Here is a 57,671-nt window from a genome sequence, read left to right as displayed (position 1 = left end):
TATTCGGCTGAGGCGGTGTCCATCGCGGTATCGCCGAATCCGGCCCTCAAGGCTGTCCGTACGTCGGCGTACGACCCGGGCGACTTACGGTACGCCCCTTGTCCTTTGAGAATCTGACGCACCAACGGCGCAACGAGCCGCCTCGGGTACCGCTTCCAACCGGTCGTCGCACGCATCTCGGCCAGCATGTCCGGCCACGAATGGCGCTGAAATCCCAACAGTTCTTGCGCGCGGGCGACATCCATCCAGTCGTTGAGATACCAGTCGTCGTCGTTGTTCGGGTCTCCGGGCCGGGATTGCGGCAAAATGCCGACCATGCCCTGCGCTGCGGCCATGGCTGTCCCGATCTCACCGTGTAGCAAGCGCAGCGAGTCGTCACCGGCGATCAGTAAGATTTGTCCAACGACATCCGCGTGCGTGGCAGCCGCGAAAGCCGTTGCGACATCTCGGGTATCAACGCAGTGCACCCGACAGTCAGACGGGATCGCGCTGCCAAAGTACACAATGTCTTTGGAGAAGGGCATCGCCGACGGGTCGACGCTGAGCACGCCGCCGAGTCGTAGAATCACCCAGTCCAGAGTGGACGAACGGACAATGTGTTCGGCTTCAGCCTTGTGGCCCCCATACAGTTCGCTGGGCCGAATCGGGGTATCCACACCCAGCAGGTCAGTGCAGTGATGCGGGTTGCGCGAGCCGTAGATGGCGACGCTGGAGGCGTGCAGCAGACGCGGCGGATTGGGCTGGCGTTCGGCGGCCCGCACCACCGCGGCGGTGGCATCGACATTGACCCTGCGGGCCAACGCACGATCCAGGTAGACCAACGGCGGGATGACCGCGGCCAGGTGAACGATCACGTCGGGGGCAACCTCGCCCACCATGGCGTCGACTTGATCGGGTTCGCTGAGATCGACCCGCCGGATTTGCACGCCGGGCGGCAAGCCCTCGGCCTTGCGGTGCGAGGTGGCGACCACCTGCCAGCCGTCGGCCGCGAACCGCCGGACGGTCTCGCAGCCCACTAACCCGAAAGCGCCGGTGATCAGCACCTTCGCCGACCTCATAGGCGGAGATACTACGCGCCAAGAATCCGAAAAGGTTTCACCAAGTGAGCAGCGTCAGTCTTGGTTCAACGGCAGAACCGCCGCCGCGCACCACCCGACGAAGCGAAAGAGAGGCACCCAGGCGAAAAGACCCTCACACATTCAGTGGTCAAGAAACGGGCCTAGCCTCCCCCTCGGGCTAGGCCCGTTTTTTGCGAAGATCTAGTGGTGCGGGGTTACGACATCATCGGCGACATCCACGGTTGCGCCTCCGAGCTGGAATCGCTACTGGCCGAACTCGGTTACCGGCTTACCGACGGCGGGTACCGGCACGCGCAACGACAGGCGATCTTCGTCGGAGATCTTCTCGACCGCGGCCCCCAACAGCTTCGTGTCCTCGAGATCGTCAAGGCCATGGTGGACGCCCGTAGCGCCCAAATCGTCATGGGCAACCACGAATTCAACGCGATCTGCTACGCCACCGAGCATCCGGCCGGCAGCGGACGATACCTGCGCGAACACGGTGCCAAAAATGACCGTCAGCACCGAGAATTTCTGGATCAGCTCACCGACGGACAACGGGCGCACTACCTGCAGTGGTTCAAGGCGCTGCCGCTCTGGCTGGACCTCGGTGACATTCGCGTGGTGCATGCTTGCTGGCACGAAGAGTCGATGAAATCTATTGAACGACAACTCGGTTCGGGTCGGTTCAATCACCCCGATCAGTTCGTGCGCGCCTCGACCAAGGGTGACCCACTCTACGAGGCCGTCGAGATTGTACTCAAGGGCCCGGAGATCAGCCTGACAGATCATGGCCAACCCGCTTTCCAGGACAAGGATGGTCACGTCCGCGAACACGCCAGGATCCGCTGGTGGCATGCCGATGCGACCACGCTGCGCGAAATAGCGGAAATGGCAACGAATTTGACAACCGAAGACGGCGATCCCTACCCCAGCCTGCCGGACCATGAGGTGGGTGCGCGGGAACGCACCTACGTCTACACCGACACGGTGCCGGTGTTCTTCGGGCATTACTGGCGCAAAGACGCACCGCTACCCACCCGCGATTGGACCGACTACTGCGCATGCGTGGACTTCAGCGTGGCAAAGAACGGGAAGTTGACGGCCTACCGCTGGTCGGGCGAACCCACGATCAATCCGAAGAACTACGTTCAGCTGTCCTAGCGGTTATCCGTTCCCGCAGTCGGCGGTTCACCGGTTCGGGCAGCAACTCGGTCACGTCCCCACCCAGCATCGCCACCTCTTTGGCCAACGACGACGACACGAACGAATACCGCGGCGCGGTCGCCACGAAAAAGGTATCGACGCCGGCCACATGCTTGTTCATCTGCGCCATCTGCAGCTCGTACTCGAAGTCGGTGCCGGTGCGCAGACCCTTGACGATCGCGTTCATCCCCTGAGACCGGACGAAATCGACCACCAGACCCTGCCCCGATTCGACGCGCAGGTTGGGCAGGTGGGTCGTGGACTCCTCGATCATCGCAATCCGGTCTTCGAGCTCGAACATGCCCTTCTTGGCGGGGTTTATCAGAATCGCAACCACCACCTCGTCAAACTGGGCCGCGGCGCGTTCGAAAACGTCGATGTGGCCCAACGTGACCGGGTCGAATGATCCAGGGCATACGGCGCCGCTCATAGGGCCTGACGGTAGCACCGAGGTTCAGTCCAGTTCGGCCAGCTCCAAGCGGGTGTCGCCGTAAACCCGCTGCGGCCACTCCGACCAGCCACGCGGCCAGGTCAACGGCGGGCTGGACGCGGCGCGCTCGACCACCGCAACGGTGCCCGGCCGGGCCCAGCCGTGCTCGTCCAGAGCGGCCAGCACCGCGTTGACTTCGGCGGTGTCCACCTCATAAGGCGGGTCCGCCAGGACCAGGTCCGCCGGTGAGGATGCCCCGCCGGCCAGCACCGAGGCCACCGCGCCGCGACGAATTGTCGCGCCGGGCAGGCCGATGGCGGCGATGTTGCGGTTGAGCACGGCGGCGGTGCGTTGATCGGACTCGACGAACAGTGCCGAGCCGGCCCCCCGGGAAAGCGCTTCGAGCCCGAGCGCACCCGAACCGGCATACAGATCCAGCACGGCCATACCCGCCAACTCCAACCGCGCCGTCAAGATGTTGAACAGCGACTCCCGAACCCGGTCGGTGGTCGGCCGGGTACCGCGCGGCGGGACGCTCAGGCGCCGACCCCCCGCGACGCCGCCGATGATGCGGGTCAGTTCAGCACCACCAGCAGGTCCCCGCCCTCAACCTGCGCGGTGTCCGATACCGCCACCCGCTCCACGGTGCCGTCACTGGGGGCGGTGATCGGCGCCTCCATCTTCATCGCCTCGATGGTGGCGATGGTCTGGCCGGCACTGACTTGATCGCCGTCGGACACGCTGACGGTCACGACCCCGGCGAACGGCGCCGCGACGTGTCCGGGGTTGCCGCGGTCGGCCTTCTCGGCGGCCGGGACCGCACTGGCGATGCTGCGGTCGCGCACCAGCACCGGCCGCAACTGGCCGTTGATGATGCACATCACCGTTCGCATGCCGCGCTCGTCGGGTTCGGAGATGGCCTCCAGCCCCATCAGCAGCTCCACGCCACGCTCTAGCTTCACCCGATGCTCTTCGCCCTGGCGCAGACCGTAGAAGAACTGGTTGGCCGACAGCTGCGACGTGTCGCCGTAAAGCTCACGGTGCTCCTCGAATTCTCTTGTCGGGCCGGGGAATAGCAGCCTGTTCAGGGCGGCCTGACGTTTAGGCCCAGCCGCAGATAACGCCTTCTCGTCGTCGGCCGTCAGTTTCGGGGCCGGCTTGGCCGGCTCGCGGCCGGCCAGGGCCGCCGATCGCAACGGCTCGGGCCATCCGCCGGCCGGTTCACCGAGTTCGCCGCGCAGGAACCCCAGCACCGACTCGGGGATGTCGAATCGCGAAGGGTCAGCAGCGAATTCGTCGGCGCTCAGACCGGAGCCGACCAACGCGAGCGCCAAATCGCCGACCACTTTGGACGACGGGGTCACCTTGATCAGGCGCCCCAATATCCGGTCGGCACCCGCGTAGGCCTCTTCGACCTCCTCGAAGCGGTCCCCCAGCCCAAGCGCGATGGCCTGCTGGCGCAGGTTTGACAACTGACCGCCCGGAATCTCGTGATGATAGACCCGGCCGGTCGGACCGGGCAGCCCAGATTCGAACGGCGCGTACACCTTTCGCAGCGCTTCCCAGTACGGCTCCAGCGCGCACACCGCCTCGAGCGACAAACCGGAGTCGTGCTCGGTGTGCGCGGCCGCGGCCACGATCGAGCTCAGGGCAGGTTGGCTGGTGGTGCCCGCCATCGGCGCCGCAGCCCCGTCGACCGCGTCGGCGCCGGCCTGCCACGCCGCGACATAGCTGCCCAGTTGACCGCCCGGGGTGTCGTGGGTGTGCACATGCACCGGAAGGTCGAAGCGCTTCCGCAGCGCGCTGACCAACGTGCGGGCCGCGGGCGCCCGCAGCAGGCCAGCCATGTCCTTGATGGCCAGCACGTGGGCGCCGGACTCGACGATCGCCTCGGCCAACCGCAGGTAGTAGTCCAGGGTGTAGAGCCGCTCGCCCGGGTCGGACAGGTCACCGGTGTAACACATCGCGACTTCGGCTATGGCGGAACCGGTTTCGCGCACCGCATCGATAGCCGGACGCATCGAGTCGAGGTTGTTGAGCGCGTCGAAGATCCGGAAGATGTCAATGCCGGTAGCCGTCGCCTCCTCGATGAAAGCCGACGTGACGATCTCCGGATATGGCGTGTAGCCCACGGTGTTTCGGCCCCGCAACAGCATCTGCAGACAGATGTTGGGGATCGTTTCCCGCAGAGCCGCCAGCCGCTCCCACGGGTCCTCCTTCAAAAAGCGCAGTGCCACATCGTAAGTGGCGCCGCCCCAGCACTCCACCGACAGAAGCTGCGGCAGGGTGTGCGCGAGATACGGTGCCACCATAAGTAATCCGCTGGTCCGCACCCGGGTGGCCAACAGCGACTGGTGCGCATCGCGGAACGTCGTGTCGGTTACCCCGATCGCCGGTGACTCGCGCAGCCAACGCGCGAAGCGATCCGGCCCCAACTCCAGGAGTCGTTGCCGCGAACCGGGCGGCGGCGCGGCGTCGCGGTCGATTTCGGGCAACTTGTCCTGCGGGTACACCTTCGACGGGCGGGTGCCGTGCGGCTGGTTGACCGTCACATCGGCCAGGTAGGTCAGGATTTTGGTGCCGCGGTCGGCTGAGGTGCGCGCGGTCAAAAGCTGCGGGCGGTCGTCGATGAACGACGTGGTGATACGGCCCGCTTGGAAGTCCGGATCGTCCAGAACTGCTTGCAGGAACGAGATATTCGTCGAAACCCCGCGAATCCGGAACTCTGCCATCGACCGGCGCGCCCGGTTCACCGCCGTCTGGAAGTCCCGGCCCCGGCAGGTCAGCTTGACCAGCATCGAGTCGAAGTGCGCACTGATCTCCGCGCCCAGGTTGGTGCTGCCGTCCAACCGGATGCCGGCACCACCGGGGGTACGCAACGCGCTGATCCGGCCGGTATCGGGACGAAAACCGTTGGCCGGGTCCTCGGTGGTGATGCGGCACTGCAGCGCGGCGCCGTGCGGGCGCACCGCATCCTGCGTCAGACCCAGGTCGTCAAGCGTCTCCCCGGCCGCGATGCGCAACTGGCTGGACACCAGGTCGACATCGGTGATCTCCTCAGTGACGGTGTGCTCCACCTGAATTCGAGGATTCATCTCGATGAAGACGTAATCGCCGTTCTCGTCGAGCAAAAACTCCACCGTGCCGGCGCAGCTGTAGCCGATGTGGCGGGCGAATGCGACCGCGTCCGCACAGATCTTTTCCCGCACCTGGATGGACAGGTTCGGTGCCGGCGCGAGTTCGATGACCTTCTGGTGACGACGCTGCACGCTGCAGTCGCGCTCGTAGAGGTGGATGACGTTGCCGTGCGTGTCAGCGAGGATCTGCACCTCGATGTGCCGCGGCCGCAACACGGCCTGTTCCAGATACACCGTCGGGTCGCCGAACGCCGATTCGGCTTCCCGGCTGGCCGCTTCGATCGCCTCGGGTAACGCCGAACTCTCGGTGACCCGGCGCATCCCGCGGCCGCCGCCACCGGCGACCGCCTTGACGAACAACGGAAACCGCATCCCCTCCGCGGCGGACACCAGGTCATCCACCGACGCCGACGGCGCCGAGGATTCGAGCACCGGCAGTCCCGCTTCCCGCGCGGCGGAAATAGCGCGGGACTTATTGCCGGTCAGCTCAAGGACTTCCGCGCCGGGACCGACGAAGGTGATGCCGGCCGCCAAACATGCCGCGGCCAGATCCGGGTTCTCCGAGAGGAACCCGTAGCCGGGATAGACGGCGTCCGCGCCGCAGTTGCGGGCGGTTTCGACGATCTCCTCGACGGACAGATAGGCGCGCACCGGGTGCCCGACTTCGCCGATCTGGTAGGACTCGTCGGCTTTGGTTCGGTGCAACGAATTTCGGTCCTCGTAGGAGTAGACCGCGACGGTGCCGACGCCTAATTCGTAGGCGGCGCGGAACGCCCGGATCGCGATCTCGCCGCGATTGGCCACCAGCACTTTGGCGATCACGCTCGACCCCTCTAATTCAGACCCGCTAATTCAGACGAGTGTCGACCAATAGTTCCAGAAGCGAACCATGATCAACAGGAAGACTCCCGTAATCCAGAACGTGACGATCGACCACCGCCACTGGAGCAACAACCGCAGGCCAGTGCGATCTCCGACCACCGGTCGCACCAGGACGGACGCCACCACCACCAGCAGCGTGATGGTCGCCAGCCAGACCACCATGCAGTACGGGCACAGCGCCCCGATCCGGTAGAGGCTCTGGTAGATCAGCCAGTGCACGAACACCGTACCGAGCAGGAGTCCCAGCAACATGCCGAGCCAATACCACCGGGGCAGAGCCACTTTCGCGACCGCCAAGACTCCGGTAACCACCACCACGGTGAAGCCGGCGATGCCGAGCAGCGAATTGGGGAAGCCGAGCAGCGATGCCTGCGGTGTGATCATCACCGAGCCGCACGACACGATCGGGTTGATGTTGCAGGACGGCACATACGACGCATTGAGCAGCAGCTCGATCTTTTCCACCGTCAGCGTGATCGAAGCGACCAAACCGATCACACCGCCGATCAGCACCCACCACGCGCTCAGCGCAGGCACCCACAGACCCGGCCCCGAGTCTGATTGCGGGTCCGCTTCGGAATTCCGTTCTAGGTCAGGGGATTCGGGGGCAAGTTCTGCTGACACCGGTCAGGTTTTCGCCTCGGCCGCGGCCTCGTCCATACCGGGAACGTTGCCGACGAGCTCTCTGACCTTGGCGACCAACGCATCCGGTGTCGACGGATGGTATTCCTCTCCGTTGATCCGGACGGTCGGGGTCGCACGAATGTCGTTGGCCGCCGCCAAACCGGTGACCTTCGAGATGTACTTGCCGCTGTTGATGCAGTCCGGCACCGTGCCCACCGCACCCGCCTGACGCGCTAATTCGATCAACCGGGAGTTGTCGGGAAAGCTCTTGCCCGTTTCTTCGGGCTGAATACCGGGGCTGTAAAGCGCGGTGTGGAAACGGCGAAACGCCTCGATGGACTCGTCGGCTACGCAGTACGCGGCCGCGGCGGCCCGCGACGAATAGTTCTGGGTCGCCGGGCTGTCCAGGATCGTCACCATATGGTAGTCGGCGGCGACGGCGCCGATGTCGATGAGCTTGGACACCGTCGGGCCAAAACCGCGCTCAAAGTTGCCGCACGCCGGGCACAGGAAGTCCTCGTAGAAGGACAGCACGGCTTTGGGCTTGCCGTCGTTGGTAACCAGGTTGGCCGCGCTCACCCGGACGGCGCCTTCGTGCCCGCCGGCACTCTTCTTGTGGCCGTTGTTGACGATGTAGAAGACGAGAACGACGGCGAAGATCACCACTATCGCCGTGCCACCGATCTGGATGAGCCGGCCGAACTTGCCGTCGCCGGACTTCAGGTCGAGTCGCGCGGGGCGCTTTTTGTCGGCCACTGTTCGCTGATCCTCACGTGTGTTGGCTTGACCCGCAGTCGGGCGCCTCTAGAGTACCGACGACCTCACCGCAGCAGGTCAGCACCGGCTCAGGTGGGCACGCAGCGCCGAAATCAGCTCGGTCGTTGCCGCGGCGCTGTCGCCGCCGAGCTGGAACAAATTCGCGAAGCCGTGCGTCAGCGAACCCAGGTAGCGCAGGTCTACGTCGATCCCCGCCGCGCGCAGCGCCGTCGCATAATCCTCACCCTCGTCGCGCAGCGGATCGAACCCGGCGACCGCTATCAGCGCCGGCGGCAACCCTTCCAGCGACTCGGCCAGCGCCGGCGACACGCGGGGATCCGCCGGGTCGATCCCGGAACCGCGCAGGTACTGCGTCTCGAACCAGTCCATGTCGCGCTTGGTCAGCAGGAAGCCCCGAGCGAACAGGCTCAGCGATCGGTTCTGCGCGGTGAAGTCGGTGCGCGGATAGATCAGCCACTGCAGCACCGGGATCGGGCCTCCGCTGTCCCGGGCCAGTTGGCTAACGACGGCCGCGAGGTTGCCGCCCGCGCTGTCCCCGCCGACCGCGACCCGTCCGGGCGTCGCGCCCAGTTCCGCGGCGTGCTCGCAGGCCCATTCGAACGCGGCGTACGCGTCGTCGAGGGCTGCCGGCGCCGGGTGTTCCGGGGCCAGCCGGTAGTCGATGGACAGCACGTGGATACCGGCGTCGCGGCAGGTCAGCCGGCACAGCGCGTCGTGGGTGTCCAGGTCGCCGATCGCCCAACCGCCGCCGTGGTAGAACACCAACAGCGGTGTGGGGTCCTCGCCCGGCGGGCGGTAGTGCCGCGCCGCGATATCACCGGCTGGGCCGGGCAGCGTGAGCTCGTTCACCTCGACGTGAATCTGCGGACCGGGCAGCTCCACCATGTTCTGGTGCATCAGCGCGCGGGACGGGCCGGGACCGTCGCCATCGTTGATCACCAGGCCGTCGATGCCGACGGCACGCATGCCGGTCAGCATCAGCTGCAACGTCGGGTCGAGCGTGTTGCCGTCGATAACCACCGAACGCCCGCGGGTGAGCAGCCGCTTGGCCGCGCCGGGAATCCACGGAATGACTTTGACGCCAACGCTGGTCACGGTGTTCTGCGCTCGGGACAACAACCCGATCGGTGGACGCGTCGCTCCCAGATGGAGGTCTGGCGCACCTGGCAGACTTCTGGTCATGGGCCGCTCCCTAGAAAAAACTTTCGTTACGCTAAACGACGGCAACTTGATCCCCGTCGTCGGGCTCGGTGTCTTCAAGATCGAACCGAAGGACACCGTGCCTGCGGTAGCCGCCGCGCTGCGCGCCGGTTATCGGCATATCGACACCGCGGCGGCCTACCGTAACGAACCGGAGACCGGACGCGCGATCGCCGATTCGGGCGTGCCGCGCGACCAACTCTACGTTGTGACCAAATTGGCGAATCCCGACCAGGGTTATGACCGCACCATGACCGCATTCGACGCGAGCATGCGCCGGCTCGGTCTGGACTATCTGGACTTGTACCTCATCCATTGGCCGCAGCCACAGCTGAACAAGTACGTCGACACCTACAAAGCTTTCGCCAGCCTGCGGGACCAGGGCCGGATCCGCTCCATCGGCGTCAGCAACTTCGAACCAGAGCACCTATCCGTGCTCATCGATGCGACGGGAATCGTTCCCGCGGTCAACCAGATCGAATTGCATCCGCTGTTGTCGCAGGCCAGGTTGCGAGAGGTGCACGCCCGGCTGGGCATAGCCACCGAGGCATGGTCGCCGTTGGGGCGCGGATCGCTGCTCAATCACCCGACGGTGACGGCCGTCGCCGCAGATTGTGACCGGACACCCGCCCAGGTGTTGATTAGGTGGCATATCCAACTCGGTAATATCGTGATTCCCAAGTCGGTAAACCCCGCGCGGATTGCGAGTAACTTCGACGTGTTCGACTTCGAACTCAGCGCCACTCAAATGGCGTCGATTTCCTCGCTGAACGACGGAACACGGCTTGGTCCTGATCCAAGAACATTCACTTCAACCAGGTAGGTGAAATCACGTGGCTGGCGAGTCGGGCGCCGTTCCCTCGATAACTCTTAACGACGAGAACACGATTCCGGTGCTCGGTCTTGGCACCGCAGACTTATCGGAGGACGAGACCGAACGGGCAGTGTCGACCGCGCTCGAGCTCGGTTGCCGGCTCATCGACACCGCGGCTTCCTACGGCAACGAGGCGGCGGTCGGTCGTGCGATCGCGGCCTCCGGTATTCCCCGAGCCGAACTGTTCGTCACCACCAAGCTGGCCACCGACGACCAGGGCTTCAGCACCGCGCCGCCGGCCTGCCAGGCCAGCCTGGAACGGCTCGGTCTGGACTACGTCGACCTCTACCTGATCCACTGGCCCGCCCCGTCGGTCGGCAAGTACGTGGACTCGTGGGGCGGACTGATCCAGTCGCGCGGCGAAGGCCATGCCCGGTCTATCGGGGTGTCCAACTTCACCGAAGAGCACCTGTCGATGGCGATCGACCTGACTTTCGTCACCCCGGCCGTCAACCAGATCGAGCTGCATCCGCTGCTCAACCAGGACGAGCTGCGCAAGTCCAACGCCCAGCACGAGGTCGTGACGCAGTCCTACACGCCGCTGGCCCTGGGCAAGCTCAATGACCACCCCACGATCAACCCCATCGCCGGGGAGTACGGCAAGACGGCCGCGCAGGTGCTGCTGCGATGGAACCTGCAACTGGGCAATTCGGTCGTCTTCCGCTCAGCCAGCGCCGAACACATCGCCGGCAACTTGGATGTCTTCGACTTCGAACTGGCGGCCGAGCACATGGAGGCTCTGAACGGGCTCAACGACGGCACCCGGCTGCGTCCGGATCCGGAGACCTACGCCGGCACTTAAGTTTCTGCCGCCCCCCTCGGTCTTGCCGCCGACTGTGAATCTGGCGACCGTTCGCTCGCGTGTCGCGTCACAGGATGCACACTAGGCGCGGGAGCCGGGGGGAAGCGGCGCTAGCCGGCCGGGCAGGTGGCGGCCGCCTGGCGAAGCACGTCACTGGAAGCCTGGTCCACCGGCAGCGAGTAGCCGCGCAACACGGCGATGAACCCGACCGCATACTGGCACGCGAAAGCGGCGTTCGGCGGCATCCACCGCCCCGGCGGCGAATCGCCCTTGTCCTGGTTGGCCTGCCCCTGCACGGCCAGCAGGTTGGCCGGATCGTTGGCAAAGCGCACCCGCTCGGCGACGGGCCAGCCATAGGCACCCATGTCCCAGGCGTAGGACAACGGCACCAGGTGGTCGATCTGCACCGATTCGCCCACCTTGGCACCGCGTTGGAAAGCGACGACCGCGTTGGTGTACGGGTCGTGCAAAATGCCGGTGGCCACCGCGGTCGGGCATCGCTTGGTGAACACCAGGGTGATGTCCACCAGATCCCGGTTCAGGATGTCGTTGCGGGTGTCGCAGCCGTTATGGCCGCCGGGCGCGTCGTTGTCGTCGGTCCAGGCATCCCCGAACGCAGACCGCAGATAGTCGTAGCGGTGGATGCGCTGCGGGACGACGGCGATGCCGCCCAGCACGTCGACGCCCGGCACCACAGTGGGAACGTCTGCGCGAGCGGCAAATTCGTCGGCGTGCCGGGCCGATCCCACGGTCTGATACGCGACGAGCACAGCCAGTGCTGCCACCGCCGCCAACCACCACAACATCCGGCGCCTGCTCATGACTTGTCCAGGTACTCGATACGGTCGGTGTTGGTGAAAGGTGCTGCCATCAAACCTAATTCCGGGTCGGCGGGGTTGGCCGCGTAGGCAGCGACACAGTAGTCCCGAGCTGCCTCGATGAACTCCAAATGGTCGGACAGCGAAAGCAGTCGCAAGGTGATTGCGCGGCCGGATTGGTTGCGGCCCAGCACATCTCCCTCCTTGCGTTCCTTCAAGTCCAGGTCGGCTAGCGCGAATCCGTCCATCGTCGCGGCGACCGCCTTCAACCGCTTGCCGGCCGACGACCCCTCCGATGTCCAGCTCACGAGCAGGCACACGCTGGGATGCCGGCCACGACCGACCCGGCCGCGCAGCTGGTGCAGTTGGCTGATGCCGAACCTGTCGGCGTCCAGGACCAGCATCACGGTGGCGTTCGGGACGTCCACACCAACCTCTATCACCGTGGTACACACCAGCACATCGATTTGGCCGGCCCGGAACAACGCCATCGCGTCTTCCTTCTCGTCGGCCGGCAACCGTCCGTGCATCAGGCCCAGCCGCAATCCGGACAACTCGGCCGATCGCAGCCGGGTGAAGGTGGTTTCGGCGGTCGCCGACGGTCGAGGTCCGTCCTGCTTGTCGTCGGCTTCGGATTCGTCGATGCGCGGGGTCACCACGTAGGCCTGCCGCCCGGCCGCCACCTCCTCCCGGATGCGCTGCCAAGCGCGATCGAACCACTCCCGTTTCTGGTTGACGAAGATCACGCTGCTGGTGATCGGCTGCCGACCCCGCGGTAGTTCGCGCAGCGTGGAGGTCTCCAGGTCGCCGTAGTAGGTCAACGCGACGGTGCGCGGGATCGGCGTGGCCGTCATCACCAGCAGATGCGGGGTGATTCCGGCAGGAGCTTTGGCGCGCAACTGGTCTCGCTGCTCGACCCCGAACCGGTGTTGCTCATCGACCACCACCATGCCCAGCTGGTGGAACTCCACCGCATCCTGCAGCAGCGCGTGGGTACCGATGACGATGCCGACTTCACCGCCGGCGATCTCGGCCCGGACCTTCTTCTTCTGCGCGGCCGTCATCGATCCGGTCAGCAGCGCCACCCGGGTGGCGTTATCCGCCCCACCCAGCTGACCGCCCGCCGCCAGCGGACCCAGCACCGTGGTGGTCGACAGAAGATGTTGCGCGGCAAGCACTTCCGTCGGCGCAAGCAGTGCGCACTGATAACCCGCGTCGACCATCTGCAGCATCGCGAGCACCGCCAGGATCGTCTTGCCGGACCCCACTTCGCCTTGCAACAGACGGTTCATCGGGCGGGTCGTCGCCAAATCGTCGGACAACACGGCCAGCACCTCGCGCTGACCCGCCGTCAGCTCGAATGGCAAGCGCCCCAACAGCTCGGCCACCAGGCCGTCGGACCGTGGGGCCGCCGCCGGCCCGGACTGCGACAGCTCACCGTGCCGGCGGCCCGCCAGCGCCCACTGCAGTCCGATGGCTTCGTCGAAAGTCAGCCGCCGGCGGGCCCGCTCGTGCAGCGACTCTTCCTCGGCAAGGTGGACGGCGCGTAGGGCTTCGTCTTCGGAGATCAGGCGGTACTTGCTGCGCAGGGCCGCCGGTAGTGGGTCGGGCACCGGATCGAGAACTTCCAGGACCTGCCGTACGCAGCGGAAGATGTCCCAGCTCTGCAGCTTCGCGCTGGCGGGATAGATCGGGTAGTACGGACGCTCGAACTCGTCCATCACCACTTCGCCGCGAGCCTCCCGCGAAGCATCGGCGATGCTTCGCAGCGACTTGGCGCCGTGATTTTTCCCGTCCGGCGAGTCGAATACGAGAAATGCCGGGTGAGTGAGCTGCATGGCCCCCTTGTAGTAACCGACTTCCCCGGACAACATCACCTTCGCGCCCTTGATAAGGACCTTGTTGATGTAGTTCGCGTTGAAAAAGGTTGCGGTGACGCTGCCCCGGCCGGTGCCGACCGTGATGCGTAGGCACTTGCGCGACGGCGTCTTCTTCATCGGAAAGGATTCCGCACGGCTGATGACGTCCACGATGGTGATGTGCTCGCCGGCCTCGGGCCGCTCGTCGTCGACGCCCGGCGTCTCGCGGTTCTTGATGTAGCTGCGCGGGTAGTGCCGCAGCAGATCGCCGACGGTCTGAATACCGAATACCTCGTCGAGTAGCCCGATGGACTTGTCGGTCAGCAGGTAAGCGAGCCGATCGCTCAGCGACGCCACTACTCGACCCCGATCAGCAGCACGTCGCCGCGGTGGCCGGTGGGATAGATCATCAGCTCGGTGCCGGGGTGGCGGTCATGCATATGCCGTTCCAGCACATCTGCGATCGAATCGGCATCGCCGCTGCCGAGTTCGGCGCCCAGCAGCACGGTCACCAAGTCGCCACCCGAGGCCATGAGCAGGTCGAGCAGGCCGATCGCCGCCGCGGCGACGTCCGCACCGACGATCAGCACCTCGTCGCCGGCGATGCCCAGGCCGTCGCCCGGTTTACAGGGACCCGCCCACGTCAACGCGTTCTCGGTGGCAATGCGGACCGATCCGTGCCGGGTGGCGCCGGCGGCGCGGGCCATGGTGTAGCCGTCGTCGACGGCTTGGCGACCGGCGTCGTGCACGGCCAGCGCGGCCAGCCCCTGCACCATCGACCCGGTCGGCACCGGCACCACATCCACGCCCCAGCCGATCGCGGCGGTGCAACCCGCCACCAGCTCCTCGGCGGCCACATATCCGTTGGGCAGCACCATCACCTGCGCGGCTCCCGTGTCGACCACGGCGCGGACCAGCTGATGGGCGTTGATGTCGGCGTCGGGATCCGGCCGCAGCACACTTGCTCCCTCGCCGGCGAACAACTCGTTCGCCCCCTGACCATCCACAACGGCCAGCACCGCGCGTTCGCGAGTCCAGCTGCCAGCTGGCAGCCCGCTGGCACCGGAACTGAGCGCGGAGATCACGATCCGGCTGAGGTGGCCGGCTGCCAACCCCGCTTCGACCGCGGCGCCGGCGTCGTCGGCGTGCACATGCACCGAGTAGCTCTCCGACCCCGCCGCGGCGATCGCCACCGAGTCGCCGAGTTCCCCGAGCCGGTCGCGCAACGTGTCGACGGCCTCGGTTTCGCACCCGCTCAGGCGGTACATCACCTCGAATTGCGGAGCCGGGCGGCGGGCGTCTTCCGACGTCGGGCCGGGCAGCGAGCGCGGCGCGGGCTCGTAAACCGGGCGCGCCGGCGCGCTTCCGGTGATGATCGAACGCAACGAGTCGAGCATGACCAGCAGGCCCCGCCCCCCGGCGTCTACCACCCCGGCGTCGGCGAGCACGTCGAGCTGCTCGGTGGTCTTTTCCAGCGCGACCACGGCCGCGTCACCGGCGTCGATGACGGCCCGCCCGATCGTCTCCCCCGCCGCCGCCGACTGCTCGACGGCAGCAGCGGCCGCCCGCAGCACCGAGACGATGGTCCCGGGTACCTCCTCGCCGCCCATCGAGGCAAGAACCAGTTCGACTCCTCGCCACAGCGCCGTCCCGAGGATCGTCGCGTCCAGCGCCTTTGCGGCCGACTTGGCGGCAGCCTCGGCCGCCACCTCGGCGACACCCAGCAGAATCTGGGACAAGATCACGCCGGAATTGCCGCGGGCCCCGTTGACGGCGCCGGTCGCCAGCGCGGCGGCGACCTTAGCGACATCGGCATCATCCTCCGACTCGGCTTGGGCCAGTGCCGAACGCATGGTGAACAGCATGTTTGCGCCCGTGTCGGAATCGGCGACCGGGAACACGTTGAGCCGGTTGATCTCGTCGATGTGGGTGATCAGGTCGCTCACCACGGCATGCGCCCAGTCGCGAAGGGCCAAGCCGTCCAGCAGACGATCCGACGTGCCCAACCTGACCCCACCTTCTATTCACGCAGGCCCCAGCGCGCCAGCGTAACCTCGTCTCGGTCCGCGCCGGTGTCAGTCCAGAGCCTAGCCAGCGCGGCCGACAACAGCGGCGCCCGTTTTGGTGGTTGTCGACCGTTTTGGTGGTTATCGACCGGAGTCGGTATCCTGGGACACCCCTGGGCTAACCTGGCTATTCCGGCTCAGTTCGGCCGACCCGGCAACCGGAGTCGCCGACCCCCAGCAACAGACTTGAGGAGTTTGAACCATGGCCGCTGTGTGCGATATCTGCGGGAAAGGCCCCGGCTTCGGTAAGTCGGTGTCGCACTCCCACCGCCGCACCAGCCGCCGGTGGAACCCCAACGTTCAGACCGTGCACGCCGTGACCCGTCCCGGTGGCAACAAGAAGCGGATGAACGTCTGCACGTCGTGCATCAAGGCCGGCAAGGTCACCCGCGGCTGACGCCGGGCCCTGATTCGGCGGTCACATCGCGACGTGGCCGGCATCGACCGGGATCGACACCCCGGTCACATATCGAGACCCCGGTCCCACCAGCCATAACACGGCGTCCGTGACGTCTTGGGCTTCGACCAACGGCACGCCCGGTAGCAAAGTCTGACTGACGGCGCGGTTCGGCTTTTCCGTCATACGGTTAATCACGAAGTCGTTGATGATCATCGGCGTAGCGACCCCGCCGGGGTGGATGGAGTTGACCCGGATTTTGTGGGGTGCGTAGGCGTTCGCCGCCGAGCGCATCAGCCCCACCACACCGTGCTTGGACGCGGCATAGGCGAACATGGCGGCGCTGCCGTCTCCGCCGCGGCCGGTAAGGCCCTGCGACGAACTGACCAGCACCACCGAACCTCCGCGACCCTTGCGGATGATCGAGGGAACCGTGGCAAGCAGGGTGTGCCACACACCGTTGAGGTTGGTGTCGACGATCGCGTTGAACACCGGTTCCGAATGGGATTCGTCATCACCCATTGCCACCACGCCCGCATTGGCGATGACGATGTCGATATCGCCCAGCTCGTCGATGCCGGCCTGCACGCCCGTCTCCAACTGCGCTAGGTCGCGCACATCGGCGACGACGGGAACCACCCTGCGGCCGGCGGCTTCCACCAGCCGGACCGTCTTGTCCAGATCGGCCTCGGTACCCAGCGCATAGGGAATTCCGTTGATATCGGCGCAGATATCGACCGCGACGATGTCGGCACCGCGTTCGGCGAGCGCGACGGCGTGGCTGCGGCCCTGGCCGCGGGCCGCGCCAGTGATGACGGCGACGGTGTTGTCGAACTCACCCATGAGCCAACGACACGGTCGGGTTGCCGAGTCCACTGAGCGCCCAAGGTAACGTCACGACGATCAGACTAAACCCGAGGTGACTCGATATGACCAGCAGCGCAATTGAAATCACCAACCTGATCTACACCTACGCCCAACTCCTGGACGGCGGCGACCTGGACGGGGTGGCCGGGCTGTTCGAGCATGGCCGGATCTGCGGGGTCGAGGACGGTCCACCGGAGACGGTGTTCGCCGGATCCGCTCGGGTGCGCGAGATGTACGAGATGGCCACCCGCATCTACGACGACGGCACCCCGAAAACCAAACACAACACCACTAATGTGCAATTGCACATCGACGACGCTTCGGGGACCGCGCGCAGCACGTCCTATTACTGCGTCACCCAGGCCACCACCGACCTGCCGCTGCAGGTGATCGTGACGGGCCATTACAAAGACACCTTCCACCGACTGGACGGAGTCTGGTGGTTCGACAGCCGCACCATGTTCGTCGATCAGGTCGGCGACGTCAGCCACCACCTGAAGTTCTGACACCGCGTGGAAAGCCCCTTCGAACTTGCGGCCGTCCTGGCCGACGCGCAACGCAAAGAGTCGCTCACCGATTGGGGCCCGGGCGAATTCGAGAACGCGCTGGGGGTGTTGCTCGCCGACTATGCGCGGGCCGACCTGAACGCGATCGGCGTCCACATCCTGCGTTCGGGCCTCGTGCACAGCCTGCGGATGCGGCTGCGCACCCAGGAGTGGATCCGCCGTCACCCCGAGATCCTCGACGAGGTCATCGCGCCGCCGATCGTCGTCGTCGGCATGATGCGCAGCGGAACGACACTGCTGCAGCGACTGCTGGCCGCCGACCCGCGGTTCGTCTGCGCCTACGGCTGGGAAGTCGTCGAGGTCGCGCCGCGGCTTGACTACCCGTTCACCGGTGTGGACCCTCGCATTGCCGTCAGCGAGACCCGCGAGGCGAAATCCCGTGAGCTGGCACCGGAATTGTTCGCCATCCACCCGATGTATGCGCGCGAAGCCGAAGAGGAAATCGTCTTTCTGGCCGACGCGTTCCTGTCGCATGTCCCCGAATCCGGCGCGCACTTACCGCATTACCGATCCTGGCTCGACGAGCAGGATTTCACTCCGGCCTATGAGTACCTGCACCGGATGTTGCAGTTTCTGCAGTGGCAGAAGCGCCGGCGCGGCGTGCAGGGGCAGCGCTGGGTACTCAAATCACCTGCGCACCTGGGCTATCTGGATTTGTTGCGGGCCCGGTTCCCCGGCCTGCACATCGTGCACATGCACCGCGACCCGCGCACCACCATCGCCTCTGGCGCCAGCCTCAACGCCACGCTGCACGCCATGCACGCCGACACCGTCGACTTGGCGCGCGTGGGTGCGCAATGGTTGGGACGGATGGGCTGGACGAACGATAAGGCGATGACGATCCGCGACGGCTGGGCTGACGACGCCTTGCGCGTCACCGATATCGGTTTCGACGAGGCGGTGGCGGATCCGATTCGACAGGCGGCCCGAGTGTATGACGCCATCGGGCTGCCACTGACCGGTCAAGCCGAGGATGCGATGCGACGCTGGCTGGCCGAACGTCCCCGTGAAGTTGCCCGCCCGCCATACGGCTTGGACAACTACGGTCTGCTTCCCGAGCAGGTCGATGAACGATTCACCCTGTATAACAAGCGTTTTCGCCGCTACACCGAAGGAGTGACCCGTGGTTGAGAATCCGGTCTCGACGCCGTCCCAGCGTGAACAGGAACTGGCCGCGCTGGATCTGACCGAGCATCCCACCGTGCAGGCCGCCTACCGCAGCGTTGCGGAGACCTGGCTGGGCCGCGCCAAAGCGTCTGAGGCGATGCGGGAGCGCTTCGACGACGCGTTCGCCGAGGTGATGTTCTCGGCGGCGATGTGGTCCTCCAACCAGGACAAGCTGCGGCCGAAGGTCACCTGCATCACCCGGTTGGCCCATCCCGTGGACGGTCGCCGAATCCCCGGATCACGTTGGGGCATAGACAATCCCGACAGTGTGTATCGGGTGATTCCGATCTCGGGTGACGAACGCTACGAGATCCGCGGCCGCGTCGGCGCAAACCGGATGACCGAAAACTACTTCACGCTGTGGGACGCGCACATGGGCACCGTTGACGTACTCAACGGCCGCACCATGCAGGTCGACTCTGACGGCAGCTTCACCATCACCGTCGACGCCGACCCGGCCAACGGACGCCCCAACCACGTGCGGACCACCGCCGAGGCCCACGAATTCTACATCCGTGACGTGCTGTTGGACTGGGCCCGTGACGACCCGAATCACTTTGAGGTACAACGACTTGGCGGTCCGGCTGGGACGCCGGCCCGGACCCTTGACGAGCAGGCGGAGGCGACCGCGGCGATGATGGCGTATTTCGCGAACTTCACCGGCAAGCTCAGCCACGGCGCATACAAGATGCCGGCCAACCATTTCGATTTGGCATGGTCGGCGGACCAGGGTGGCGCGATGCGCAACCAGTTTTATGTGATGGGCCGTGTCGACCTCGCCTCCGACGAGGCGTTTGTGGTGGACGTCAATGATGGTGGCGCTGAATACTTCACGGTCCCACTGAGCAACATCTGGGGCACCACCCTGGACATCATCGATCGGACCGGCAGCCTCAACAAGGCGCAATCGGTGCCCAACGAGGACGGTACCTACACCTACGTCATCTCACCCGTTGATCCCGGCGTGGCGAACTGGATCGACTCCGACGGGCTCACCGAGGCAATTCTGACGTTGCGGATGGCCGAGTTCGGCGAGACCGGTCCCCGCGACGGTCTCGGTGCACACGGACGGGTGGTCAAGCTGGACCGACTCGACACCGAGGTGCCGCACGTGCCGCGGGTGAGCCAGCAACAGCGGGCGGCCGAGTTGGCCGACCGGCGAACGGCCTACCTACGCCGACTGCCGGAAGGGACCGTCTGAGATGGGACGCTGGTTTGTCACCGGCTGCTCGACCGGGTTCGGCCGCGAAATCGCCTCTGCTGCTTTGCAAGCCGGGCACAGTGTGGTGGTGACCGCGCGACGCGCCGAGACCGTGCAGGACATCGTCGACGAGTTCGGCGATCGCGCCGTGGCTGTCGCACTCGACGTAACGGACCGCGCGCAGATCTCGGCGGCACTCGCAGCGGCCGATGATGCCTTTGGCGGTATCGACGTGCTGGTCAACAACGCAGGCCACGGCTACTTGTCTGCGGTAGAAGAAGGTGAAGACGCCGAAGTTCGAAAGCTGTTCGATGTCAACTATTTCGGAGCTGTCGACATGATCAAGGCGGTGCTTCCGGCCATGCGTGCCCGCGGATCGGGCCACATCGTCAACATCTCGTCGATGACCGGGCTGGTGGCCAATCCGCCTAACGCCTACTACTCCTCGACGAAGTTCGCGCTCGAGGCCGTCACCGAAGCGCTTGCCACCGAAGTACGACCGCTGGGCATCAAGGTGACCGCGATCGAACCGGGCGCATTCCGTACCGATTGGGCGTCGCGGTCGATGAAGGAAACCGGTACGCCGATAGCCGACTATGCCGATGTCGCCGCGCGCAAGGACCTGATCAAGCAGTTCGCCGATCACTTGCCAGGTGACCCGCGCAAGGTCGCCGAGGCGGTGCTGATGGTGACCGAACTCGACGAGCCACCGTTGCGGTTGCTGCTGGGCCGGGACGTGTTGAAAGCGATGCGCGACAAGATCACCGCACTCACCGCGTCGATCGAGGAGTGGAAGGCCGTAACGAAAGACGTGAACTTCCCGGATTCTTCCTAGGTTTCGAGGAAAAGCGCGTGCCGGTCGAGCGGATCGCGTTCGATCCGGATTGAGTTGCCAGGGAAATCTGGGTCCGGATAACCGATCGCAAGCCCGCACAGAATGCGCATGTCCGCCGCAATGCCCAATTGCTCGCGCACGATATCGGGGTAGCCGGCAATGGATACCTGCACACAGGTACCCAGCCCGCGGGCGGTCAATGCCAGCAGCAGTGTCTGCACGAACATGCCGACGCCCATGCTGTCGACATGGTCGAGGTCTTGGTGCATGAACACGACCCCGCCCAGCGGAGCACGGAAGAACTCCCAGTTGCGTAGCACCGCCACGCGCCGGCCCTCGGCGTCGTCACGGCTGATGCCCATCGCGCCATAGACCTGGGCACCGAGGTCGCGTCGCAGGTGGGCGAAGGCCGGCGGTAGTTGCGGAACGATCGGCGGCCGGGCTTGCGCCTCGTCCAGCAACGCCGCCACCAACCTGTCCCGGGCCACCCCAGCGACGAAAACGACTTGCCAGGGCTGCACATTCGAGTTCGATGGCGCCCGCATCGCCAACTCCAGCGATTCCTCGACCAGCTGCCGAGGTACCGGTCGAGACAAGAACATGCGCGTTGATCGGCGCTGCCGGATGGTGTCCTCTAGGTCGTACATTCCTCAATGCTGACAGGCGCGGCTCAGTGCGGTACGACGATGACGGTTTTTCCGGGACGACGACCGCGGCTTTCAAATGCCTCCTTGCCCTGTGCGAGGGGGAAAGTCTGTGCGATCTCGACGTGTAGGGCCCCGGCGTCGACGAGCGCGGCGAATTCGACGAGCTGGTCCCGATTCGCGGTGACGATGAAAAAGGTTGCCGTGACTTCGTATTCCTCGGCTTTGCCCGGGGTAGGTGGTGCCACCAGCGCGATCAACCGTCCGCCGGAACGCAGCACGCCGAACGACCGGTCCGAAATTTCACCACCAACGGTGTCCAGGACCACGTCATAGGTCGCGCCCGATGCATCGAAGTCTGTTGAGCGCGTGTCGATCACATGGCGGGCACCAAAGCCACGGACGAGGTCGGCGACGTCACTGCGCACGGTGGCGGTGACCTCCGCACCCCGCTGGGCGGCGAGCTGGACTGCCAACGCCCCCACTCCGCCGGATCCCCCGTGCACCAGCACCCTCTCGCCGGCCCGGACCGCGGCATGGTCGACCAATGCCTGCAGTGCGGTGAGGCCGGCCAGCGGCAGCGCCGCCGCAACGACGTGCGACACGGTTGCCGGTTTCGCGGCCAGACCGGTAGCCGGGACGGTGACGAAATCGGCTGCCGCGCCGTCGCGATCGAAGTCGATCAATCCGTAGACTTCGTCACCGGAATGGAAATCGGTTACGTCCGAGGCGGTTTCAGCGACCACACCGGATACCTCGTGCGACACGATTGATGGTGTGCGACTCACACCGTCGCGCGTCCAGGTTTCCTCCCAGGTCAGCTCGTCGAACGTGATGGCGGCCGCTTTGACCGCCACCAACACCTCGCCTGGGCCCGGCACCGGTACCTGTGCCGATTCGACAACCAGCACTTCCGGACCACCGCGGTGCTGAGCGCGCAACGCCGTCATCTCGGTCAAGGCAACCGCCAATCGATCGGCTCGGCTCCCATTCCGGTCAACAGCTCGTTGGTGCGACTGAACGGCCGCGACCCGAAGAAACCACGCGACGCCGACAGCGGTGAGGGGTGCGGGGATTCGATTGCCACGCAGTCACCTTCGGCCAGCATCGGTTTGAGCGTCGACGCGTCACGGCCCCACAAAATCGCCACCATCGGCTGCCCGCGGGCCACCAAAGCGCGAATTGCGCACTCTGTCACCGCTTCCCAGCCTTTGCCGCGGTGCGATGCCGGATTGCTGGGCCGTACGGTGAGCACTCTGTTGAGCAGCATGACGCCGCGCTGCGACCACGGCGTCAGATCACCGCACGACGGCGTCGGATGCCCCAGGTCGGCGCTGTACTCGTCGAAGATGTTGGACAGGCTCCGAGGCAACGGCCGCACCTCGGGAGCTACCGAGAAGCTCAAGCCGACGGCATGCCCGGGGGTCGGGTACGGGTCCTGTCCCACGATGAGCACCCGAACCTCTTTGAACGGAAAGATGAAGGCCCGCAAGACGTTCGGCCCGGCTGGCAGGTAGCGTCGTCCGGCCGCGATTTCCGTGCGCAGGAATTGTCCCATCGCAGCCACCTGGTCGGCGACCGGCTCCAGCGCCGCAGCCCAACCCGGCTCGACCAGTTCGCTCAGTGGGCGCGCGGTCACGGCAGCCCCTGCACCAACAGCACGACGGTGTCGGCCCCGGCCTGTCGGTCCCTGGAGATCTCTTGATATTCCGGCGATTGCGCCCAGCCGCGGAAGCTGCCCTCGTCGGGAAACGACATCAACACCACCTTCTCCCGGTCCCAGTTTCCTTCGACAACCTCTGGCGCCTCATCGGCTGCCAGCAGCGTGCCGGGATGACGACGGAAAACATCCAGGAACGCGGCCTGGTACCGGTCATATGCCACCCGGTCGGTGAATTTGAGCTGGGCGATCGCGTAGACGGTCACGGCGCCACCCTAGCGCCCGAAATTCGGGTCGGATTCGGTCCCCCACTGTCACTTCCACTGCCGCGACCACACCCCCGCTATCGGCAGCCTGGGCAGTATAACTTTTGCCCGCCTCTGCGCGACAAACTGCAACGCCCGCTGTTGATTTCGCCCATTTGTCGCGCAGAGCCGGGCAAATGTCTACCCACCCAGGCTCGCTGGGCCGCGAACGACTCCCTATCCCGCGAACGACTCCCACCCCGCATACCCCGTCCAATCAAGACCATCAACCAGCACCCGCGCCGGTCCGTCCAGTACCCGTCCGATCACCCGCCAACCGACCGGCACCTGCCCTCCAAAACAGGCCACCAGAGCATGATCTTCGCCGCCACCGAGCACCCAGTCCCAGCCGTCGACGCCTACGGCGGCGGCGGCACCGGACACCGCGTCGAAGTCAGCGGACAGCGCCGCGGTGGACACGTCGATGCCCACCCCGGACGCTTCGGCGACATGCCTTAGATCCGAGATCAAGCCGTCGGAGACGTCGATCATCGCGAGGGCGCCGCCGGCGGCGGCCACGGCCCCCGCGCCGTAGGGTGGCTGCGGAACCAGATGCCGCCGACGCAGCTCCGCGAAACCCTCAATGTCGTTGCGCCACAATTCATATCCTGCCGCCGATCGACCGAGCTCACCGGCGACCGCCAGTACCGAGTCGGGCCTGGCGCCCGACCGCAGCACCGGCGCTAGGCCGTCGAGGTCGCCGAGCACTGTCACCGACACCACCCACTGCGGAGCGCTGACCAGGTCTCCGCCGGCGATGCCCGCACCGAGTCGCTCCGCTTCGTCCCACATGCCGTCGACCAGGGCGCTCGCCTCGGCTGTCGGCGTGGTCCCGGGCGCACCGAAGCCGACCACGAATGCGGTTGTCCGGGCGCCCATCGCCTCGATGTCGGCCGCGTTCTGCGCGATGGCCTTGCGGCCGACGTCATACGGCGTCGACCAGTCCAGCCGAAAGTGGCGATCCTGCACCAACATGTCGGTGGATACCACGGTGCGGCCGTCCCGGGTCGCCACCACTGCCCCGTCGTCACCGGGACCAAGGGAGACCGCGGCGGGCTGCCGCCGGTCTCGCACCAGGCGCGCTATCACCGCGAACTCACCGGACTGCTCCAGCGTCGGAGATTGGTTCGCTACGTCCTCGCCCACGCCACCTCCTCCCGCGGCCAGGAAGGCTCAGACGGTCGTCCGACCTGCGGTAAGTTGGGTCCCTGCCCGTTCGGGCGGATCGCGTCAGTCTAAACGTGAGGCCCTAAACGTGAGGCTAGTGTCCAGATGAGCGGCGACCCCGACCCCGGTGGACCGCCGCGCGCGGCGATGGTGGCCGCGCTGGCGCTGGCGGTAGGCACGATCGTGGGAATTCTGGTCTTCGCGGCCATCCGTCAGTCTCCACGGCACCCGGTCGCCGTTGCCGCGCTGCCCGCACCGCAAGCCGACAGCCCCGCCTGCCAGGCGTTGCTCACCGCGTTGCCGCAACGCCTGGGGGACTTCCAGCGCGCCGATATTGCCCAACCGGCGCCGCAGGGCGCCCGCGCCTGGCGCTCTGGAGCCGACACCGAACCGGTGGTGCTGCGCTGCGGGCTGAACCGGCCGGGCGAGTTCGTGGTGGGTTCACCGATCCAGGGCGTCGACCGGGTGCAGTGGTTCGAGGTCCCCGCGCAACCCGGCACGTCCACCTGGTACACCGTGGATCGTCCGGTGTACGTGGCATTGACGCTGCCCGCCGGATCGGGCCCCGCACCCATTCAAGAGATCTCCGGTGTCATCGACCGCACCATTGCTGCGGTTCCGATCGACCCGGCACCGGCCCGCTAACGCAGCCCAACTCCACGGGCAAGTGCCGTCTGGACCATGGTGGCCAGCAGAGTCGGATAGTCGACGCCGCTGGCCGCCCACATCCGCGGGTACATCGAAATCGTGGTGAACCCCGGCATCGTGTTGATCTCGTTGATCACCGGGCCCTCGTCGGTGAGGAAGAAGTCCACCCGAGCCAGGCCCTGGCAGTCAATGGCTGCAAACGCCCGAATTGCCAACTGCCGCACCACGTCAGCGATATCGTCGTCGACCTTGGCAGGCACGTCCAACTCCGCGGCGTCGTCGAGGTATTTGGTGGCGAAGTCGTAGAAAGAGTCCTCGCGTCCGCGCACCCCGGCCACCCGGATCTCCCCCAGCGTGCTGGCTTCGATTGTGCCGTCCGGCATTTCGAGCACACCGCATTCCAGCTCGCGGCCGCTGATCGCCGCCTCCACGATCACCTTCGGGTCGTGACGACGAGCCTCGGCAATCGCGGCACTCAGCTGATCCCAAGCCGTCACCCGGCTGACACCGATCGACGACCCGCCGCGCGCCGGTTTGACGAACACCGGCAAGCCCAACCGTTCGCGCTCTTCGGACTGCAGGGTGGGCTGCGAGGGGCGCAGCACCGCATAGTCACCGACCGGAAGCCCGTCGGCGACGAGCAACTTCTTGGTAAATTCCTTGTCCATGCCGGCGGCGCTGGCCAGTACCCCGGCACCGACGTACGGGACACCGGCAAGTTCGAGCAGTCCCTGGATGGTGCCGTCCTCGCCGTAGGGACCGTGCAGGACCGGGAAGACCACGTCGACCGTGCCCAGCACTTCGGCGGCACCGGGCTGCAGGGACACCAACTGTCCCCCGCGCTGCGGGTCGGCCGGCAACGCCAACTCGGTGCCCGAATCGGGGCTCACACCGGGAAGTTGACGGTTGGTGATCGCCAGCGCATCAGGGTCGCCGTCGGTAAGCACCCACGAACCTTGCGGCGTGATCCCGATCGCGACGACGTCGAAACGCTGGGGATCGAGGTTGCGCAAAATGCTGCCCGCCGACACGCACGAAATGGCGTGCTCGTTGCTCCGGCCACCGAAAACGACGGCGACGCGAACGCGAGTGCTGGCAGTCACAACCTAAAGAGGCTACCGGGTAGCCCCTGCCTACTCCGGCTTGGTGCTGCGACCGAGCAGCAGCGCGATTGCTTCGTTGACCGACAGACCCTTGTGGCAGACCCGGTGCACGGCGTCAGTGAGCGGCATTTCCACGTCGTAGCTGGCGGCCAGAGCCAGCACCGACTCGCACGATGTGACGCCCTCGACGACGTGACCGTCCCGTCCGTGCAGCGCGGAGTGCACGGTGTCGCCACGCCCCAAGCGCTCGCCCAGCGAGCGGTTGCGCGAGTACGGCGAGGTGCAGGTAGCCACCAGATCACCGACCCCAGCCAAACCCGCGAGCGTGGCTCCCTTGGCGCCCAACGCCAACCCGAGCCGCATGATCTCGGCCAGTCCGCGAGTGATGATCGCCGCAACGGTGTTCTCGCCCAGGCCGACTCCGACCGCCATCCCACAGGCCAGCGCAATGACGTTCTTACAAGCCCCACCGATCTCGGTGCCGACCACATCGGAATTGGTGTACGGGCGGAAGTAGCCGCTGTTCAAGAAGCGCTGCACGGCCACCGCCCGGCCCGAATCACTGCACGCGACAACGGTAGCGGCGGGTTGGCTCTGGGCGATCTCGCTGGCCAGGTTCGGACCCGAAATCACCGCGACCTGCGACATGTCGATTCCGGTCACCGACACGATCACTTGACTCATCCGCATCAGCGTGCCCAGCTCGATTCCCTTGGCCAGGCTGACCAAGGTCGCACCGTCGGCCCACATGCCGTCCCACTGCTCAAGATTGGCGCGCATCGTCTGGGCCGGCACACCGAGCAACACCGTCGTCGCGCCCGACAGCGCTTCTTCGGCGTCAGCGGTGGCGCGAATGCTCGCCGGCAGCGGCGTGCCAGGAAGATAGTCGGGGTTGTAGCGCGTGGAATTGATCTTGTTGGCGACCTCAGCTCGCCGTGCCCACAACGTCACCTCGCCACCGGCGTCGGCAAGAACCTTGGACAACACCGTGCCCCAAGCGCCCGCGCCCATCACCGCGACAGTTCCCGTGCCGGCCATCCACCCTCCCAACCCTGTGCTGCCAAGTCGCCTATGCGGCCGCTACACCCTAGTCCGAGCGACCGTCCCCCGTCACGACCCCGGGGGAAGCTCAGCAGAGCCGCGCAAAGCCACGCTGGCAGGATGGCCTGCATGGGCGGCGCACGCGGGGATGTCGGATTGATCATCGCCGTCAAGCGTTTGGCCGCCGCCAAGACCAGGCTGGCTCCGATTTTCTCGGCACCGACCCGCGAAAGCGTGGTGCTGGCCATGCTGGTGGACACATTGACGGCGGCCACCGCGGTGAATTCGGTGGGCTCGATCACCGTCATCACGCCCGACGACGCGGCCGCGGCCGCCGCCGCCGACCTCGGAGCCCGAGTGCTTGCCGACCCCACACCGGCCGACGACGCCGACCCGTTGAACAGTGCCATCGCAGCGGCCGAGCGAACAATGACGGACGAGGTCGCCAATATTGTTGTGTTGCAGGGTGATCTGCCCGCGCTCCAAACCCAGGAACTCGCCGAAGCGATCACCTCCGCCCGGCACTACCAGCGCAGTTTCGTCGCAGATCGGCTGGGCACCGGCACGGCCGCGCTGTGCGCGTTCGGAGCACCGCTTGACCCGCAGTTCGGACCGGATTCCTCGGCGCGGCACCGTCGTTCGGGCGCAATAGAACTCACCGGCGCCTGGCCGGGCCTGCGTTGCGATGTGGACACGCCCGCCGACCTGACGGCCGCCCGCGCGCTTGGCGTAGGTCCGGCAACCGCACGCGCGCTGGTCCGTCGCTGAGGCGCTAAGTCATAAGGATGTCCGGGACCGCTGGCAGCATAGGCCGGTGATAGGCCATGATCGCAGGGTGACCGATATAGAAGCCACCCCGGCGACGGATGCGCGTTCCGACGAGAACTCGTGGCATGCAGGCGACTCGGCTCCTTCGGCACCGCCGGCCGCCACACCCGCGGCGATCACCGACCCGTTGCCCGATGAGCGCTACCTCAACCGGGAACTGAGCTGGCTCGACTTCAACGCCCGCGTCTTGGCGCTAGCTGACGACAACTCCATGCCGCTGCTGGAGCGCGCCAAGTTTCTGGCGATCTTCGCCTCGAATCTCGATGAGTTCTACATGGTTCGGGTCGCCGGACTGAAACGCCGCGACGAAATGGGGCTGTCTGTCCGTTCGGCCGACGGCCTGACGCCGCGCGAACAACTGCGCCGCATCGGCGAACAAACTCAGCAGATCGCCATTCGCCATGCGCGGGTGTTCCTCGACTCGGTGCTTCCGGCGCTGGAAGAAGAAGGTCTCCACATCGTCACGTGGTCGGACCTGGACGACGCTGAGCGCGACCGGTTGTCGACTTATTTCAACGACCAGGTCTTCCCGGTCCTCACCCCGCTGGCGGTCGATCCCGCCCATCCCTTCCCGTTCGTCAGCGGGCTGAGCCTGAACCTGGCTGTCACGGTCAAACAACCCGAGGACGGCACGCAGCACTTTGCGCGGGTCAAGGTACCCGACAACGTTGACCGATTCGTCGAACTCGACGCGGAGCGCGAAGACGGGTCCACCGCGGGTAATGAGGATCGTGCAATCCTTCGCTTCCTGCCAATGGAAGAGTTGATCGCAGCGTTTCTGCCGGTGCTCTTCCCAGGCATGGAAATCGTGGAGCACCACGCGTTTCGGATTACTCGCAACGCCGATTTCGAGGTAGAAGAGGATCGCGACGAGGACTTGTTGCAGGCCCTGGAGCGGGAGTTGGCGCGGCGGCGGTTCGGTTCACCGGTCCGACTCGAGGTCGCCGACGATATGACCGAGAGCATGCTGGAACTGCTGCTGCGCGAACTCGACGTCCATCCCGGTGACCTCATCGAAGTTCCTGGGCTGCTGGACCTGTCGTCGCTGTGGCAGGTCTATCGCGTGGATCGGCCCGCGCTCAAAGACCGGGCGTTCGTGCCCGCCACTCATCCGGCCTTCGCCGACCGGGAGACGCCTAAGAGCATCTTCGCCACGCTTCGGGAAGGCGATGTGCTGGTGCACCACCCGTATGACTCGTTTTCTACCAGCGTGCAGCGCTTCATCGAACAAGCCGCCGCCGACCCGAATGTGCTGGCAATCAAACAGACGCTGTACCGCACCTCCGGTGATTCGCCGATCGTGCGCGCGTTGATCGACGCCGCCGAAGCCGGAAAACAGGTAGTGGCAATGGTTGAGATCAAGGCGCGCTTCGACGAGCAGGCCAACATTCGTTGGGCCCGAACCCTTGAGCAGGCGGGCGTGCACGTGGTGTACGGATTTGTGGGACTCAAGACACACTGCAAGACCTGCCTGGTGGTGCGTCGCGAAGGCCCCAACATCCGCCGGTACTGCCATGTGGGTACGGGCAACTACAACGGCAAGACGGCACGCCTGTACGAGGACGTCGGCCTGCTGACCGCCGACCCCAGCATCGGTGCCGACTTAACGGACCTGTTCAACACGTTGACCGGCTACTCACGAAAACTGACCTACCGCAACCTGTTAGTCGCTCCACACGGTATTCGCACCGGCATCATCGAGCGCGTCGAGCGCGAGGTCGAAGCGCACCGGCGGGGTAATGACGCGCGGATCCGACTGAAGATGAATGCACTCGTCGACGAACAGGTCATCGATGCGCTCTACCGTGCATCACAGGCCGGTGTGCGGGTGGAGGTGGTGGTGCGCGGCATCTGCGCATTGCGTCCGGGTGCCGAAGGCATCTCCGAAAACATCTTCGTCCGCTCGATTCTCGGTCGCTTCCTGGAGCACTCACGCATCCTGCATTTCAACGCCATCGACGAATTCTGGATCGGCAGCGCCGACATGATGCACCGCAATCTGGACCGAAGAGTCGAGGTCATGGCGCAGGTCAAGGACCCCCGGTTGACCGCCCAACTCGACGAATTGTTCGAGTCGGCGTTGGACCCGTCCACCAGATGCTGGGAACTCGGCTCCGACGGTCAATGGACCGCGTCGCCTCAGGAAGGTGAAAGCGTGCGCGATCACCAGGCTTCGCTCATGGAGCGGCACCGCAGCCCGTAACCTGCCCGAATTGACCTGCAGGAGTTGAGGTGTCGATCCCAAACTCGTCCAACCGTCGGCGCTCGGGAAGCCGGGTCGTGTACGCCGCCGGCGCCGTGTTGTGGCGACCGCGCACTGGTGCGGGAGCCAAAGCGGCGACCAAACCAGGAGCCAAGTCGCTTGAGATCGCCGTGATTCACCGGCCCCGCTACGACGACTGGTCGCTGCCCAAAGGCAAGCTCGACCCGGGCGAGACCGCACCGGTAGCCGCCGCACGCGAGGTGCTCGAAGAGACCGGCCACCACTGCCGGCTGGGCAGGCGACTCAACACGATCACCTATCCGATCGACCAAGGCGTCAAGCGAGTGCACTACTGGGCGGCGCGTAGCACCGGTGGAAGTTTCGCGCCCGGAAATGAAGTCGACGAACTCCTGTGGCTGCCAATCGCCGACGCCCTGAAGAAGCTCGAGTACGCGCCGGACCGAAAGGTCTTGCAGCGCTTCGCCAAACATCCGGCCGACACAGCAACGGTGCTCGTGGTGCGACACGGCACCGCGGGCAGCAAATCGCGCTATCACGGAGACGACACCAAGCGACCGTTGGACAAGAAGGGACGCGCGCAGGCCGAGGCACTGGTCGGCCAGCTATTGGCGTTCGGCGCCACCGACGTCTACGCGGCCGACCGAGTGCGGTGCCACCAGACGGTCGAACCGCTGGCTGCCGAATTGGGCGTGGCCGTCCACAACGAGCCGCACCTGACCGAGGAGGCGTACGCGAAGAACCCCAAGCGTGGGCGGCAACGCGCTCTACAAATCGCCCACCAAGCGGGCACACCGGTTATTTGTACGCAGGGCAAGGTGATTCCCGACCTGATCTCGTGGTGGTGCGAACGCGATGGCGTGCGACCCGACAAGTCACGCAACCTCAAAGGCAGCACCTGGGTGCTCTCGCTGTCCGGTGGCCGAGTGATAGCCGCCGACCATATCGGCGGCGCGTTGGCCGCGAACGTGCGCGCCTGACAAGCGAATACCCCCCGAAGGGCATCGCTGCCCGCCGGAGGGTATTTGCGTTGTAGGACTTACTTGCGACCGCGCCGGGTGGCTGCGGCCTTCTTGGCTGGAGCCTTCTTGGCCGGAGCCTTCGACGCTGCCTTGCGCGCCGGAGCCTTGGTCGCAGTCTTCTTGGCTGTGGTCTTGGTTGCGGCCTTCTTGGCCGGCGCCTTCGACGCCGCCTTCTTAGCCGGAGCCTTCGACGCCGCCTTCTTGGCAGTGGTCTTGGTTGCGGCCTTCTTGGCCGGCGCCTTCGACGCCGCCTTCTTAGCCGGAGCCTTCGATGCCGCCTTCTTGGCCGGAGCCTTCGACGCGGCCTTCTTGGCCGGCGACTTCCTGGCTGTCTTCTTGGCCGCACTCGCCACCACACCGCGCTTCACCGCGGGGCCTTCAGACGGGAGCTTTTGTGCGCCAGACACAACCGCCTTGAATTGGGCTCCCGGACGGAACGCCGGAACAGACGTGGGCTTCACTTTCACCGTCTCACCGGTGCGCGGGTTGCGGGCCACGCGAGCCGCGCGGCGACGCTGTTCGAAGACACCGAAACCAGTAATGGTGACGCTGTCGCCCTTGTGAACCGCACGCACAATTGTGTCGACGACATTCTCGACGGCGGCGGTCGCCTGCCGACGATCTGAGCCCAATTTCTGTGTGAGCACATCTATGAGCTCTGCTTTGTTCATCCAACCCTCCGAAGCCTGTGGTCCTCGTTTTGGAACCGACTAGTGCAATACGGTAAACCCTCACCTGGCAAATTGCCAAGAGCCACGCGCAATTTGGGGCCTCGTTTGCCTTCAGGACGGCGCCATTTTCGCAATCCGATTGCCTCCCTTGGCCGGTGGCGCGGACGCAAATTGACGCGAATTTCGCGAGGGAAATTCACGTCGCGCGATGCTTCAGGAGGTCGGCAGAGTGCGCGGTTTCCAACTCGGACGAGCCGCTTCGAAAGACTCGATTTCGTCGAGTTTCCGCAGCGTAAGGGCTATATCGTCGAGGCCTTCGAGCAATCTGTAGGCGGTGTGATCGTCAATCCTGAACGGCAACACCGCCGTTCCCGCGGTGATATTTCGATCTTGAAGATCCACAGTGATTTCCAGTCCCGGACTCTGCTCGATCAGCTTCCAAAGAAGTTCGACGCCATCTTGGTCGACTTCGGCCGCCAGCAGCCCTGCCTTGCCGGCGTTGCCGCGGAAAATGTCGCCGAAGCGAGACGAGATAACCACCCGGAATCCGTAGTCCATGAGCGCCCAGACCGCGTGCTCGCGCGAGGATCCGGTGCCGAAATCGGGGCCAGCAACCAAGACTGAGCCGCGGTCAAAGGGACTGAGATTGAGCACGAATGACGGATCTGAGCGCCAACTTGCGAACAAGCCGTCCTCGAAACCGGTCCGGGTGACCCGCTTCAGAAAGACCGCGGGAATGATCTGATCGGTGTCGACATTGGACCGCCGCAGCGGTACGCCGATACCTGTGTGAGTGTGAAAGGCCTCCATGGGTTCCCCTATTTCTCCGCGTAAATTCCAGTCCGTCAGTTCAAATCCGCCGGCGCGGAAAGCTTGCCGCGCACCGCGGTGGCCGCAGCAACGGCCGGCGATACCAAGTGGGTGCGGCCGCCCTTGCCCTGTCGCCCTTCGAAATTCCGGTTCGACGTCGCGGCGCAACGCTCTCCGGGCGCAAGCTGATCGGGGTTCATTCCCAGACACATTGAGCAACCGGCCTGCCGCCATTCGGCCCCGGCAGCGGTAAAAATCTCCCCCAGCCCTTCGGCTTCCGCTTCCGCACGAACCCGCATCGAACCCGGAACCACCAGCATGCGCACTCCCGGTGCCACTTTGCGACCGCGCAGTATGTCGGCCACCGCGCGCAGATCCTCGATTCGACCGTTGGTGCACGATCCGACGAACACAGCGTCAACCGCGATATCACGCATTGCCATGCCGGGCCGAAGGTCCATGTACGCCAATGCTTTCTCGGCAGCCTGACGGTCCGCGTCGTCGGTCATCAATTCCGGGTCGGGCACCGCGGCGGCCAGCGGCACACCTTGGCCGGGGTTGGTGCCCCACGTGACGAACGGGCTGAGCGAGGGCGCGTCGAGATACACCTCGGTGTCGAAAACGGCTCCGGGATCGGTACGCAACTCCTGCCAGTACGCAAGCGCGGCGTCCCAGTCGGCGCCCGTCGGCGCGTGCGGACGGCCGCGCAGGAACTCGAACGTGGTCTCGTCGGGAGCCACCATGCCGGCGCGGGCACCGGCTTCGATGCTCATATTGCAGATCGTCATCCGGGCTTCCATGGACAGCGATTCGATGGCGCTGCCGCGGTATTCGATGACGTGACCCTGTCCGCCGCCGGTGCCGATCTTGGCGATCACCGCGAGAATGATGTCCTTGGCTGTGACTCCGTCGGGCAGTTGGCCGTCGACGTTAACCGCCATCGTCTTGAAGGGGCGCAGCGGCAGCGTCTGCGTGGCCAGCACATGCTCGACCTCCGAGGTGCCGATACCCATTGCGATTGCGCCGAATGCGCCGTGCGTGGAGGTGTGACTGTCACCACAGACAATCGTCATGCCGGGTTGGGTCAGGCCCAGTTGCGGTCCGACGACGTGCACGATGCCCTGCTCGATATCACCCATCGGGTGAAGCCGCACACCGAATTCGGCGCAGTTGCGCCGCAATGTCTCTACCTGCGTGCGCGATATCGGGTCGGCGATCGGCTTGTCGATATCGATCGTCGGCACATTGTGGTCCTCGGTGGCGATCGTCAGATCGGTCCGGCGCACCGGCCGACCGGCGAGTCGCAAGCCGTCGAAAGCCTGCGGACTGGTGACCTCGTGCACGAGGTGCAGATCGATGTAGATCAAGTCAGGAGCGGTGCCCGCGCCGGAGACGACAACGTGGTCGTCCCATACCTTCTCGGCCAACGTGCGCGGGCGGGTCTGCGTAGCCATCTCTGGGCGCCTTCCTCGATTTGCTCGTTCGTGACTCGCCGATCACCCAGGCCTGTGATCTCATCATGCGAGACGCTAGTATCTTCCTGTGAGACAGCATAGCGGTATCGGCGTCCTCGACAAAGCCGTCGGCATATTGCAGGCGGTTGCTGAATCCCCCTGCGGGCTGGCCGAACTGTGCGAACGGACCGGACTGCCCCGAGCCACCGCCTACCGATTGGCGGCCGCGCTTGAAGTGCACCGCCTGGTGGGTCGCGACGAAGAGGGACGTTGGCGACTGGGGCCCGCACTCAACGAACTCGCCGCGCATGTCAACGACCCGCTGCTGGCCGCCAGCACAGCCGTACTACCGCAGTTGCGTGAGACGACCGGCGAAAGCGTCCAGCTGTACCGTCGCGACGGCACCGCTCGGGTCTGCATCGCCGCACTGGAACCGCCTGCGGGGCTTCGCGATACCGTTCCGGTAGGTGCGCGGCTGCCGATGACGGCGGGCTCGGGAGCCAAAGTGCTGCTTGCGCACAGCGATGCCGCCACCCAGCAAGCCGTGCTGCCGACGGCGATGTTCAGCGATCGGGTCCTTGCCGAAGTGCGCAAACGCGGTTGGGCGCAGAGCGTCGCCGAGCGCGAGCCGGGCGTGGCAAGCGTTTCGGCTCCGGTGCGAGATGGACGCGGTGTCGTGGTCGCGGCGATCTCGGTGTCGGGTCCCATCGACCGGATGGGCCGCAGACCCGGCGACCGGTGGGCCGCCGACCTGCTGGCCGCGGCTGACGCCCTGACGCGCCGGCTATGACCACCTGACACACTGACGCCATGGGAACCAATCAGCGCGCCAGCATCGTCATGTCCGAGGCCGAAATAGTCGAGTTCGTCAACAACAGCCGAACCGGCACGCTGGCCACCATCGGGCCCGACGGACAGCCGCACCTGACGGCGATGTGGTACGCGGTGGTGGACGGCGAGATCTGGCTGGAGACCAAAGCCAAGTCGCAGAAGGCCGTGAACCTCAAACGCGATCCGCGGGTCAGCTTCCTGCTTGAAGACGGCGACACCTACGACACCCTCCGCGGGGTGTCATTCGAAGGCGTCGCGGAGATCGTCGACGACCCGGACGCGTTGCACCGGGTCGGGGTCAGCGTGTGGGAGCGCTACACCGGTCCGTACAGCGACGAAGTCAAGCCGATGGTTGACCAGATGATGAACAAGCGGGTCGGTGTCCGCATCGTCAGCCGGCGGGCCCGATCGTGGGATCACCGCAAGCTCGGATTGCCGAACATGCCAGTGGGCGGCACCACCGCTCCCAAGTAGGCCGAGCAAACGCAAAGCACCCATTTCGTACCGAAATTGGGTGCTTTTGCGTCTGCGCGGCGGACCTTGTAGCCCCGATGGGATTCGAACCCACGCTACCGCCGTGAGAGGGCGGCGTCCTAGGCCGCTAGACGACGGGGCCAGACACGATCCGGAGTGCCAGCATAGCTCACCCCTGGAACCCCACATAATCACTCGGCATCGACTTGCCCGTGCGGGGTTTTGCTGGGGTACCAGGACTCGAACCTAGAATGGCTGAACCAGAATCAGCTGTGTTGCCAATTACACCATACCCCATTTGCTACCTAAAACCGCTGGTCAGAGCGCATCCAGCGGGGTTGGATACCCGCGTGGTGGCGTCGCTGAGCACAGTGGCCCTAGGCCTTTGAAGCCGCAGTGCAGACTACCAAAGTCTTGCGGCGCGCTTCGCACGCCTACGCCGAGCCGATCTGACCGCGCGCAGAGCGAAGCCGCGACAGGCTGCGATCACGGCCCAGGAGTTCCAACGACTCGAACAACGGCGGGCTGATCGTGGTGCCCGTGGCGGCTACCCGGATCGGGCCGAACGCCTTTCGCGGTTTGAGCTCGAGGCCTTCGATCAGCGCCGACTTCAGCGCTGCCTCGATCTGGTCGGTAGCCCAGGCCTGCATGCCGTCCAGTGCTGTGATGGCCGCGTCGAGCACCGGGCCGGCATCAGGTCCCAGCTCCTTGGCGGCGGCTTTGGGGTCCAGCACGTACTCGTCGTCGTTGAGGAACTTCAGCAGCCCCCATGCGTCGCCGAGCACGACGATGCGGGTCTGGACCAGCTCGGCGACGGTGGCGAAGTCCGCGTCGTCCAAACCGAGTGTCTTGCCGTGGGTGTCCAGGTAGTCGCGCAGTCGGTTGGTGAAGTCGTCGACGGCGAGTCTGCGGATGTGCTCAGCGTTGAGCGCGTCCGCCTTCTTCTGGTCGAACCGCGCCGGGTTGGAGTTGACGTCGACGACGTCGAACGCGGCGACCATCTCGTCGATGCTGAACAGATCGTGGTCGTCGGCGATCGACCAGCCAAGCAATGCAAGGTAATTCAGCAGCCCCTCCGGAATGAAGCCGCGGTTGCGGTGCAAGAACAGGTTCGACTGCGGGTCCCGCTTGGACAGCTTCTTGGTGCCCTCCCCCAATACCGGTGGGAGATGGCCGAATTCGGGTATCCGGTCGGCTATCCCGATCCGGATCAGCGCCTGATACAGGGCCAGCTGTCGAGGCGTTGACGGCAGCAAGTCTTCGCCGCGCAGCACGTGCGTGATGCGCATCAGCGCGTCGTCGCACGGGTTGACCAAGGTGTACAGCGGATTTCCGTTGGCGCGGGTCAACGCGAAGTCGGGCACCGTGCCCGCACCGAAAGTCATCGGTCCGCGCACCAGGTCGTCCCAGGTGAGGTCGTCGTCGGGCATCCGTAGCCGCACCACCGGCTTGCGGCCCTCGGTCAGGTATGCGCTGCGCTGCGCGTCGGTGAGCTGACGATCGAAGTTGTCATAGCCCAGCTTCGGATTTCGACCGGCGGCCACGTGACGGGCCTCGACCTCGTCCGGGGTGGAAAAGGCGTAGTAGGCCTCGCCGGCCTCAAGCAGCCGTGCCAACACATCGCGGTAGAGATCGCTGCGTTGCGACTGCCGGTACGGCGCGTACGGACCGCCCACCTCGGGTCCCTCATCCCAGTCCAGCCCAAGCCAGCGCAGGGCATCAAGCAACGCCAAATAGCTTTCCTCGCTGTCCCGCTCGGCGTCGGTGTCCTCGATGCGGAAGACGAAGGTGCCACCGGTATGCCGAGCGTAGGCCCAGTTGAACAACGCCGTACGGACCATGCCGACGTGTGGAATACCGGTGGGCGACGGGCAGAACCGAACCCGCACATGCTCTGGTGCAGTCACGACTTTCCTTTGCGGACTACGGGATTGGACAGGGTCCCGATTTGCTCGACGGTGATCGAGACGGTGTCGCCGTCCTCGATCGGTCCGACGCCGGCGGGGGTTCCGGTGAGAATGAGATCGCCTGGGAGCAAAGTCATTACCGCCGATATCCATTCGACGACAGCACCAACGTCGTGGATCATCAGCGAGGTCCGGGCGTCTTGCTTTACTTCGCCGTTGACTTCGGTGCGCAGTGCGAGATCAGCCGGGTCGATATCGGTGACGATCCAAGGTCCGATGGGACAGAAGGTGTCGTGCCCCTTGGCCCTGGTCCACTGGCCGTCGGATTTCTGCTGATCGCGGGCCGATACGTCGTTGCCGATGGTGTAACCGAGGATGTTGTCTGCGGCCTGCGCTGCTGTGACGTCCTTGCACGCGCGACCGATTACCACCGCCAGCTCGCCCTCGTAGTGGACGGGAGATGCGTTGACGGGCAGTCGAATCGGCACATTCGGTCCAACGATTGCGGTGTTGGGCTTCATGAAGATCACCGGGTCCGCCGGCGCTTGCCCACCCATCTCGGCAATGTGGTCGGTGTAGTTCTTGCCGATGCAGACGACCTTGCTGGCAAGTATCGGAGCCAACAGCCGGACATCCGCCAACGGCCAGGAGCGACCGGTGAAAGTCGGCGTGCCGAACGGATGTTCGGCGATTTCGCGGGCCGTCAGGCCGCTGGGGTCGTCCAGTTCGCCTTCGATGCTGACGAAGGCAACTCCGTCGGGGCTGGCGATTCGTCCAAGGCGCATTCGGATGAGCCTAGCGAGGGTCGCGAGACCGGCGCAGCCGGGCGCTGCGGGCCCTCGCCATCGGGCCTAGCGAGGGTCGCGCGAGCGATCCCGTTGAGTCTGCGGATTTGCAGACAAAGTGCGAGAAGAGGCCTGCATTTTCGCAGTCTCAATGATCTCGGAATGCCACGGCATGTGTGCAAGCATGGCTTGATGTCATCGGACGCGGTCAGCGCGGCAACGCGCTGGTCGATGGTCGCCGTGGCGCTCGTGGTGACCGCCAGCGCGTTTAGCTTCATCAACTCCGTCCCTTTCCTTATCCCGGCACTCAAAGCTGCTCGCGGCACCCCGTTGTCGGAAACCGGCCTGCTGTCGGTGATGCCGAGCCTGGGCATGGTGGTGACGTTGATCGCCTGGGGTTACGTAGCGGATCTGGTCGGGGAACGGATCGTGCTGACCGTGGGCTCGATGGTGACCGCGGCTGCCGCATACGCGGCATCAACGGTCGACTCGCTGGTGACGATGGGAGTGTTGCTGTTCGTCGGCGGCATGGGAGCGGCCAGCTGTAACCCCGCGTGCGGCCGACTGGTGGCCGGTTGGTTCCCACCTGAGCAGCGGGGCTTGGCCATGGGCGTCCGCCAAACCGCACAGCCGCTGGGAATCGCCATGGCGGCGTTGGTGATTCCGCGGCTGGCCCAGCATGGACCACCCGCTGCCGGACTACTGTTCCCGGCGTTGGCGTGTGCGGTATCGGCCGTCGTCGCAGCGGTGATCGCCCATGATCCGCCGCACAAGCCACGCGCGGTGGCAACCGAGGAAGAGCTGACGAGTCCTTACCGCGGCACCGGTGTGCTGTGGCGAATCCATGCGCTGTCGGCGTTGATGGTGATGCCGCAGTCGATGACGGTGACCTTCATGCTGGACTGGCTAGAAGACGATCACGACTGGTCCGGTGGTGCCGCCGGGGTGTTGGTTGCTATCAGCGCGATGCTGGGTGCAGCCAGTCGCATCGCCGCCGGCCGCTGGTCCGATCTCATCGGATCCCGCATGCGGCCCATCCGTCTTATCGCATTGGGCACCAGCGTTGCCATGATGTTGCTCGCGTTCGTCAATGACTTCTACCCGCCACTGGCGGTCGCGATCATGGTTGCGGCGTCGGTCATCACCGTGATGGACAACGGTCTGGAGGCCACCGCCATCACCGAATTCGCGGGACAATTCTGGAGCGGGCGCGCGCTGGGCGTGCAAAACACCGCGCAGCGCCTGATGACCCTGGCCGGACCCCCGATGTTCGGCGCCATCATCGGCGCGTCCGGCTATCCGTTGGCCTTCGCGCTGTGCGCGCTGTTCCCGTTGGCGGCGGTGCCGGTGGTACCCACTGGGCTGGTGGCCCCCGGACTGGAGGACAGGGCTGGGCGGCACGCGACTCCGGTCGACGGTTCTTTGTAAGCGGGCAACCTCGCGTACCTGTGCGAGCATGAGTGAATGCCCAGGGAGCCGACCACCGCGGTCGCACGCTGGTCGATCGTCTTCGTCTCGCTGTTCGTCACGGCAAGCTCGTTCTTGTTCATCAACGGCGTCGCCTTCCTGATCCCACGACTGGAAAACGCACGCGGAACGCCGCTTACCCAGGCCAGTCTGTTGGCGTCGATGCCCAGCTGGGGCATGGTCGTCACCTTGGTCGGCTGGGGTTACGTCTTGGACCATCTGGGCGAGCGCATCGTATTGACCCTGGGCTCGGTGCTCACGGCGGCCGCGGCCTATGCGGCGGCATCCGTGCATTCGCTGCTGGCGATGGGTGTGTTCTTGTTTCTCGGCGGCATGGCGGCGGCAAGCTGTAACAGCGCCGGTGGCCGGTTGGTGTCTGGCTGGTTCCCGCCGGAGCAGCGCGGCCTGGCGATGGGAATCCGCCAGACTGCGCAACCGATCGGAATCGCATTGGGCGCGTTGGTAATTCCCGAGCTGGCCGAGCGAGGCGCACACACCGCGATGCTGTTCCCCGCAGTTGTGTGCGGTGTCTCGGCGCTGATCAGCCTGGTCGGGGCGGTCGATCCACCGCGCAAGGCGCGCGCAGTCGCCAGTGTCGAAGAACTCGCCAGTCCGTATCGCGGGTCGTCGGTTTTGTGGCGAATACACGCCGCGTCGGGGTTGCTGATGATGCCTCAGACGGTGACCGTCACATTCATGCTGGTCTGGCTGATTAATCACCATGGCTGGCCGGCGGCCGCGGCCGGCGGTTTGGTGACCATTTCCCAGCTCATCGGTGCCGGCGGTCGCGTCCTGGTGGGCCGCTGGTCCGACCGAGTGGGCTCACGGATGCGACCGGTGCGCATCATCGCCGCCGCCTCCGCCACGACGATGTTCCTGCTCGCCCTCAGCGACAATTTTGGCTCGCCTTACGACGTCTTGCTGATGATGACGATCGCGGTAATCGCGTTGCTGGACAACGGGTTAGAGGCCACGGCCATCACTGAATTCGCCGGTCCGTACTGGAGCGGACGCGCGTTGGGTATTCAGAACACCACGCAACGCCTAATGGCGGCGGCGGGAGCACCGATGTTCGGTGCGTTGATCACCGCGGCCGCCTATCCGCTGGCCTGGGGGTTGTGCGGCCTTTTCCCGTTGGTCGCGGTGCCGCTGGTGCCGACGCGGGTGCTTCCGCCGGGTTTGGAGATCAGAGCGCGGCGGCAATCCGTTCGCCGACATCGGTGGTGGCAAGCCGTTCGTTCCCGCGAGTTGCCAAATGGGCCTCGACCGCCCGGTCCACGCGGGCGGCCGAGTCGTCCTCGCCAAGGTGGGCAAGCAGCAACGCCACCGACATGATGGCCGCCGTCGGATCGGCGATGCCCTGGCCCGCGATATCGGGTGCGCTGCCGTGGACCGGTTCGAACATCGACGGATTGGTCCGGGTGGCGTCAATGTTTCCGCTGGCGGCCAGACCGATCCCACCGGAGACGGCCGCGGCCAAATCGGTAATGATGTCGCCGAACAGATTGTCGGTGACGATCACGTCGAACCGCCCAGGGTCGGTGACCAGGTAGATGGTGGCGGCGTCGACGTGCAGATAGGCCACTTCCACGTCGGGGTACTTTTCACCGATCTCTTGCACGGTGCGCCACCACAACGACCCGGCGAAGGTCAGCACATTGTTCTTGTGCACCAGCGTCAGGTGCTTGCGACGCTTGCGGGCGCGTTCGAACGCGTCGGAAACCACCCGTCGCACTCCGAACGCAGTGTTAACGCTCACCTCGGTGGCCACCTCATGCGGGGTGCCGACGCGAAGGGCGCCGCCGTTACCGGTGTAGGGGCCCTCAGTGCCTTCGCGCACTACGACGAAGTCGATCGCGGGGTCCCCGGCCAGTGGACTGCTGACCCCCGGGTACAGCCGAGACGGTCGCAGATTGATGTGGTGGTCGAGCTCGAAGCGCATGCGCAGCAGTAGTCCGCGCTCCAGCACGCCGCTGGGGACCGAGGGGTCGCCGATCGCCCCGAGCAAGATCGCGTCGTGCTCGCGCAACTCCGGGACCACCGAGTCCGGCAGCACCTCCCCCGTCGCGTGGAATCGGCGGGCACCCAGGTCATACGTGGTTTTCTCGACTCCCGGCAAAACGGCGTCGAGCACCTTGGTCGCCTCGGCGATCACCTCAGGACCGATGCCGTCGCCGGCGATCACCGCAAGCTTCACAGATCAACCACTTCGAGCTTGCTGGCGCTGACTGCCGTCGCGATCTCCGAACGCACGTCGGCAGGCACGTCCTGGTCCAGCCGGAGCAGGATCGTCGCGCTCGGCCCCTCGGCGTCCTCAGAGAGCTGCGCGGCCTGGATGTTCACGCCGGCGGCGCCCAGCAACGTGCCGATCTTGCCCAGCGCACCCGGCTGGTCGGCGTAGTTAACGATCAGGTTGGTGCCCTGGGCGCGCAGGTCGAAGTTGCGGCCGTTGATCTGCACGATTTTCTCGATCAGCTGCGGACCGGAGAGCGTGCCCGCGACGTTGACGACGGAACCGTCTGCGGCGACCGCCCGCACGTCGACAACGCTGCGGTGGTTGGGGCTTTCGGTGGCCTTGCTGATCTCGGCCGTGACGCCGCGATCGGCGGCGAGCGCCGGAGCATTGACGAAGGTCACCGCGTCTTCGATGACCCCGGAGAACAGACCCCGCAGGGCCGACAGCTTGAGCACCTCAACGTCTTCGGCGGCCAGCTCACCGCGAACCTGGACCGACAACGACACCGGCAGCTCATCGGACAGGGCGGCCGCCAGCAGGCCGAGCTTGCGCACCAGATCCAGCCACGGCGCCACTTCCTCGTTGACCACGCCGCCGCCAATGTTGACCGCGTCGGGCACGAACTCCCCCGCCAGGGCCAGGCGCACGCTCTCGGCAACATCGGTGCCCGCTCGGTCCTGAGCCTCGACAGTGGATGCACCCAGGTGCGGAGTCACGACGACCTGGGGCAGTTCGAACAGCGGGCTGTCGGTGCAAGGTTCCGTGGAGAACACGTCAAGACCGGCGGCCCGTACGTGACCGGAGGTTATTGCGTCGGCCAGTGCCGGCTCGTCAATCAAGCCGCCGCGCGCCGCGTTGACGATGATGACGCCCGGCTTTGTCTTGGCCAGCGCGTCCTTGTCGATCAAGCCCGCGGTCTCGGGCGTCTTTGGCAGGTGCACGGAGATGAAGTCGGCGCGGGCCAACAGGTCGTCCAGGGACAGCAGTTCGATGCCCAATTGGGCGGCGCGGGCCGACGACACGTACGGGTCATAGGCGACGATGTGGGCGCCGAACGCGGCGATCCGCTGGGCGACGAGTTGACCGATGCGGCCCAGACCCACCACGCCGACCGTCTTGCCGAAGATCTCGGTTCCGGAGAACGACGACCGCTTCCACGTGTGCTCGCGCAACGTGGCGTCGGCGGCGGCGATCTGGCGGGAGGCGGCCAGCAGCAAGGCGATGGCATGCTCGGCGGCGCTGTGGATGTTCGACGTCGGAGCGTTGACGACCAGGACTCCGCGGGCGGTAGCGGCGTCCACGTCGACGTTGTCCAGTCCCACGCCGGCGCGAGCCACGATCTTCAGCTTGTTGGCCGCAGCCAGCACCTCGGCGTCCACGGTGGTAGCCGATCGCACCAGCAGAGCGTCCGCCTCAGGTACCGCGGCCAGCAGCTTCTCGCGGTCGGGCCCGTCTACCCAGCGCACCTCAACCTGGTCCCCCAGGGCAGCGACGGTCGATTGGGCGAGTTTGTCGGCGATCAAAACAACAGGCAAGTTCACCCGGACAGCCTAGCGGCGACCGTAAGCGCGACGGAGTCGGGCGCAACGGGTCGCCGCCATCGAGACCAGCGGCGACCGTAAGCGCGACGGAGTCGGGCGCAACGGGTCGCCGCGCGACCACATCAGTAGGCAAACCCTTAACCTCAACCGGCGCCGCTGAGTACGATCCGGCCGTGTCCTCCCCCGTACGCCCACGGATCTGCGTGAACATGATCGTCCGCAACGAAGCGGCGATCATCCAGGCCACCCTCGACGACATCGCGCGATACATCAGTGCGTGGGTGATCGTGGACACCGGCTCCGACGACGGGACCCAGGACATCATCCGCGATCACATGACCCGTCTTGGCATTCCCGGAGAGCTCCATGAGCGGCCGTGGCGCGATTTCGGGCACAACCGATCCGAGGCGTTGACCCTCGCGCAGGGCCACGGCGACTACATCTGGGTCCTTGACGCTGACGACAAGGTTGCAGGCACCCTCGATTTCGGTCAGTTGGGCAAAGATCTCTACCAGCTCCGTTTTGGCGAAACTTCCGATGTCATCTGGCGGCCGAACCTTTTTCGCGACGGGCTGCCGGTCCGCTACGAAGGCGTCGTCCATGAATACGTCATGGTCGACTCGGATTTCAGTCACGACCGACTCGACGGTGACTACTACATCGATTCGCGCCGCCTCGGATCGCGCAACCGGAATCCGCACCAGAAATTCGAGAGCGACCGCGACCTGCTGCTGGCCGAGATCGAACGCAATCCTGAGGATGCGCGGTCGGTCTTCTACCTGGCACAAAGTTACTTTGACTTGGGCGATTTCGAGAACGCCCGCAAGTGGTATCAGCGTCGGGTCGACATGGGCGGGTGGGCCGAAGAGGTCTACCAATCGATGTACCGCGTTGCGGAGTCGATGTGGTCGATGGGTGCGCACTGGCTGGAGGTGCAGGACGCCTATTTGAGGGCCTGGGAGTTCCGGCCGACCCGCGCGGAACCGTTGTACGCCATTGCTTTTCGCTACCGTCTAGACGAGCGCTACCAGCTCGGCTATCTGTTCGCCAAGCACGCTGCCGAAATTCCGTTTCCCACTGAGGACACGTTGCTCGTCAGTGCGGATACCTATACCTGGGGCGCGCTCGACGAGGCTGCCGTCTGCGCATCATGGATCGGCGAGCACGCCGAAGCGGTCGCGCTCTGGCGGCGAATCCTGGCCCGGCCCGGCATACCTGACGGAGATCGGCAACGAATTACCGCCAACTGCGACAACAGTGCGCCGAGGATATTCGAAGCGGCCGCCTCTTACCCGGGTGAGCTGGCGCAGCGCCTGATCGGCCATCGCCGCGACGCCGACGTGGTGGTCAGCCTGGTGGCCGGGGCGGATCGCGACGGCATCGAGGTGACGCTGAACTCACTCATCAACTGCTGCACGGACGTACGGCGGATCGGTCGCTTTCTCGTGGTCGACGCCGGCCTGCCTGCGGCCGCTCGCGCGACACTGCTCGAACGGTATCCGTTTCTGGAGTTCTGTCCGATCAGTGCCGGACAGTCTGCCGGAGCCCTGCTGTCCCAGATCCGAGATCGGATCTACGGACGGTTCTGGCTGCACCTAGGACAAGGTTGGCAGTTCTATGCCCGCGAGAACTTGATCACCCGACTGACAAGCGTGTTGGAGGCCGAAGAACACGCATATCAGGTTGCGGTCAACTTCACCGATGCGCACCAGTTGATCGGTGCAAGCGCGACCGACGAGGTGGTGTTTCGCGCACCCGGCGCCGGACGCTATGTGCTGGCCGAGCAAGTGGCATACGGTCCGGCAATGTTCGACACCGCCCGACTCGATCGCGTCGGCGGTATCCGTGCCGATGACCCCGATCCGCTCGCTGAACTGGGGCGGCGGGCCGCCGTCGCCGGGCTCGCGACCGCCAGCCTTGACGAAGTGTTGTGTATCAGACACGGTGCCCCAGGCGAGCCTGTCGACCCAAGACTGAGCCGCGACACACCAACGCAGAACTAGGATCTCGCCGTGCCAGACGCCGTGACCGCCCGCCCCGCGATCTGCCTCAACATGATCGTGCGCAACGAGGCTCATATCGTCCACGAAGTGCTTGACGTGGTAGCCCCGCACATCAGCTCTTGGGTGATCGTGGATACCGGATCCACCGACGGTACCCAGGACATCATCCGGAACCGGATGGCCCAACTCGGTATACCCGGCGAGTTATTCGAACGTCCTTGGCGCAATTTCGGCCACAACCGAACCGAGGCGCTGACCCTGGCGCAGGGGCGGGCCGACTACGTCTGGGTTATAGATGCTGACGACATCATCACCGGCACAATCGATTTCAGCGGACTCGGCGCCGACATCACCTGGCTGCGGTGCCGAGACTCGGACACCAACACCTTTTGGCGACCACATCTATTCCGTGACGGGTTGCCGGTCCGTTTCGAAGGCGTTGTACATGAATACGTGACGGACCACGTGAGCTTCCGTCACGACCGATTGGACGGCGACTACCACGTCGAATCTCGTCGACTCGGCGCACGCAACAGCGACCCGGAACGTAAGCACGCCAGCGACCGCGATCTGCTACTGGCCGAGGTCGAACGCAATCCCAGCGATTCTCGGTCCGTCTTCTACCTGGCCCAGAGCTACTTCTGCATGAGCGATTACGCCAATGCGCGAAAGTGGTATGAGCGCCGCGCCGAGATGGGGGGTTGGGATGAAGAGGTTTTCTACTCGCTGTTGCGGGTCGCGGCGTCGATGGCCGAACTCGGCGAGCCGTGGGCGCAGGTGCAGCACAGTTACCTGATGGCTTGGGAAAACCGGCCGAGCCGGGCCGAGCCCCTGTATGCCATCGCGCGCTGGTATCGCGAGCAGCAGCGCTATCAACCCGGCTACATGTTTGCCAAGCGCGCTGCCGAGATCCCCTACCCCGATGAAGACATCGTCTTCGTCGGCGCCGACGTCTACAACTGGCGCGCGCTCGACGAGCAGGCGGTGTGCGCGTCGTGGATCAATGAGAAGGCCGAGGCGTTCGCGCTCTGGCGGCGGGTGCTGGCCCGGCCTGACATCCCCGACGATGACCGCAAACGGATGGCGGCCAACCTCGACGTGTGCGCGCCGCCAATGATCGACGCGGCATCCCGTTACCCGGAGGCCTTGGCGCAACGCCTCTTTGCCGGTCCGCGCGACGCCGAGGTCACCGTCAGCCTGGTCGCCGGCCCGGATCGCGCGGGCACCGATCTGACCCTGAACTCATTGCTGAACTGCTGCACCGACGTGTCGCGGGTCGGACGCTTCTTGGTGGTCGATGCCGGCCTGTCAGCCGCAGATCGGGCCGACCTCCTCGAGCGCTATGGGTTTCTCGAGTTCACCGAAGCCGCCCCCGGCAACGGGCCAGCCGCCCGCCTCGCATACCTGCGTGCTGTGATCCACGGACGGTTCTGGCTGCACCTCGGACAGGGCTGGCAGTTCTACGCACCCGAAGGCTTCATCGGCCGCCTTACTGCGGTGCTCGAGGCCGAACCACGGGTGTTCCAGGTAGCGATCAACTTCGGCGATGCGGTCACGCTGAGCGGTGCGAGCGCGGCGGAGGACACGGTAAGCCGAGCGCCTGCGGCGGGTCGCTACGTGCTGAGCAAGCAGGTGGCGTACGGCCCGGCGATGTTCGATACCGCGCGACTGGATCGCGTCGGCGGTATTCGTGACATTGATATAGATCCGCTCGCCGAACTCGGCCGGCGGGCCGCGGCCGCCGGACTGGGGACCGCCAGTCTCGACGAGGTGCTGTGCATCACGTCGGTGTGAAATGGTTCCCGGATTCCCTTTAGCGACGTCGTCGGCTGTAATTCACAGATGGATGTCACCGTCATCGGCAGCGGACCCAACGGGCTCGCCGCGGCCGTAATTTGTGCCCGTGCCGGATTGAAAGTCCAGGTCCTCGAAGCCCAGCCCACATTCGGCGGCGGCGCCCGCAGCGCGGTCGACTTGGAATTTCCCGGAGTCTTGCACGACGTGTGCTCGGCGGTGCATCCGCTGGCATACGCGTCACCGTTTTTCGCCGAGTTCGATCTGACCGCGCGCGGAGTCGAATTGGCGGTGCCGGAGATTTCCTATGCCAACCCGTTGCCGGGCCGGCCCGCCGCTATCGCGTATCGCGATCTGGAGCGCACCTGCTCAGAACTGGACGACGGTGCGGCGTGGCGGCGCTTTCTGGGTCCGTTGGTGTCGAACTCCGACGCGGTAGTGGATTTTCTTCTCGGCGACAAGCGCTCGGTGCCAAGCTCTTTGGTGACCTCAGCGCGGCTCGGCTTGCGAATGCTGGCTCAGGGCACACCTGCTTGGGGCTTGCTGACGGGTGAAGACGCGCGTGCATTATTCACCGGCGTTGCCGCACATGCGATTACGCCGTTGCCGTCGCTGGCGTCGGCGGGTGCCGGGATGATGCTGTCGACGCTTGCCCATTCGGTGGGCTGGCCAATACCGGTGGGCGGCACCCAAGCGATCTCCGACGCCTTGATCGCCGACCTGCGTGCGCACGGCGGTGATCTGACATCCGGCGTCGAAGTGACCGAGCCACCGGAAGGCATCGCCGTTTTCGACACGGCGCCCACCACGCTGCTGAACGTGTACGGCGACACGATTCCCGGCCGGTACGCTAAAGCGTTGCGGCACTACCGCTTTGGTTCTGGTGCGGCCAAGGTGGATTTTGTGCTCAGCGGCGATATTCCGTGGTCGGATCCCCGGGTGAACCAAGCCCCGACCCTGCACCTCGGCGGTACCCGCGAGGAGATGGCGCGGGCCGAAGCCGACATCGCCACGGGGCGCCACGCGCAGTTGCCGATGGTGCTCGGCTCCTCTCCGCATCTCGCTGATCCCGGTCGAATCGATGCTGATGGCCGGCGGCCGTTCTGGACGTACGCCCATGTGCCGGCGGGATCCACCGTGGATGCGACCGAGGCCGTCACCGCCGTGGTCGAGCGGTTCGCGCCAGGGTTCCGCGACATCGTGGTGGCTTCCCGCAGCGTTCCCGCAGCGCGGATGGCCGACCACAACGCCAACTACGTCGGTGGTGACATCAGCGTCGGCGGCAACTCGACGGTGCGCGCCATCGCCGGTCCTACGCTGCGGGTAAACCCTTGGAGCACACCGATTCCTAAGGTCTACTTGTGTTCAGCGGCCACACCACCGGGCGCCGGGGTGCACGGCATGGGCGGGTACAACGCGGCGCGGACGATGCTGCGCCGTGAGTTCGGTATTACCGAAATGCCTAAGCTGGCGCCATGACAAAACTTGCGATCATCTATTACTCCGCCACCGGACACGGCACCTCGATGGCCAAGCGCGTCGCGGCGGCGGCCGAGGACGCTGGTGCCGAGGTTCGGGTCCGCCACATCGCCGAAACCCGCGATCCCGCTGCGTTCGCCGAGAATCCGGCGTGGACGGCGAACTACGAGGCGACCAAAGATCTGCCGGCCGCCACCGGCGAGGACATCGTGTGGGCGGACGCGGTGATCTTCGGTTCGCCGACCCGATTCGGTTCGACCACATCACAGTTTCAGACGTTCATGGACTCACTTGGCGGCTTGTGGGCGCAGGGCAAGCTGGCCGACAAGGTCTATGCCGCATGGACTTCGACGCAATCCCCGCACGGCGGTCAGGAGACCACGCTGATCGGTCTGTACACCTCACTAATGCACTTCGGTGGAATCATCGTGCCGCCCGGATACACCGACCCGCTGAAGTTCGTCGACGGCAACCCCTACGGGGTTGGCCTGGTCGCCACCCGCGAAAACATCACCGAGTTCGACGACGCAACGGCCGACGCGCTGGACCACCTGGCGCGCCGCGTCGTCTCTACCGCGGCGCGCCTCGCCGACAGATAACCCACACACACGACACGCCGAAAGCCGTCGCAGTGGCTTATCTCTCGGCGAACGAGGTGGCCCTCTGCCCCGCGCGAGAAGCACCGCACGCTCCCCGCGCGAGAAGACGCAGAATCGCCCTGGAACGCACGTTCCAGGGCGATTCTGCGTCTGTTCGCCGTCAGGCGGTTTCGGTGATCGGGCGGTCGACCCAGCTCATCAGGTCACGCAGCTTCTTGCCGGTGACCTCGATCGGGTGCTCGGCGTTCTCCTTGCGCAAGTCCTCGAGTTGCTTGTTGCCGCCCTCGACGTTGGCGACGAGCTTCTTGGTGAAGCTGCCGTCCTGAATGTCGCGCAGGATGGCGCGCATCCGCTCCTTAGTGTCGGCGTCGATGACCCGCGGACCTGACAAATACCCGCCGAACTCCGCGGTGTCGGACACCGAGTAGTTCATCCGGGCGATGCCACCCTCGTACATCAGGTCGACGATCAACTTCAACTCGTGCAGCACCTCGAAGTAGGCCATCTCCGGCGGGTAGCCCGCCTCGACCATCACGTCGAAGCCAGTCTTCACCAATTCCTCTGTGCCACCGCATAATACGGCCTGCTCACCGAACAGGTCGGTTTCGGTCTCGTCCTTGAAGGTGGTCTTGATGACACCGGCGCGCGTGCCGCCGATCGCCTTGGCATAGGACAGCGCCAGCGCCTGGCCCTCACCGGTCGGATCCTGGTCGACGGCGATGAGCGCTGGCACGCCCTTGCCGTCGACGAACTGGCGGCGCACCAAATGCCCGGGCCCCTTCGGCGCGACCATCGCGACGGTCACGTTGGACGGAGGCTTGATCAGATCGAAATGAATGTTGAGACCGTGCCCGAAAAACAGTGCGTCACCGTCTTTGAGGCTGGGCTCGATGTCGTTGGTGAAGATGTCGGCCTGCGCGGTGTCGGGAGCCAGCAGCATGATCACGTCGGCCCACTTGGCGACCTCGGCGGGTGTGTCGACCTCCAGACCCTGCTCCTCGACCTTGGCGCGCGACTTCGAACCCTCCTTCAGACCGACCTTCACCTCGACCCCGGAGTCGCGCAGGCTCAACGAGTGCGCGTGTCCCTGGCTGCCATAGCCGATCACACCGACCTTGCGGCCCTGAATGATCGACAGGTCTGCGTCGTCGTCGTAGAACATCTCCAACGTCTGCGCTGGCACATCTGCCACGTCAATATCTCCTTCTTGTATTAGCTATCGAAAATTATTTCGCGGTACCGATGCTGCGGGGGCCGCGGGCCATCGAAACCACACCGGACTGAACGATCTCTTTGATACCGAACGGTTCCAGCAGTCGCAGCAGCGCTTCGAGCTTGCCGCGGTTGCCGGTGGCTTCCACCGTCAACGATTCCGGCGATACGTCAATCACGTTGGCGCGGAAAAGGTTTACCGCCTCGATGACCTGGCTGCGGGTGCCGGCGTCGGCGCGCACCTTGATCAGTGCCAACTCCCGGTCCACCGAGTTGTTGTCGTCCTGCTCGACGATCTTGATCACGTTGATCAACTTGTTGAGCTGCTTGGTGATCTGCTCGAGTGGCGTCTCTTCCGCGGAGACCACGATGGTCATCCGCGACATGTCCTTCTGTTCGGTGCCGCCCACGGCCAGCGACTCGATGTTAAAACCGCGGCGGGAGAACAGCGCTGCCACGCGGGCAAGCACACCGGGCTTGTCTTCAACCAGAACCGACAGTGTGTGTGTCTTCGTCGAGCTAGTGGTCATCAGGCGTGTCCTTCGGTGATGTCGTCGAACAGCGGACGGATGCCACGTGCTGCTTGGATCTCGTCGTTGCTGGTGCCCGCGGCGACCATCGGCCAGACCTGCGCGTCGGCCCCGACGATGAAGTCGATGACCACCGGGCGATCGTTGATCTCCCGCGCTCTGTTGATCATCTCCGCGACGTCTTCCTCACGCTCGCAACGCATTCCGACGCAGCCCAACGCCTCGGCCAGCTTCACGAAATCGGGGATGCGGTGCGAGTGGGTAGCCAGGTCGGTCTGCGAGTAACGCTCTTCGTAGAACAGCGTCTGCCATTGGCGAACCATGCCCAGGTTGCCATTGTTGATCAGCGCCACCTTGATTGGGATACCTTCGATCGCGCAGGTGGCCAACTCCTGGTTGGTCATCTGGAAGCAGCCGTCGCCGTCGATCGCCCACACCTCGGTGTCCGGCAGGGCGATCTTGGCGCCCATGGCCGCTGGGATGGCGAAGCCCATGGTGCCCAAACCGCCGGAATTCAGCCAGGTGCGCGGCTTTTCGTACTTGACGAACTGCGCGGCCCACATCTGGTGCTGGCCCACGCCGGCCACGTAGATGGCATCGGGTCCGGCGATCTCGCCGAGCTTTTCGATCACGTATTCCGGCCCCAGGCTGCCGTCGCTCTGCGGGTCGTAGCTCAGCGGGTACGTCTTGCGCACACCCTCCAAATACGCCAACCAGTCGGTCATCTCGAGGTTGCCCGGAACCTCGTAGTGCCGCAGCATCTCGATCAGGTCGGTGATGACGTTGCGGACATCGCCCACGATCGGCACGTCGGCGTGCCGGTTCTTGCCGATCTCAGCGGGGTCGATGTCGGCGTGAATCACCTTGGCCTCGGGCGCAAACGAGTCGAGCCGTCCGGTCACCCGGTCGTCGAAACGGGCGCCCAGGGTGATCAGCAGATCACTGCGCTGCAGCGCCGCCACCGCACCCACCGTGCCGTGCATGCCCGGCATACCGAAATTCTGCGGATGGCTGTCGGGGAACGCGCCGCGCGCCATCAAAGTGGTGACCACCGGGATTCCGGTCAGCTCGGCCAACTGCCGTAGCTCCTGGGTCGCCTCGCCGCGGATGACGCCGCCGCCGACATACAGCACCGGTTTTTTCGCGGCGGCGATCAGCTTGGCGGCCTCACGGATCTGGCGGTTGTGCGGTTTGGTGTTCGGCTTGTAGCCGGGCAGCTCCATGCGCGGGGGCCAGCTGAACGTGCACTGACCCTGCAGCACGTCCTTGGGGATGTCGACGAGCACGGCGCCTGGGCGACCGGATGCGGCGATGTGGAACGCCTCGGCGATCACCCGCGGGATTTCGTCGCCGGTGCGAACCAGGAAGTTGTGCTTGGTGATCGGCATCGTGATGCCCGAGATATCGGCCTCTTGGAACGCGTCGGTCCCGATCAGTTGCCTGCCGACCTGACCGGTGATGGCGACCACCGGGATCGAGTCCATCTGCGCATCGGCCAGCGGGGTCACCAGGTTGGTGGCGCCGGGGCCAGATGTCGCCATACACACTCCGACCCGGCCGGTGGCGTGCGCATAACCGCTGGCAGCGTGCCCGGCACCCTGTTCGTGACGCACCAGCACGTGGCGCAGCTTCTGCGAGTCGAACAGCGGGTCATACACCGGCAGCACCGCACCGCCGGGAATCCCGAAGATGACGTCAACGTCGAGCGCCTCCAACGACCGGATTACCGCCTGTGCGCCGGTAATCTGTTGCGGCGCAATACGTTTCGGTTGTACAGGCGCGGACTTTCCATTGGTCGTGCCTGAACCCTCCGGGTTCGACGCCGGCGAGTGCGGCTTGGTCGGTGCGCTCACTTTTTCCTCGTTGTCCTGTCTTCAGTGGTGTCGTGGGCAACAAAAAGCCCCCGTCAGCGCAGCTGCTGTACGAGGGCGGCGTTGGTGCTCGATGGCTAGTCAGGCACCAACGCGCCGACTAATTACTACGAGCATCCCAGACTTCATAGCGTCCGACGGTAGCCTTCGCACAGCTCAGGAGTCAAATCCGGACACCGTCGGCGCAGCACGTCAGGCGGCGATGCGATGATGCCAGGGTGGATACGCAGGCGCCCGTCGTGATCAAGGTATCGCCGATGGCACATCTGGCTGTCGGGTTCTTGACACTGTGCCTGCTGGCTTTGGTGCTGGCCTGGCCGCTGAGCGCGCCGGTGCTCGTTGTCCCGGTCTTGTTGTCCGCGTTGATCATCCGGCTGCGCACCGTGGCCGACGATCGCGGCGTGACCGTGCGGACGTTGCTCGGCAGCCAGTCGGTGGTCTGGGAGGACATCGACGGCTTGCGTTTCCACCGCGGCAACTGGGCCCGCGCCCACCTCAAAAGCGGCGCTGAGCTGCGGTTACCCGCAGTGACATTTGCGACGCTGCCGCAACTGACCGAAGCCAGCTCGGGCCGGGTGCCTAACCCCTACCGCTGATTACGCGATCCGGTCGAAGCATTCGTCGACGTTGTCGAGCACGCCGCCACGGAACGCGATGGTGCGGGTGAAGCCGGCCGGCATGTTTTCGCCGTTGACGTCACTGGCGGCCACCCCATTGACCAGCAGGCCGATCACGGCCTTGTCCAGGTCGCCGGCTGTGAGCACCAGCTGTTTGCCCGACGGGATGCTGACGACCTGGGTCATGCCGCGCTGAGCGGCGCCGGTCAGGCACGCCGTGCGCGACGCGGCCACCGCGGTGTCCAGCGGCAAATTCCGCTCGTGCTGAAGCGCCAGAACATAGCGCGACACCACGATGGACAGCGCGGTGTTGTCGCCTTGCAGCATTTGCGGGTCGGTCATGCCCTTGCGACCACCGGGTTTGCCGATCTCCTGCAAGGCAGCCAAGTCGGCCACGACGGTATTGGTCGCCGGGCAATACGACGCGCCTCGGGTCGGCTTGGCATCCGAGCACGAGCTGGAAGCAAACGACAACGTCGGCGGCGACTTCGGCGAAAAGATCTTGTTGAGTATCTCGACCAAGGTTCCGACGGTGTCCTCGTTGATGGTCACTTCACCCGGATCCGCCCCGCCTGACGCCTCCTCCTGCAACGCCACCGGCAAGCCTGCACGACGTTTCTTGATTTCGTCGGTGTCGATCTTGGCGCACGTCCCGGACCCGCTGTTGAACCCCATCTGGAATGCGCTGACCCGGTCGAACCCGGAGCCGTGGGCGGAGTCTTCGGACTGCTCGTAGTCTTCCTCGGTCATGATCGGATCGGAGATCTTGAGCATGCCGGCGATCACATGGCTGAGCGCGTCGCCGGTGCTCAGCGTGAAGCGGGACGAGTGCCCCTCGGCCACCCACCGCAGATAAACCCCGGCGAAGCAGTCCGCTTGCTGCTCCATGACCAATGTCGGCGTCGTCCGCGTGTTGACCAAGCCGCCATTGACCTGCAGTGCGTGCCCGAACTCGTGGGCGAGAATGCCAACCACGGCCATATCGCCGAAGAACTTCTTGGCCGCGGGAAACAGCTGACCGCGGTCCCATTCGACCAGGTTGCAGCTGAAGACGTAGGCGGCGTTGATGGCGCCGGCGGTCTTGGTCCGGCACACGATCGGGCTGGAGGGATCGCTCGAGTCGTAGGACACGACGGTGCTGACCGCCTTGAAGGGTTTCTTGGCAGCGGCCGGCCAGTTCTGCTGCCAAAAATCTTCAATGTCGTTCAGCGACAACAACGCAAGGTGATCGATCTCGCCGTTGTCGGTGTTCTTCACGGTGCCGGTGGGCGCCGGGGCATTCGGGCGCGGTCCGCTGGGGCCGTCACTCACCGGCAATCCACCCACCTGAGCCGGATCGTAGAGCCCTGACACGGCCCGCCCGCTGACCATGCTCGTCTTACCGGACGAGCCGCATCCGGTAATGCTGAGCAACACACACCCGGCAATGACCAGAGCTTTGACCCAACCCGGCCTCATTTGCCACCGTCCAGCTGAGGTAAGCCGACCTCGTAAGTTCCGTCGGCGTCTTGAAACGTCACCTTCAATTGGTGCTGCTTACCTCGGACGGTGACGTCGCAGGTAAAGCTTCCGCCCTTCTTGACCGTCGGATCTTTGCCGTTGTTGCACCTGATCTCGCCGATGTCGCCTTCGTCGTAGCCGGTGATCCGATCCACCAGGACTTGTTGGACCTCGGTTTGCACGCTTGCGACGGCGACTTTCTTGACGTCACCGTTCACGGTTCCGGACAGCAGTAACACGGCGACCACCACGACGATCAACGCCGCGGCGATCGCACCCGCAATCAGGAAGGGCTTGGCCTTGGACTTGCTCTTTTTTGGCGTGTTCGGCGCAGGGGTGGGTGTCGGCTGGACCCACTGTCGCTGCGGAGGCTGTTGCCAGTACTGGCCGGGAGCCGGATACGGTGACGGCGGGCGCCGCGGACTCTGTGGTGGCGGCGACCCGTAAACGGGGCGCGGCCCCTGATGAGGCCCCCGTTGGGGCCCCTGTGGCCAGGGGCGCTGGCCGAAGTCTCGGGGTGTGCTCAAGGTATCCCCCTGCCAGCAGGCGAATGGACGACCTACACGTTAGGTCATTCCGGTCCGACAGATGCGGGAAGTTCGCGACAATCCGCGCTCAGGCCAGCGGGTTAACCCCGTTGAGCAGGACCCATACCGCGATGCCGGCGGCGATTCCGCTCAGCAGCGCCACGAACGACCCGATGAATGGCCGGCTGGACCAGCGGCGCCCGGCGTCGAGTCCGTAGCGCCCGGGGCCGGCCAGGATGACGGCAACCGCCATCACGATCAGGCTGATCTGGTACTCGTGCCCATCCGGCAGGAAATAGGTGAACGTGTCCGACCGTGGCCGCGCCGAGGCCGACGCGAGCAGGCCGTTGATCAGGAACGCCAGGGCGCCCGCGGCCGCGATCGGGGTGAACAAGCCCAACACCAGCAGCACCCCGGCGACGATCTCGCCGCCGGCGCTCACGTAGGCGAGGATGTCGGCGTGCTGGAAACCGATGTCGGTCAGCGCGTTCTTGAATCCGTGCAGCCCTGAGCCGCCCCACCAGCCGAAAAGCTTCTGCAGTCCGTGCGCGATCAGCACCACGCCCAGACCGGCCCGCAGGATCAGTAGGCCGAAGTTCTGGGTACCGCGTCGGGAGGCGGCGCGTATCCGCTCGTCGTCCTCATCGATGTCGATGGCGGCCGGAACTGCGGGAACCTGGCGACTCAGCGGCTGTGGCTGCACATAAGGCAATGGCTCCTGGGCGTCCATCAGGTTGTAGCCCGAGCTGCCGGTATTGGCGTCATAGGGCGGGATGATGGTCGTGGTACCGGTGGTGCCGAAGTCGGTTGCGTACCCGGCGGGGGTCAGATCGTCTTCCGGGTCGACCAGGCTTGCCGAGGCGGGACGGCTAGAAGTTGGCACCGCGGGACTGTCCGGCCGCTGCCAATGCAAATCATTCGAACTGGTCACCCGTGTCAGGGTAAGGGCTTTTGCAGCTGAAGCTGGGATTTGAGACGGCGCTTCTGCCAGACAAATCCGCAGTTCGCCCACCGAGAACGCTGCAGGTGCCCCCCGGGAACGCCGATCGGCGCCCAATCGGCGAAAACATGCGTTTGCTATGCGGGCCCGCCGCTGCCTCCGGTTCCGGCGGTGCCCAGGCCTCCGGTTCCCCCGGCTCCACCGACGCCTCCGATGCCGCCGGTGGCAACGAACCCACCTGCGCGCTCAGCGCCTGATACTCGTCACGGCAGCGACTACGGCAAGGACGTCGATCCAGGCGTGATCTCAGCTACCCGGGCTGCGCATCATCTCGGCGAGCGCGGCGCGCCCACTCACCCCGGCCTTCGTGCTGGCACGATAAACGTGACTTTCCACGGTCCGCACCGAAAGAGACACCGCCTCGGCAATCTCGCGATTCGACAGCCCTTGGGCCACCAGCACCGCGATCTCACGCTCCCGATTGGAGAATGGCGGCGCGAAGGACGCCGCCTCGATCGCCGGGCTGGTCGCGTCGCCATAGTTCGTCCGCGCCGTGCCGATCCGGGGCGGTCCCGAAGGCCGCGGCCAGCAGGTCGTCAATTCCGCTGCGGGTCAACGGTTCTAATTCGCAACGGCGCAGCAGGCCGTTTTTCCAGAGCGCGGTTACGGCGGCCGGGGCCGCCGCGCCGGTACGTACCGTCAGGATCACGGTCGCGAGCCGCGAGTGCACCAGTTGGTGCACGACGAGTGCCGACAGGTCGTCCAGTAAATGGGCATCGTCGACGAAGACCACCAGACGATCCGCTGCCAGACCGTCGGTCAGTGCCTCGACGACTCTGCGCGCCAACGCAAAGGACGCGCTTTCCGCGTCGTCGGTCCACTGCGAGAAGGCGCCGAGCGGGATCGCGCGACTGGTCGCGGTGGCGGCGATGTTTCGCACAGTCCAGCCGGAAACTGCGGTGATCGCGCGCCTTCTCCACCACGTTGCGGACAAAGCCGGCGTTGCCCAGCATGTCGA

Annotated in this window: 53 protein-coding genes, 2 tRNA genes and 2 pseudogenes (1 of these 57 running past the window's edge); 22 read left to right on the top strand and 35 right to left on the bottom strand. The window is 65.3% G+C overall.

What is annotated here, in order from left to right:
* On the bottom strand, positions 1–1,058 hold the 5' portion of the coding sequence (locus tag A5634_RS04850) for an NAD-dependent epimerase/dehydratase family protein (RefSeq protein WP_065142949.1). Its footprint begins 1 nt before the window's first position; the window shows 1,058 of its 1,059 coding nt (coding positions 1–1,058); it begins with the start codon at positions 1,056–1,058; only part of the stop codon is in view: it crosses the left edge, with 2 bases visible at positions 1–2.
* 204 nt (positions 1,059–1,262) lie between these two features.
* On the opposite strand from A5634_RS04850, the gene A5634_RS04845 reads away from it, so the two are divergent.
* Positions 1,263–2,222 (top strand): metallophosphoesterase, encoded by a 960-nt coding sequence (locus A5634_RS04845; protein ID WP_065142948.1) that lies wholly within the window; start codon positions 1,263–1,265, stop codon positions 2,220–2,222.
* Here A5634_RS04845 and coaD read toward each other — a convergent pair.
* The 6 genes from coaD to A5634_RS04815 all read right to left on the bottom strand — a co-directional run bounded on the left by coaD (position 2,191) and on the right by A5634_RS04815 (position 9,296).
* Complete coding sequence (coaD, locus tag A5634_RS04840) at positions 2,191–2,694, bottom strand: pantetheine-phosphate adenylyltransferase (protein ID WP_065142947.1); 504 nt, start codon at positions 2,692–2,694, stop codon at positions 2,191–2,193. The genes A5634_RS04845 and coaD overlap by 32 nt on opposite strands.
* Before the next feature lie 24 nt (positions 2,695–2,718).
* Complete coding sequence (gene rsmD / locus A5634_RS04835) at positions 2,719–3,273, bottom strand: 16S rRNA (guanine(966)-N(2))-methyltransferase RsmD (protein WP_065142946.1); 555 nt, start codon at positions 3,271–3,273, stop codon at positions 2,719–2,721.
* Positions 3,270–6,653 (bottom strand): pyruvate carboxylase, encoded by a 3,384-nt coding sequence (locus tag A5634_RS04830; RefSeq protein WP_065142945.1) that lies wholly within the window; start codon positions 6,651–6,653, stop codon positions 3,270–3,272. Before A5634_RS04830 ends, rsmD begins: the two co-directional genes overlap by 4 nt.
* Positions 6,654–6,683: 30 nt before the next feature.
* Positions 6,684–7,256 (bottom strand): vitamin K epoxide reductase family protein, encoded by a 573-nt coding sequence (locus tag A5634_RS04825; RefSeq protein ID WP_155769361.1) that lies wholly within the window; start codon positions 7,254–7,256, stop codon positions 6,684–6,686.
* A gap of 84 nt (positions 7,257–7,340) precedes the next feature.
* A complete protein-coding gene (locus A5634_RS04820; RefSeq protein ID WP_065142943.1) occupies positions 7,341–8,093 on the bottom strand; it encodes a DsbA family protein in 753 nt (250 codons plus the stop codon).
* 78 nt (positions 8,094–8,171) lie between these two features.
* Positions 8,172–9,296 carry an alpha/beta hydrolase gene (locus A5634_RS04815; protein ID WP_065142942.1) on the bottom strand — a complete coding sequence of 375 codons (1,125 nt, stop codon included), beginning with the start codon at positions 9,294–9,296 and terminating at the stop codon, positions 8,172–8,174.
* On the opposite strand from A5634_RS04815, the gene A5634_RS04810 reads away from it, so the two are divergent.
* Both A5634_RS04810 and A5634_RS04805 read left to right on the top strand, forming a co-directional pair.
* Entirely contained in the window at positions 9,295–10,137 is an 843-nt protein-coding gene (locus tag A5634_RS04810) for an aldo/keto reductase (protein ID WP_065142941.1), read from the top strand. The genes A5634_RS04815 and A5634_RS04810 overlap by 2 nt on opposite strands.
* 10 nt (positions 10,138–10,147) lie before the next feature.
* Positions 10,148–10,990 (top strand): aldo/keto reductase, encoded by an 843-nt coding sequence (locus A5634_RS04805; protein ID WP_065142940.1) that lies wholly within the window; start codon positions 10,148–10,150, stop codon positions 10,988–10,990.
* 110 nt (positions 10,991–11,100) lie between these two features.
* Here A5634_RS04805 and A5634_RS04800 read toward each other — a convergent pair whose 3' ends face one another.
* The 3 genes from A5634_RS04800 to A5634_RS04790 are packed head-to-tail and all read right to left on the bottom strand — an operon-like array spanning position 11,101 to position 15,673.
* Positions 11,101–11,811, bottom strand: coding sequence for an HNH endonuclease family protein (locus A5634_RS04800; RefSeq protein ID WP_065142939.1), 711 nt, complete (start codon positions 11,809–11,811; stop codon positions 11,101–11,103).
* The gene (recG, locus tag A5634_RS04795; protein ID WP_065142938.1) at positions 11,808–14,024 is read right to left on the bottom strand and encodes an ATP-dependent DNA helicase RecG; all 2,217 of its coding nucleotides are present in this window, start codon (positions 14,022–14,024) and stop codon (positions 11,808–11,810) included. The genes A5634_RS04800 and recG overlap by 4 nt, the downstream gene beginning before the upstream one ends.
* Positions 14,024–15,673, bottom strand: coding sequence for a DAK2 domain-containing protein (locus A5634_RS04790; protein WP_065142937.1), 1,650 nt, complete (start codon positions 15,671–15,673; stop codon positions 14,024–14,026). Before A5634_RS04790 ends, recG begins: the two co-directional genes overlap by 1 nt.
* A gap of 262 nt (positions 15,674–15,935) precedes the next feature.
* Here A5634_RS04790 and rpmB point away from each other — a divergent pair, with 262 nt between their 5' ends.
* Complete coding sequence (gene rpmB / locus A5634_RS04785) at positions 15,936–16,130, top strand: 50S ribosomal protein L28 (protein WP_065142936.1); 195 nt, start codon at positions 15,936–15,938, stop codon at positions 16,128–16,130.
* Between the two features lie 21 nt (positions 16,131–16,151).
* Here rpmB and A5634_RS04780 read toward each other — a convergent pair whose 3' ends face one another.
* Positions 16,152–16,973 carry a mycofactocin-coupled SDR family oxidoreductase gene (locus A5634_RS04780; RefSeq protein WP_065142935.1) on the bottom strand — a complete coding sequence of 274 codons (822 nt, stop codon included), beginning with the start codon at positions 16,971–16,973 and terminating at the stop codon, positions 16,152–16,154.
* A gap of 86 nt (positions 16,974–17,059) precedes the next feature.
* Between A5634_RS04780 and A5634_RS04775 the strand changes: the two genes are divergently transcribed.
* Genes A5634_RS04775 through A5634_RS04760 form a run of 4 tightly spaced genes read left to right on the top strand, consistent with a single transcriptional unit; the run spans position 17,060 to position 20,766 of the window.
* Positions 17,060–17,503: a nuclear transport factor 2 family protein gene (locus A5634_RS04775; RefSeq protein WP_065142934.1), complete on the top strand. Its 444-nt coding sequence runs from the start codon at positions 17,060–17,062 to the stop codon at positions 17,501–17,503.
* 6 nt (positions 17,504–17,509) lie between these two features.
* Positions 17,510–18,694: a sulfotransferase family protein gene (locus A5634_RS04770; RefSeq protein WP_065142933.1), complete on the top strand. Its 1,185-nt coding sequence runs from the start codon at positions 17,510–17,512 to the stop codon at positions 18,692–18,694.
* Positions 18,687–19,931 carry a hypothetical protein gene (locus tag A5634_RS04765; RefSeq protein ID WP_065142932.1) on the top strand — a complete coding sequence of 415 codons (1,245 nt, stop codon included), beginning with the start codon at positions 18,687–18,689 and terminating at the stop codon, positions 19,929–19,931. Before A5634_RS04770 ends, A5634_RS04765 begins: the two co-directional genes overlap by 8 nt.
* 1 nt (position 19,932) lies before the next feature.
* Positions 19,933–20,766 (top strand): oxidoreductase, encoded by an 834-nt coding sequence (locus A5634_RS04760; protein WP_065142931.1) that lies wholly within the window; start codon positions 19,933–19,935, stop codon positions 20,764–20,766.
* Here the strand turns inward: A5634_RS04760 and A5634_RS04755 are convergent.
* The 5 genes from A5634_RS04755 to A5634_RS04735 form a co-directional block, all read right to left on the bottom strand.
* Positions 20,763–21,413 carry a nitroreductase gene (locus A5634_RS04755; protein WP_065142930.1) on the bottom strand — a complete coding sequence of 217 codons (651 nt, stop codon included), beginning with the start codon at positions 21,411–21,413 and terminating at the stop codon, positions 20,763–20,765. The two genes, A5634_RS04760 and A5634_RS04755, sit on opposite strands and share 4 nt — an antisense overlap.
* 23 nt (positions 21,414–21,436) lie before the next feature.
* Entirely contained in the window at positions 21,437–22,360 is a 924-nt protein-coding gene (locus A5634_RS04750; protein WP_065142929.1) for an NADP-dependent oxidoreductase, read from the bottom strand.
* Between the two features lie 5 nt (positions 22,361–22,365).
* A complete protein-coding gene (locus A5634_RS04745) occupies positions 22,366–23,049 on the bottom strand; it encodes a uracil-DNA glycosylase (RefSeq protein ID WP_065142928.1) in 684 nt (227 codons plus the stop codon).
* Positions 23,046–23,336: a DUF1330 domain-containing protein gene (locus A5634_RS04740; protein ID WP_065142927.1), complete on the bottom strand. Its 291-nt coding sequence runs from the start codon at positions 23,334–23,336 to the stop codon at positions 23,046–23,048. Before A5634_RS04740 ends, A5634_RS04745 begins: the two co-directional genes overlap by 4 nt.
* Before the next feature lie 216 nt (positions 23,337–23,552).
* A complete protein-coding gene (locus A5634_RS04735) occupies positions 23,553–24,521 on the bottom strand; it encodes a thiamine-phosphate kinase (protein WP_065142926.1) in 969 nt (322 codons plus the stop codon).
* Between the two features lie 126 nt (positions 24,522–24,647).
* Between A5634_RS04735 and A5634_RS04730 the strand changes: the two genes are divergently transcribed.
* Positions 24,648–25,187 carry a DUF3515 domain-containing protein gene (locus tag A5634_RS04730; RefSeq protein WP_065142925.1) on the top strand — a complete coding sequence of 180 codons (540 nt, stop codon included), beginning with the start codon at positions 24,648–24,650 and terminating at the stop codon, positions 25,185–25,187.
* Here the strand turns inward: A5634_RS04730 and A5634_RS04725 are convergent.
* Entirely contained in the window at positions 25,184–26,293 is a 1,110-nt protein-coding gene (locus A5634_RS04725; protein ID WP_065142924.1) for a D-alanine--D-alanine ligase family protein, read from the bottom strand. The two genes, A5634_RS04730 and A5634_RS04725, sit on opposite strands and share 4 nt — an antisense overlap.
* A 30-nt stretch (positions 26,294–26,323) precedes the next feature.
* Positions 26,324–27,331: an NAD(P)H-dependent glycerol-3-phosphate dehydrogenase gene (locus A5634_RS04720; protein ID WP_065142923.1), complete on the bottom strand. Its 1,008-nt coding sequence runs from the start codon at positions 27,329–27,331 to the stop codon at positions 26,324–26,326.
* 132 nt (positions 27,332–27,463) lie between these two features.
* On the opposite strand from A5634_RS04720, the gene cofC reads away from it, so the two are divergent.
* Genes cofC through A5634_RS04705 form a run of 3 tightly spaced genes read left to right on the top strand, consistent with a single transcriptional unit; the run spans position 27,464 to position 31,363 of the window.
* Positions 27,464–28,102: a 2-phospho-L-lactate guanylyltransferase gene (gene cofC, locus A5634_RS04715; protein WP_065142922.1), complete on the top strand. Its 639-nt coding sequence runs from the start codon at positions 27,464–27,466 to the stop codon at positions 28,100–28,102.
* Between the two features lie 46 nt (positions 28,103–28,148).
* The gene (locus A5634_RS04710; RefSeq protein WP_065142921.1) at positions 28,149–30,365 is read left to right on the top strand and encodes an RNA degradosome polyphosphate kinase; all 2,217 of its coding nucleotides are present in this window, start codon (positions 28,149–28,151) and stop codon (positions 30,363–30,365) included.
* A 29-nt stretch (positions 30,366–30,394) separates the two neighbouring features.
* Positions 30,395–31,363 carry an NUDIX hydrolase gene (locus tag A5634_RS04705; protein ID WP_065142920.1) on the top strand — a complete coding sequence of 323 codons (969 nt, stop codon included), beginning with the start codon at positions 30,395–30,397 and terminating at the stop codon, positions 31,361–31,363.
* Between the two features lie 59 nt (positions 31,364–31,422).
* Here A5634_RS04705 and A5634_RS04700 read toward each other — a convergent pair whose 3' ends face one another.
* From A5634_RS04700 to leuC, 3 genes are all read right to left on the bottom strand, one after another.
* Positions 31,423–32,076, bottom strand: coding sequence for an HU family DNA-binding protein (locus A5634_RS04700; RefSeq protein ID WP_065142919.1), 654 nt, complete (start codon positions 32,074–32,076; stop codon positions 31,423–31,425).
* A 213-nt stretch (positions 32,077–32,289) separates the two neighbouring features.
* Positions 32,290–32,886 carry a 3-isopropylmalate dehydratase small subunit gene (leuD, locus tag A5634_RS04695; protein WP_065142918.1) on the bottom strand — a complete coding sequence of 199 codons (597 nt, stop codon included), beginning with the start codon at positions 32,884–32,886 and terminating at the stop codon, positions 32,290–32,292.
* A 35-nt stretch (positions 32,887–32,921) separates the two neighbouring features.
* Positions 32,922–34,340 carry a 3-isopropylmalate dehydratase large subunit gene (leuC, locus tag A5634_RS04690; protein ID WP_065142917.1) on the bottom strand — a complete coding sequence of 473 codons (1,419 nt, stop codon included), beginning with the start codon at positions 34,338–34,340 and terminating at the stop codon, positions 32,922–32,924.
* Between the two features lie 88 nt (positions 34,341–34,428).
* Between leuC and A5634_RS04685 the strand changes: the two genes are divergently transcribed.
* Both A5634_RS04685 and A5634_RS04680 read left to right on the top strand, forming a co-directional pair.
* On the top strand, positions 34,429–35,130 hold the full coding sequence (locus A5634_RS04685) for an IclR family transcriptional regulator (RefSeq protein WP_065142916.1): 702 nt from the start codon (positions 34,429–34,431) through the stop codon (positions 35,128–35,130).
* A 20-nt stretch (positions 35,131–35,150) separates the two neighbouring features.
* Positions 35,151–35,645: a PPOX class F420-dependent oxidoreductase gene (locus A5634_RS04680; RefSeq protein ID WP_065142915.1), complete on the top strand. Its 495-nt coding sequence runs from the start codon at positions 35,151–35,153 to the stop codon at positions 35,643–35,645.
* 69 nt (positions 35,646–35,714) lie between these two features.
* Here A5634_RS04680 and A5634_RS04675 read toward each other — a convergent pair.
* From A5634_RS04675 to A5634_RS04660, 4 genes are all read right to left on the bottom strand, one after another.
* Positions 35,715–35,787: transfer RNA gene (locus tag A5634_RS04675), tRNA-Glu, on the bottom strand.
* An 83-nt stretch (positions 35,788–35,870) separates the two neighbouring features.
* A tRNA-Gln gene (locus A5634_RS04670) sits at positions 35,871–35,942 on the bottom strand.
* Positions 35,943–36,079: 137 nt separating this feature from the next.
* On the bottom strand, positions 36,080–37,552 hold the full coding sequence (gltX, locus tag A5634_RS04665) for a glutamate--tRNA ligase (RefSeq protein ID WP_081290197.1): 1,473 nt from the start codon (positions 37,550–37,552) through the stop codon (positions 36,080–36,082).
* Positions 37,549–38,337 carry a fumarylacetoacetate hydrolase family protein gene (locus A5634_RS04660; protein WP_065142913.1) on the bottom strand — a complete coding sequence of 263 codons (789 nt, stop codon included), beginning with the start codon at positions 38,335–38,337 and terminating at the stop codon, positions 37,549–37,551. The genes gltX and A5634_RS04660 overlap by 4 nt, the downstream gene beginning before the upstream one ends.
* A 192-nt stretch (positions 38,338–38,529) precedes the next feature.
* On the opposite strand from A5634_RS04660, the gene A5634_RS04655 reads away from it, so the two are divergent.
* Together A5634_RS04655 and A5634_RS27010 are read left to right on the top strand one after the other, a co-directional pair.
* The gene (locus tag A5634_RS04655) at positions 38,530–39,765 is read left to right on the top strand and encodes an MFS transporter (RefSeq protein WP_065142954.1); all 1,236 of its coding nucleotides are present in this window, start codon (positions 38,530–38,532) and stop codon (positions 39,763–39,765) included.
* A 36-nt stretch (positions 39,766–39,801) separates the two neighbouring features.
* A pseudogene (locus A5634_RS27010) lies at positions 39,802–40,857 on the top strand (MFS transporter); the annotation flags it as partial.
* Positions 40,858–40,990: 133 nt separating this feature from the next.
* On the opposite strand, the gene A5634_RS04645 reads toward A5634_RS27010, so the two are convergent.
* Positions 40,991–42,001: a 3-isopropylmalate dehydrogenase gene (locus A5634_RS04645; RefSeq protein ID WP_065142911.1), complete on the bottom strand. Its 1,011-nt coding sequence runs from the start codon at positions 41,999–42,001 to the stop codon at positions 40,991–40,993.
* Positions 41,998–43,581: a phosphoglycerate dehydrogenase gene (gene serA, locus A5634_RS04640; protein WP_065142910.1), complete on the bottom strand. Its 1,584-nt coding sequence runs from the start codon at positions 43,579–43,581 to the stop codon at positions 41,998–42,000. Before serA ends, A5634_RS04645 begins: the two co-directional genes overlap by 4 nt.
* A 173-nt stretch (positions 43,582–43,754) precedes the next feature.
* Here serA and A5634_RS04635 point away from each other — a divergent pair, with 173 nt between their 5' ends.
* Genes A5634_RS04635 through wrbA form a run of 4 tightly spaced genes read left to right on the top strand, consistent with a single transcriptional unit; the run spans position 43,755 to position 49,456 of the window.
* Entirely contained in the window at positions 43,755–45,584 is a 1,830-nt protein-coding gene (locus A5634_RS04635; RefSeq protein WP_253861485.1) for a glycosyltransferase, read from the top strand.
* A gap of 9 nt (positions 45,585–45,593) precedes the next feature.
* Positions 45,594–47,378, top strand: coding sequence for a tetratricopeptide repeat-containing glycosyltransferase (locus tag A5634_RS04630; RefSeq protein ID WP_253861484.1), 1,785 nt, complete (start codon positions 45,594–45,596; stop codon positions 47,376–47,378).
* Positions 47,379–47,426: 48 nt separating this feature from the next.
* Positions 47,427–48,857: a phytoene desaturase family protein gene (locus tag A5634_RS04625; RefSeq protein ID WP_065142907.1), complete on the top strand. Its 1,431-nt coding sequence runs from the start codon at positions 47,427–47,429 to the stop codon at positions 48,855–48,857.
* Positions 48,854–49,456 (top strand): NAD(P)H:quinone oxidoreductase, encoded by a 603-nt coding sequence (gene wrbA, locus A5634_RS04620; RefSeq protein ID WP_065142906.1) that lies wholly within the window; start codon positions 48,854–48,856, stop codon positions 49,454–49,456. The genes A5634_RS04625 and wrbA overlap by 4 nt, the downstream gene beginning before the upstream one ends.
* Before the next feature lie 160 nt (positions 49,457–49,616).
* Here wrbA and ilvC read toward each other — a convergent pair whose 3' ends face one another.
* The 3 genes from ilvC to A5634_RS04605 all read right to left on the bottom strand — a co-directional run bounded on the left by ilvC (position 49,617) and on the right by A5634_RS04605 (position 53,051).
* A complete protein-coding gene (gene ilvC, locus A5634_RS04615) occupies positions 49,617–50,618 on the bottom strand; it encodes a ketol-acid reductoisomerase (RefSeq protein WP_065142905.1) in 1,002 nt (333 codons plus the stop codon).
* Positions 50,619–50,682: 64 nt separating this feature from the next.
* The gene (gene ilvN, locus A5634_RS04610) at positions 50,683–51,198 is read right to left on the bottom strand and encodes an acetolactate synthase small subunit (protein WP_065142904.1); all 516 of its coding nucleotides are present in this window, start codon (positions 51,196–51,198) and stop codon (positions 50,683–50,685) included.
* Entirely contained in the window at positions 51,198–53,051 is a 1,854-nt protein-coding gene (locus A5634_RS04605) for an acetolactate synthase large subunit (RefSeq protein ID WP_065142903.1), read from the bottom strand. The genes ilvN and A5634_RS04605 overlap by 1 nt, the downstream gene beginning before the upstream one ends.
* 236 nt (positions 53,052–53,287) lie before the next feature.
* Between A5634_RS04605 and A5634_RS04600 the strand changes: the two genes are divergently transcribed.
* Positions 53,288–53,665 (top strand): PH domain-containing protein, encoded by a 378-nt coding sequence (locus A5634_RS04600; RefSeq protein ID WP_253861483.1) that lies wholly within the window; start codon positions 53,288–53,290, stop codon positions 53,663–53,665.
* Here the strand turns inward: A5634_RS04600 and A5634_RS04595 are convergent, their stop codons facing one another.
* The 3 genes from A5634_RS04595 to A5634_RS04585 form a co-directional block, all read right to left on the bottom strand.
* Positions 53,666–55,144: a neutral zinc metallopeptidase gene (locus tag A5634_RS04595; RefSeq protein ID WP_065142902.1), complete on the bottom strand. Its 1,479-nt coding sequence runs from the start codon at positions 55,142–55,144 to the stop codon at positions 53,666–53,668.
* Positions 55,141–55,713 carry a DUF4333 domain-containing protein gene (locus tag A5634_RS27005; protein WP_081290196.1) on the bottom strand — a complete coding sequence of 191 codons (573 nt, stop codon included), beginning with the start codon at positions 55,711–55,713 and terminating at the stop codon, positions 55,141–55,143. The genes A5634_RS04595 and A5634_RS27005 overlap by 4 nt, the downstream gene beginning before the upstream one ends.
* 88 nt (positions 55,714–55,801) lie before the next feature.
* Entirely contained in the window at positions 55,802–56,644 is an 843-nt protein-coding gene (locus A5634_RS04585; RefSeq protein ID WP_065142900.1) for a DoxX family protein, read from the bottom strand.
* 137 nt (positions 56,645–56,781) lie between these two features.
* On the opposite strand from A5634_RS04585, the gene A5634_RS29830 reads away from it, so the two are divergent.
* Positions 56,782–56,910, top strand: coding sequence for a hypothetical protein (locus tag A5634_RS29830; protein ID WP_301337096.1), 129 nt, complete (start codon positions 56,782–56,784; stop codon positions 56,908–56,910).
* A gap of 49 nt (positions 56,911–56,959) precedes the next feature.
* Here the strand turns inward: A5634_RS29830 and A5634_RS30090 are convergent, their stop codons facing one another.
* Complete coding sequence (locus tag A5634_RS30090; protein ID WP_367593448.1) at positions 56,960–57,109, bottom strand: response regulator transcription factor; 150 nt, start codon at positions 57,107–57,109, stop codon at positions 56,960–56,962.
* A 485-nt stretch (positions 57,110–57,594) separates the two neighbouring features.
* Positions 57,595–57,671: pseudogene (locus A5634_RS30270) on the bottom strand (hypothetical protein); the annotation flags it as partial.

Origin of the sequence: Mycobacterium asiaticum (assembly GCF_001673365.1) — a bacterium.
Classification (GTDB): Bacteria; Actinomycetota; Actinomycetes; order Mycobacteriales; family Mycobacteriaceae; genus Mycobacterium; species Mycobacterium asiaticum_A.
This window is presented reverse-complemented; position numbering and strand designations above follow the sequence as displayed.

Excerpts from the sequence above, each read along its gene's own strand:
- coaD (WP_065142947.1), bottom strand. The coding sequence starts at position 2,694 with ATGAGCGGCGCCGTATGCCCTGGATCATTCGACCCGGTCACGTTGGGC.
- A5634_RS04810 (WP_065142941.1), top strand. The coding sequence starts at position 9,295 with ATGGGCCGCTCCCTAGAAAAAACTTTCGTTACGCTAAACGACGGCAAC.
- A5634_RS04815 (WP_065142942.1), bottom strand. The coding sequence starts at position 9,296 with ATGACCAGAAGTCTGCCAGGTGCGCCAGACCTCCATCTGGGAGCGACG.
- A5634_RS04800 (WP_065142939.1), bottom strand. The coding sequence starts at position 11,811 with ATGAGCAGGCGCCGGATGTTGTGGTGGTTGGCGGCGGTGGCAGCACTG.
- rpmB (WP_065142936.1), top strand. The coding sequence starts at position 15,936 with ATGGCCGCTGTGTGCGATATCTGCGGGAAAGGCCCCGGCTTCGGTAAG.
- A5634_RS04780 (WP_065142935.1), bottom strand. The coding sequence starts at position 16,973 with ATGGGTGAGTTCGACAACACCGTCGCCGTCATCACTGGCGCGGCCCGC.
- A5634_RS04775 (WP_065142934.1), top strand. The coding sequence starts at position 17,060 with ATGACCAGCAGCGCAATTGAAATCACCAACCTGATCTACACCTACGCC.
- A5634_RS04760 (WP_065142931.1), top strand. The coding sequence starts at position 19,933 with ATGGGACGCTGGTTTGTCACCGGCTGCTCGACCGGGTTCGGCCGCGAA.
- A5634_RS04755 (WP_065142930.1), bottom strand. The coding sequence starts at position 21,413 with ATGTACGACCTAGAGGACACCATCCGGCAGCGCCGATCAACGCGCATG.
- A5634_RS04750 (WP_065142929.1), bottom strand. The coding sequence starts at position 22,360 with ATGACGGCGTTGCGCGCTCAGCACCGCGGTGGTCCGGAAGTGCTGGTT.
- A5634_RS04730 (WP_065142925.1), top strand. The coding sequence starts at position 24,648 with ATGAGCGGCGACCCCGACCCCGGTGGACCGCCGCGCGCGGCGATGGTG.
- A5634_RS04720 (WP_065142923.1), bottom strand. The coding sequence starts at position 27,331 with ATGGCCGGCACGGGAACTGTCGCGGTGATGGGCGCGGGCGCTTGGGGC.
- cofC (WP_065142922.1), top strand. The coding sequence starts at position 27,464 with ATGGGCGGCGCACGCGGGGATGTCGGATTGATCATCGCCGTCAAGCGT.
- A5634_RS04700 (WP_065142919.1), bottom strand. The coding sequence starts at position 32,076 with ATGAACAAAGCAGAGCTCATAGATGTGCTCACACAGAAATTGGGCTCA.
- leuD (WP_065142918.1), bottom strand. The coding sequence starts at position 32,886 with ATGGAGGCCTTTCACACTCACACAGGTATCGGCGTACCGCTGCGGCGG.
- leuC (WP_065142917.1), bottom strand. The coding sequence starts at position 34,340 with ATGGCTACGCAGACCCGCCCGCGCACGTTGGCCGAGAAGGTATGGGAC.
- A5634_RS04680 (WP_065142915.1), top strand. The coding sequence starts at position 35,151 with ATGGGAACCAATCAGCGCGCCAGCATCGTCATGTCCGAGGCCGAAATA.
- A5634_RS04660 (WP_065142913.1), bottom strand. The coding sequence starts at position 38,337 with ATGCGCCTTGGACGAATCGCCAGCCCCGACGGAGTTGCCTTCGTCAGC.
- A5634_RS04655 (WP_065142954.1), top strand. The coding sequence starts at position 38,530 with ATGTCATCGGACGCGGTCAGCGCGGCAACGCGCTGGTCGATGGTCGCC.
- A5634_RS04625 (WP_065142907.1), top strand. The coding sequence starts at position 47,427 with ATGGATGTCACCGTCATCGGCAGCGGACCCAACGGGCTCGCCGCGGCC.
- wrbA (WP_065142906.1), top strand. The coding sequence starts at position 48,854 with ATGACAAAACTTGCGATCATCTATTACTCCGCCACCGGACACGGCACC.
- ilvC (WP_065142905.1), bottom strand. The coding sequence starts at position 50,618 with ATGTTCTACGACGACGACGCAGACCTGTCGATCATTCAGGGCCGCAAG.
- ilvN (WP_065142904.1), bottom strand. The coding sequence starts at position 51,198 with ATGACCACTAGCTCGACGAAGACACACACACTGTCGGTTCTGGTTGAA.
- A5634_RS04595 (WP_065142902.1), bottom strand. The coding sequence starts at position 55,144 with ATGAGGCCGGGTTGGGTCAAAGCTCTGGTCATTGCCGGGTGTGTGTTG.
- A5634_RS29830 (WP_301337096.1), top strand. The coding sequence starts at position 56,782 with ATGCGTTTGCTATGCGGGCCCGCCGCTGCCTCCGGTTCCGGCGGTGCC.